This window comes from Mycolicibacterium fallax (genome assembly GCF_010726955.1).
Lineage (GTDB): Bacteria > Actinomycetota > Actinomycetes > Mycobacteriales > Mycobacteriaceae > Mycobacterium > Mycobacterium fallax.
The window spans coordinates 1,766,302-1,823,061 of the sequence record NZ_AP022603.1; the positions used below are offsets into that span (position 1 = coordinate 1,766,302).

General features: G+C 70.0%; 54 protein-coding genes and 1 pseudogene (1 of these 55 only partly in view). 43 read left to right on the forward strand and 12 right to left on the reverse strand.

What is annotated here, in order from left to right:
- The 5 genes in view from ftsX to prfB are tightly spaced (at most 47 nt apart) and all read right to left on the reverse strand, a layout consistent with a single transcriptional unit that may run on beyond the window.
- A protein-coding gene (ftsX, locus tag G6N10_RS08360) for a permease-like cell division protein FtsX (protein WP_085097863.1) crosses the window boundary here: on the reverse strand, positions 1-720 show its 5' portion. 168 nt of this gene lie to the left of the window's left edge; 720 of the gene's 888 nt are visible here — the first part of the coding sequence; the start codon lies at positions 718-720; its stop codon lies off the left edge, out of view.
- Positions 721-1,410 (reverse strand): cell division ATP-binding protein FtsE, encoded by a 690-nt coding sequence (ftsE, locus tag G6N10_RS08365; protein WP_085097860.1) that lies wholly within the window; start codon positions 1,408-1,410, stop codon positions 721-723.
- 47 nt (positions 1,411-1,457) lie between these two features.
- Positions 1,458-1,985, reverse strand: a complete 528-nt coding sequence (locus tag G6N10_RS08370; protein ID WP_085097857.1) for an Rv3103c family proline-rich protein — start codon at positions 1,983-1,985, stop codon at positions 1,458-1,460.
- Positions 1,982-2,962: a mechanosensitive ion channel family protein gene (locus G6N10_RS08375; RefSeq protein WP_085097855.1), complete on the reverse strand. Its 981-nt coding sequence runs from the start codon at positions 2,960-2,962 to the stop codon at positions 1,982-1,984. The genes G6N10_RS08370 and G6N10_RS08375 overlap by 4 nt, the downstream gene beginning before the upstream one ends.
- Positions 2,963-2,970: 8 nt before the next feature.
- Entirely contained in the window at positions 2,971-4,086 is a 1,116-nt protein-coding gene (prfB, locus tag G6N10_RS08380) for a peptide chain release factor 2 (RefSeq protein ID WP_085097852.1), read from the reverse strand.
- Positions 4,087-4,224: 138 nt separating this feature from the next.
- On the opposite strand from prfB, the gene G6N10_RS08385 reads away from it, so the two are divergent.
- From G6N10_RS08385 to G6N10_RS08395, 3 genes are all read left to right on the forward strand, one after another.
- Positions 4,225-5,589 (forward strand): FAD-dependent oxidoreductase, encoded by a 1,365-nt coding sequence (locus G6N10_RS08385; protein WP_085097894.1) that lies wholly within the window; start codon positions 4,225-4,227, stop codon positions 5,587-5,589.
- A gap of 83 nt (positions 5,590-5,672) precedes the next feature.
- A complete protein-coding gene (acnA, locus tag G6N10_RS08390; RefSeq protein ID WP_085097849.1) occupies positions 5,673-8,471 on the forward strand; it encodes an aconitate hydratase in 2,799 nt (932 codons plus the stop codon).
- 93 nt (positions 8,472-8,564) lie between these two features.
- Positions 8,565-9,035, forward strand: a complete 471-nt coding sequence (locus tag G6N10_RS08395; RefSeq protein ID WP_085097846.1) for a carboxymuconolactone decarboxylase family protein — start codon at positions 8,565-8,567, stop codon at positions 9,033-9,035.
- On the opposite strand, the gene G6N10_RS08400 is transcribed toward G6N10_RS08395, so the two are convergent.
- Positions 9,032-9,370 (reverse strand): hypothetical protein, encoded by a 339-nt coding sequence (locus G6N10_RS08400; RefSeq protein WP_085097843.1) that lies wholly within the window; start codon positions 9,368-9,370, stop codon positions 9,032-9,034. The genes G6N10_RS08395 and G6N10_RS08400 overlap by 4 nt on opposite strands.
- Before the next feature lie 141 nt (positions 9,371-9,511).
- Between G6N10_RS08400 and hisN the strand changes: the two genes are divergently transcribed.
- The 9 genes from hisN to G6N10_RS08445 all read left to right on the forward strand — a co-directional run bounded on the left by hisN (position 9,512) and on the right by G6N10_RS08445 (position 19,307).
- A complete protein-coding gene (gene hisN, locus G6N10_RS08405) occupies positions 9,512-10,297 on the forward strand; it encodes a histidinol-phosphatase (RefSeq protein ID WP_085097841.1) in 786 nt (261 codons plus the stop codon).
- A 98-nt stretch (positions 10,298-10,395) separates the two neighbouring features.
- Entirely contained in the window at positions 10,396-11,769 is a 1,374-nt protein-coding gene (locus tag G6N10_RS08410) for an acyl-CoA dehydrogenase family protein (RefSeq protein WP_085097838.1), read from the forward strand.
- Between the two features lie 33 nt (positions 11,770-11,802).
- Positions 11,803-13,017, forward strand: coding sequence for an acyl-CoA dehydrogenase family protein (locus tag G6N10_RS08415; RefSeq protein WP_085097834.1), 1,215 nt, complete (start codon positions 11,803-11,805; stop codon positions 13,015-13,017).
- Between the two features lie 103 nt (positions 13,018-13,120).
- Positions 13,121-14,287: an acyl-CoA dehydrogenase family protein gene (locus tag G6N10_RS08420; protein WP_085097831.1), complete on the forward strand. Its 1,167-nt coding sequence runs from the start codon at positions 13,121-13,123 to the stop codon at positions 14,285-14,287.
- Positions 14,288-14,294: 7 nt separating this feature from the next.
- Positions 14,295-14,855 carry a TetR/AcrR family transcriptional regulator gene (locus G6N10_RS08425; RefSeq protein WP_085097828.1) on the forward strand — a complete coding sequence of 187 codons (561 nt, stop codon included), beginning with the start codon at positions 14,295-14,297 and terminating at the stop codon, positions 14,853-14,855.
- Positions 14,856-14,868: 13 nt separating this feature from the next.
- Positions 14,869-15,984 (forward strand): homogentisate 1,2-dioxygenase, encoded by a 1,116-nt coding sequence (locus tag G6N10_RS08430; RefSeq protein ID WP_085097826.1) that lies wholly within the window; start codon positions 14,869-14,871, stop codon positions 15,982-15,984.
- 1 nt (position 15,985) lies between these two features.
- The gene (locus tag G6N10_RS08435) at positions 15,986-17,197 is read left to right on the forward strand and encodes an alpha/beta hydrolase (protein ID WP_085097823.1); all 1,212 of its coding nucleotides are present in this window, start codon (positions 15,986-15,988) and stop codon (positions 17,195-17,197) included.
- Positions 17,194-18,399, forward strand: a complete 1,206-nt coding sequence (locus G6N10_RS08440; protein ID WP_085097820.1) for a CaiB/BaiF CoA transferase family protein — start codon at positions 17,194-17,196, stop codon at positions 18,397-18,399. The genes G6N10_RS08435 and G6N10_RS08440 overlap by 4 nt, the downstream gene beginning before the upstream one ends.
- Positions 18,396-19,307 (forward strand): hydroxymethylglutaryl-CoA lyase, encoded by a 912-nt coding sequence (locus G6N10_RS08445; RefSeq protein WP_085097817.1) that lies wholly within the window; start codon positions 18,396-18,398, stop codon positions 19,305-19,307. The genes G6N10_RS08440 and G6N10_RS08445 overlap by 4 nt, the downstream gene beginning before the upstream one ends.
- A gap of 41 nt (positions 19,308-19,348) precedes the next feature.
- Here the strand turns inward: G6N10_RS08445 and G6N10_RS08450 are convergent, their stop codons facing one another.
- Positions 19,349-19,966 (reverse strand): LpqN/LpqT family lipoprotein, encoded by a 618-nt coding sequence (locus G6N10_RS08450; protein ID WP_085097814.1) that lies wholly within the window; start codon positions 19,964-19,966, stop codon positions 19,349-19,351.
- Positions 19,967-20,093: 127 nt separating this feature from the next.
- On the opposite strand from G6N10_RS08450, the gene G6N10_RS08455 reads away from it, so the two are divergent.
- The 19 genes from G6N10_RS08455 to nuoN all read left to right on the forward strand — a co-directional run bounded on the left by G6N10_RS08455 (position 20,094) and on the right by nuoN (position 40,493).
- Complete coding sequence (locus G6N10_RS08455; RefSeq protein WP_407663976.1) at positions 20,094-20,498, forward strand: Rv3143 family two-component system response regulator; 405 nt, start codon at positions 20,094-20,096, stop codon at positions 20,496-20,498.
- The gene (locus G6N10_RS08460) at positions 20,495-20,935 is read left to right on the forward strand and encodes a nitroreductase/quinone reductase family protein (RefSeq protein ID WP_085097811.1); all 441 of its coding nucleotides are present in this window, start codon (positions 20,495-20,497) and stop codon (positions 20,933-20,935) included. The genes G6N10_RS08455 and G6N10_RS08460 overlap by 4 nt, the downstream gene beginning before the upstream one ends.
- Before the next feature lie 615 nt (positions 20,936-21,550).
- The gene (locus tag G6N10_RS08465; RefSeq protein ID WP_085097808.1) at positions 21,551-21,913 is read left to right on the forward strand and encodes an NADH-quinone oxidoreductase subunit A; all 363 of its coding nucleotides are present in this window, start codon (positions 21,551-21,553) and stop codon (positions 21,911-21,913) included.
- A complete protein-coding gene (locus G6N10_RS08470; RefSeq protein WP_085097805.1) occupies positions 21,904-22,458 on the forward strand; it encodes a NuoB/complex I 20 kDa subunit family protein in 555 nt (184 codons plus the stop codon). Before G6N10_RS08465 ends, G6N10_RS08470 begins: the two co-directional genes overlap by 10 nt.
- Positions 22,455-23,138, forward strand: coding sequence for an NADH-quinone oxidoreductase subunit C (locus tag G6N10_RS08475; RefSeq protein WP_085097801.1), 684 nt, complete (start codon positions 22,455-22,457; stop codon positions 23,136-23,138). The genes G6N10_RS08470 and G6N10_RS08475 overlap by 4 nt, the downstream gene beginning before the upstream one ends.
- A complete protein-coding gene (nuoD, locus tag G6N10_RS08480; protein ID WP_085097798.1) occupies positions 23,135-24,430 on the forward strand; it encodes an NADH dehydrogenase (quinone) subunit D in 1,296 nt (431 codons plus the stop codon). The genes G6N10_RS08475 and nuoD overlap by 4 nt, the downstream gene beginning before the upstream one ends.
- On the forward strand, positions 24,427-25,149 hold the full coding sequence (nuoE, locus tag G6N10_RS08485) for an NADH-quinone oxidoreductase subunit NuoE (RefSeq protein WP_085097796.1): 723 nt from the start codon (positions 24,427-24,429) through the stop codon (positions 25,147-25,149). The genes nuoD and nuoE overlap by 4 nt, the downstream gene beginning before the upstream one ends.
- Positions 25,146-26,465 carry an NADH-quinone oxidoreductase subunit NuoF gene (gene nuoF, locus G6N10_RS08490; RefSeq protein ID WP_085097794.1) on the forward strand — a complete coding sequence of 440 codons (1,320 nt, stop codon included), beginning with the start codon at positions 25,146-25,148 and terminating at the stop codon, positions 26,463-26,465. The genes nuoE and nuoF overlap by 4 nt, the downstream gene beginning before the upstream one ends.
- Positions 26,466-26,467: 2 nt before the next feature.
- Complete coding sequence (locus G6N10_RS08495) at positions 26,468-28,837, forward strand: NADH-quinone oxidoreductase subunit G (protein ID WP_085097791.1); 2,370 nt, start codon at positions 26,468-26,470, stop codon at positions 28,835-28,837.
- On the forward strand, positions 28,834-30,063 hold the full coding sequence (gene nuoH / locus G6N10_RS08500) for an NADH-quinone oxidoreductase subunit NuoH (protein WP_085097788.1): 1,230 nt from the start codon (positions 28,834-28,836) through the stop codon (positions 30,061-30,063). Before G6N10_RS08495 ends, nuoH begins: the two co-directional genes overlap by 4 nt.
- A 56-nt stretch (positions 30,064-30,119) precedes the next feature.
- The gene (nuoI, locus tag G6N10_RS08505) at positions 30,120-30,641 is read left to right on the forward strand and encodes an NADH-quinone oxidoreductase subunit NuoI (protein WP_085097785.1); all 522 of its coding nucleotides are present in this window, start codon (positions 30,120-30,122) and stop codon (positions 30,639-30,641) included.
- Positions 30,638-31,369 carry an NADH-quinone oxidoreductase subunit J gene (locus G6N10_RS08510; protein ID WP_085097782.1) on the forward strand — a complete coding sequence of 244 codons (732 nt, stop codon included), beginning with the start codon at positions 30,638-30,640 and terminating at the stop codon, positions 31,367-31,369. The genes nuoI and G6N10_RS08510 overlap by 4 nt, the downstream gene beginning before the upstream one ends.
- A complete protein-coding gene (nuoK, locus tag G6N10_RS08515) occupies positions 31,366-31,665 on the forward strand; it encodes an NADH-quinone oxidoreductase subunit NuoK (RefSeq protein ID WP_085097779.1) in 300 nt (99 codons plus the stop codon). The genes G6N10_RS08510 and nuoK overlap by 4 nt, the downstream gene beginning before the upstream one ends.
- A gap of 38 nt (positions 31,666-31,703) precedes the next feature.
- On the forward strand, positions 31,704-34,043 hold the full coding sequence (locus tag G6N10_RS08520) for a nitric-oxide reductase large subunit (protein ID WP_085097776.1): 2,340 nt from the start codon (positions 31,704-31,706) through the stop codon (positions 34,041-34,043).
- The gene (locus G6N10_RS08525; RefSeq protein ID WP_085097773.1) at positions 34,040-34,669 is read left to right on the forward strand and encodes a hypothetical protein; all 630 of its coding nucleotides are present in this window, start codon (positions 34,040-34,042) and stop codon (positions 34,667-34,669) included. The genes G6N10_RS08520 and G6N10_RS08525 overlap by 4 nt, the downstream gene beginning before the upstream one ends.
- Positions 34,666-35,439, forward strand: coding sequence for a slipin family protein (locus G6N10_RS08530; RefSeq protein WP_085097770.1), 774 nt, complete (start codon positions 34,666-34,668; stop codon positions 35,437-35,439). The genes G6N10_RS08525 and G6N10_RS08530 overlap by 4 nt, the downstream gene beginning before the upstream one ends.
- Position 35,440: 1 nt before the next feature.
- Entirely contained in the window at positions 35,441-37,312 is a 1,872-nt protein-coding gene (gene nuoL / locus G6N10_RS08535; protein WP_085097767.1) for an NADH-quinone oxidoreductase subunit L, read from the forward strand.
- A complete protein-coding gene (locus G6N10_RS08540; RefSeq protein ID WP_085097764.1) occupies positions 37,309-38,883 on the forward strand; it encodes an NADH-quinone oxidoreductase subunit M in 1,575 nt (524 codons plus the stop codon). Before nuoL ends, G6N10_RS08540 begins: the two co-directional genes overlap by 4 nt.
- A complete protein-coding gene (gene nuoN / locus G6N10_RS08545) occupies positions 38,880-40,493 on the forward strand; it encodes an NADH-quinone oxidoreductase subunit NuoN (protein ID WP_085097761.1) in 1,614 nt (537 codons plus the stop codon). The genes G6N10_RS08540 and nuoN overlap by 4 nt, the downstream gene beginning before the upstream one ends.
- 243 nt (positions 40,494-40,736) lie before the next feature.
- Here nuoN and G6N10_RS08550 read toward each other — a convergent pair whose 3' ends face one another.
- The gene (locus G6N10_RS08550; RefSeq protein ID WP_085097887.1) at positions 40,737-41,879 is read right to left on the reverse strand and encodes an amidohydrolase family protein; all 1,143 of its coding nucleotides are present in this window, start codon (positions 41,877-41,879) and stop codon (positions 40,737-40,739) included.
- Between the two features lie 184 nt (positions 41,880-42,063).
- On the opposite strand from G6N10_RS08550, the gene G6N10_RS08555 reads away from it, so the two are divergent.
- The 9 genes and pseudogenes from G6N10_RS08555 to G6N10_RS08595 all read left to right on the forward strand — a co-directional run bounded on the left by G6N10_RS08555 (position 42,064) and on the right by G6N10_RS08595 (position 49,078).
- Complete coding sequence (locus G6N10_RS08555; RefSeq protein WP_085097758.1) at positions 42,064-43,329, forward strand: aromatic ring-hydroxylating oxygenase subunit alpha; 1,266 nt, start codon at positions 42,064-42,066, stop codon at positions 43,327-43,329.
- 4 nt (positions 43,330-43,333) lie between these two features.
- On the forward strand, positions 43,334-43,660 hold the full coding sequence (locus G6N10_RS08560; RefSeq protein ID WP_085097756.1) for a hypothetical protein: 327 nt from the start codon (positions 43,334-43,336) through the stop codon (positions 43,658-43,660).
- Positions 43,657-44,907 carry a metal-dependent hydrolase family protein gene (locus G6N10_RS08565; protein ID WP_085097753.1) on the forward strand — a complete coding sequence of 417 codons (1,251 nt, stop codon included), beginning with the start codon at positions 43,657-43,659 and terminating at the stop codon, positions 44,905-44,907. The genes G6N10_RS08560 and G6N10_RS08565 overlap by 4 nt, the downstream gene beginning before the upstream one ends.
- A 50-nt stretch (positions 44,908-44,957) precedes the next feature.
- Positions 44,958-45,404 carry a MarR family winged helix-turn-helix transcriptional regulator gene (locus tag G6N10_RS08570; protein WP_085097750.1) on the forward strand — a complete coding sequence of 149 codons (447 nt, stop codon included), beginning with the start codon at positions 44,958-44,960 and terminating at the stop codon, positions 45,402-45,404.
- Positions 45,405-45,555: 151 nt separating this feature from the next.
- A pseudogene (locus G6N10_RS08575) lies at positions 45,556-45,828 on the forward strand (2Fe-2S iron-sulfur cluster-binding protein); the annotation flags it as partial.
- Positions 45,821-46,567 carry an SDR family NAD(P)-dependent oxidoreductase gene (locus G6N10_RS08580; RefSeq protein WP_085097743.1) on the forward strand — a complete coding sequence of 249 codons (747 nt, stop codon included), beginning with the start codon at positions 45,821-45,823 and terminating at the stop codon, positions 46,565-46,567. The pseudogene G6N10_RS08575 and the gene G6N10_RS08580, both read left to right, overlap by 8 nt.
- A gap of 42 nt (positions 46,568-46,609) precedes the next feature.
- A complete protein-coding gene (locus G6N10_RS08585; protein WP_085097740.1) occupies positions 46,610-47,869 on the forward strand; it encodes an aromatic ring-hydroxylating oxygenase subunit alpha in 1,260 nt (419 codons plus the stop codon).
- Complete coding sequence (locus G6N10_RS08590) at positions 47,869-48,201, forward strand: hypothetical protein (RefSeq protein ID WP_085097737.1); 333 nt, start codon at positions 47,869-47,871, stop codon at positions 48,199-48,201. The genes G6N10_RS08585 and G6N10_RS08590 overlap by 1 nt, the downstream gene beginning before the upstream one ends.
- Before the next feature lie 31 nt (positions 48,202-48,232).
- Entirely contained in the window at positions 48,233-49,078 is an 846-nt protein-coding gene (locus tag G6N10_RS08595; RefSeq protein WP_085097735.1) for a TauD/TfdA dioxygenase family protein, read from the forward strand.
- Here G6N10_RS08595 and G6N10_RS08600 read toward each other — a convergent pair whose 3' ends face one another.
- Both G6N10_RS08600 and G6N10_RS08605 read right to left on the reverse strand, forming a co-directional pair.
- Positions 49,079-49,939: an SDR family NAD(P)-dependent oxidoreductase gene (locus G6N10_RS08600; RefSeq protein WP_085097732.1), complete on the reverse strand. Its 861-nt coding sequence runs from the start codon at positions 49,937-49,939 to the stop codon at positions 49,079-49,081. It abuts the gene before it with no gap.
- Positions 49,940-49,970: 31 nt separating this feature from the next.
- Positions 49,971-51,383: an aldehyde dehydrogenase gene (locus G6N10_RS08605; protein ID WP_085097884.1), complete on the reverse strand. Its 1,413-nt coding sequence runs from the start codon at positions 51,381-51,383 to the stop codon at positions 49,971-49,973.
- A 120-nt stretch (positions 51,384-51,503) separates the two neighbouring features.
- On the opposite strand from G6N10_RS08605, the gene G6N10_RS08610 reads away from it, so the two are divergent.
- A complete protein-coding gene (locus tag G6N10_RS08610; RefSeq protein ID WP_085097729.1) occupies positions 51,504-52,334 on the forward strand; it encodes a thioesterase family protein in 831 nt (276 codons plus the stop codon).
- Here the strand turns inward: G6N10_RS08610 and G6N10_RS08615 are convergent.
- A complete protein-coding gene (locus G6N10_RS08615; RefSeq protein ID WP_085097726.1) occupies positions 52,331-53,482 on the reverse strand; it encodes a zinc-binding dehydrogenase in 1,152 nt (383 codons plus the stop codon). The two genes, G6N10_RS08610 and G6N10_RS08615, sit on opposite strands and share 4 nt — an antisense overlap.
- 359 nt (positions 53,483-53,841) lie before the next feature.
- Positions 53,842-54,444, reverse strand: coding sequence for a TetR/AcrR family transcriptional regulator (locus G6N10_RS08620; protein ID WP_085097723.1), 603 nt, complete (start codon positions 54,442-54,444; stop codon positions 53,842-53,844).
- Between the two features lie 43 nt (positions 54,445-54,487).
- Here G6N10_RS08620 and G6N10_RS08625 point away from each other — a divergent pair, with 43 nt between their 5' ends.
- Positions 54,488-55,639 (forward strand): phosphotransferase family protein, encoded by a 1,152-nt coding sequence (locus tag G6N10_RS08625; RefSeq protein WP_085097720.1) that lies wholly within the window; start codon positions 54,488-54,490, stop codon positions 55,637-55,639.
- Complete coding sequence (locus tag G6N10_RS08630) at positions 55,639-56,751, forward strand: Rv3169 family protein (protein ID WP_085097717.1); 1,113 nt, start codon at positions 55,639-55,641, stop codon at positions 56,749-56,751. The genes G6N10_RS08625 and G6N10_RS08630 overlap by 1 nt, the downstream gene beginning before the upstream one ends.
- Positions 56,752-56,760 lie beyond the last annotated feature (9 nt).

A 56,760-nucleotide genomic window follows, 5' to 3' on the forward strand; every position in this document is an offset into this window, starting at 1 on the left:
CAACAGCCCGACGATCGCCAGCACCACACCGATCGTCGCCGCGAGCACCGCCTCCAACAGGAACGGCAGCTGGGTGTACCAGCGGCTGGCGCCGACCAACCGCATGATGCCGATCTCGGTGCGCCGGGTGTAGGCGGCGACTTGGACCATGTTCGCGATCAGCAGCACCGCCCCGATCGCCTGCACCAGCGCCACCGCGAACGCCACCCCGGAGATCGCGTTGAGGATGGAGAACAACCGGTCGATGAGGTCCTTCTGGTTCAGCACGCCGCGCACCCCGGGCTGGCCGATCATGGCCTGGTCGAAGTCCTCGTGCTTTTCCGGGTCGTCGAGCTTGACCACGAACGACGACGGGAACTGCGTCTCGTTGGCGACGTCCTTGAACTGCGGATTCTTCTTCAGCGCGTCCTCGGTGGCCTCCTTGCCGGACAGGAAGCGCACCGACTTGACGTCGTCGCGGGATTCGATCAGGGCGCGCAGGCCACGGCAGACGTCGCCGTCGCAGGCCGGGTCGGTGCTGGAAACCTCCTGGTTGAGGAACACCTGCGACTCCACCCGGTCCAGGTAGATGGCCCGGGAGTTGTTGGCCAGCATCATGATCAACAGACCGCCGCCGAACAGGCCGATGGAGATCGCCGTCGTCAGGATCATCGCGATGGTCATCGTGATGTTCCGGCGGAAGCCGGTCAGAACCTCATTGACAAGAAATCCGAAACGCACTTAACGATCCATTCCGTAGACGCCGCGCTGCTCATCGCGCACCAGTCGGCCCAGTGACAGTTCCAGGACCCGCTGCCGCATCGAGTCGACGATGTGATGGTCGTGGGTGGCCATCAGGACCGTGGTACCGGTCCGGTTGATCCGCTCCAGCAGGTCCATGATGTCGCGACTGGTGTCGGGGTCAAGGTTGCCGGTCGGCTCGTCGGCCAGCAGCACCAGCGGCCGGTTGACGAACGCGCGGGCGATGGCCACCCGCTGCTGCTCACCGCCGGAGAGCTCGCCGGGCAGCCGGTTGGCCTTGCCGGACAGCCCGACCATCTCCAGCACCTCGGGCACCACCCGCTGGATGGCGTCGGGTTTCTTGCCGATGACCTCCAGCGCGAACGCCACGTTGTCGAACACCGACTTCTGCTGGAGCAGCCGGAAATCCTGGAACACGCAGCCGATGACCTGGCGCAGCGCCGGCACCTGCCGCCCGTGCAGCTTGTTGACGTGGAACTTGGAGACCCGAATGTCGCCGTGGTTGGGGCGCTCTTCGGCCAGCAGCAGGCGCATGAAGGTGGACTTGCCCGAGCCCGAGGGCCCGATCAGGAAGACGAACTCGCCCTTGTCGATTTTGAGGCTGACATCGTCCAGCGCTGGCCGAGCCGACCTTTTGTACTGCTTGGTCACATGGTCGAGGCTGATCATCACGGATCGCCAGTGTAGCCGGGGTTACGCCGAGACCGGGCCAGGCGCTACGGCCGTGGCTCCGCGCCGGGTGCCACCGGCGGCGTCGGGATGATCATCGTGGTGGTCACCGACCCGGGACCCGGAAGGCCGGCGGCCGGGGCCGGCGAGGTCGGCGGGACGCCCGGCGCCCCGGGGGCCGGCTCCGGGCCGGTGGTCGTCGGAGGCGCCGGCGGCTGCAGCCAGGGCGGCAGCCACGGCACCGGCGCCGGGGGCGGGGTGGTCTCGGTGGTCGTGGTGACCGTCGGCTCCGGCGGCACCGTCTCGGTCGGCGTCGGGGCCGGGGTCGGGGTGGTGACGGTCGGCGTCCAGGTCGGTTTGTAGACGTTGGTCTTCGGCACGAACACCGGCGTGTAGCCGTCCGGCACGTGCTGCGCGGGCGCCGGTTCCGGCGGCCCCGGGGCGTAGTTGTCGTAGACCCAGTAGGTCAGCAGGAACGCGCAGATCAGCAGGAACGTCGAGGTGCGCATCCGGCCCCAGAACATGTACGAGGGCCAGCGCCGGTGCTCGTCGGAGTGTGGCAGGGTGAATTTCATTGCTCCTCCCCCGCGACCTGGGCGCCCTCGGCGCCGGCGGCGGTGGCCGGGTGCACCAGCGCGCCGACGGTCGGAGTGTTCTCCGGCCGGGTGGCGATGCCGGCGCCGGCGAGGCGTTCGACCAGCAGCAACCGCAGCCGGCGGCCGACCTCGAACTGCCGGCCGGGCAGGGTGCGGGCGACCAACCGCACGTTCACATTGTCGAGTTCGATGCTCTCCACGCCCATCAGTTGCGGCTTGTCCAGCAGCAGCGCCTTGAGCGTGGGATCGTCCATCGCGGCGTCGCACACCGACCGCAGCAGCTTGTTGACCTTGTTCAGGTCGACACTGGTGGGCACCGGCACATCGACGACCGCCCGCGCCCAGTCCTTGGACAGGTTCAGCGACTTGACGATCTGGCCGTTGGGCACGGTGTACATCTCGCCGTCGGCGGTGCGCAGCTTGGTCACCCGCAGCGTGACGTCCTCCACGGTGCCCAGCGCGTCGACGGTGGATCCGGACACCGACAGCCGCACCAGGTCACCGAAGCCGTACTGCTTCTCGGTGAGGATGAAGAACCCGGCCAGCAGGTCCTGCACGATGCGCTGGGCACCGAAACCCAGCGCGGCGCCGAGCACCGCGGCGGGGGCCACCAGCGAGGTCACCGGAATCGCCAGGATCGAGGTGAGCTGCATGAACACCAGCACGCACAGCAGCGCGATGCAGCCCCAGGAGATGACCGAGGCGACCGCCTGGCGGTGCTTGCTGCGCTCGGACCGGACCAGCGCGTCGCTCTCCCGGAAGTCGGCGTCGATGCGGCGGGCGATCTTCTGCGCCGCCCAGTTGATCAGCCGGGCGGCCAGGATCGCGCCGAGCACCAGCATGGTCAGCCGCAGCCCGCGGGTCAGGATCCACTCGCCGACCTGCCCCAGCCAGAACTCGTGCCAGCGCTGAGCCCAGTCAAAGCCGGCTTGGGGTGCGGACAGCAATGCGGTCATGGCGTGTCTTATTCGTCGTCCTTGCGATTGCGCCAGCGGATGCCGGCCTCCAAAAATCCATCGATGTCGCCGTCGAGCACCGCGCCCGGGTTGCCGACCTCGAACTCGGTGCGCAGGTCCTTGACCATCTGGTACGGGTGCAGCACGTAGGACCGCATCTGGTTGCCCCAGGAACTGCCGCCGTCACCCTTGAGGGCGTCCATCTCGGCGCGTTCCTCCTGGCGCTTGCGTTCGAGCAGCTTGGCCTGCAGCACCCGCATCGCCGACACCTTGTTCTGCAGCTGCGATTTCTCGTTCTGACAGGTCACCACGACGCCGGTCGGGATGTGGGTCAGCCGGACCGCCGAGTCGGTGGTGTTGACCGACTGCCCGCCCGGCCCCGAGGAGCGGTACACGTCGACGCGGACGTCGTTCTCCGGGATGTCGATGCTGTCGGCGGTCTCCACCACCGGCAGCACCTCAACGTCGGCGAACGAGGTCTGCCGCCGGCTCTGGTTGTCGAACGGGCTGATCCGCACCAGTCGGTGGGTGCCCTGCTCCACCGACAGGGTGCCGTAGGCGTACGGGGCGTGCACGGCGAACGTCGCGCTCTTGATCCCCGCCTCCTCGGCGTAGGACACGTCGAACACCTCGACGCCGTACTTGTGCTGCTCGGCCCACCGGACGTACATCCGCATCAGCATCTCGGCCCAGTCGGCGGCGTCCACCCCACCGGCCCCGGACCGGATGGTGACGACGGCCTCGCGCGCGTCGTACTCCCCGGACAGCAGGGTCCGAACCTCCATCGCCTCGATGTCCTCGCGCAGCTGGGCCAGCTCAGCGTCGGCGTCGGCCCGGGCGCTCGTCGCGTCGGCGCCGGACTCCTCGGCGGCCAGCTCGTAGAGCACCGGCAGGTCATCGAGGCGTCCGCGCAGTTCCTCCACCCGACGCAGCTCGCCCTGGGCGTAGGACAGCTCACTGGTGACCTGCTGCGCGCGGGTCTGGTCGTCCCACAGCTTCGGATCCGACGCCTCGATTTCCAGGTTCGCGATGCGCGCCCGCAGACCGTCGACATCGAGCACCCGCTCCACCGTCGTCAAGGTGGTGTCGAGTGCGCCAATTTCAATGCTGAGGTCGGGGTCCACGGGTGTCCAGGTTACCGGCGCGCACAACCGCCCCGGTCGGCGGCGGGGGCCGGGTTACAGTCGGGAGGAGCGCCGACTGCAGCCCACCCGCGCGCTCCGGTAGCCGGGGTGCAGCCCACCCGGGCGGAAAGGCAGGCCATGCGCGCCTATCACGTAGCGGTTGTCGGCTCCGGCCCGTCCGGTTTCTTCGCCGCGGCGGCCCTGCTGCGGGCCGCCAAGGAATCCGGCGAATACCAACTCCGGGTCGACATGCTGGAGATGCTGCCGACGCCCTGGGGCCTGGTCCGCTCCGGCGTGGCGCCGGATCACCCCAAGATCAAGTCGATCAGCCGGCAGTTCGAGAAGTTCGCCGCCGATCCGGGTTTCCGCTTCTTCGGCAACGTCACCGTCGGCGATCAGGTCAGCGCCGCCGATCTGGCGCAGCGCTACGACGCGGTGATCTACGCCGTCGGCGCCCAGACCGACCGCCCGCTCGGCATTCCCGGCGAGGACCTGCCCGGCAGCCTGGCCGCCGTCGAGTTCGTCGGCTGGTACAACGCCCACCCGCACTTCCACGACCTGGCGCCGGACCTGTCCGGGGCGCGGGCGGTGGTGGTCGGCAACGGCAACGTCGCGCTCGACGTGGCGCGGATGCTGGTGTCGGACTGCGACGAGTTGGCCGCCACCGACGTCGCCGACCACGCGCTGGACGCGCTGCGCGGCAGCGGGGTGCAGGAGGTGGTGATCATTGGGCGGCGCGGCCCGCTGCAGGCCCCGTTCACCACCCTGGAGCTGCGCGAGCTCGGCGAGATGGCCTCGATGGCCGACGTCGACGTGATCGTCGACCCCGCCGACCTGGCCGGCATCACCGCCGAGGACGCGGCCGCCGCCGGACACACCGTGAAACTGAACATCGAGGTGCTGCGCGGCTTCGCCGAGCGGCCACCGGCCGGGCGGGCAAAGCGCATCGTGTTCCGGTTCTGCACCTCCCCGATCGAGATCCGCGGCCAGGACCGGGTCTCCTCGATCGTGCTGGGCCGCAACGAATTGGTCGCCGAGAACGGCCGCCTGGTCGCCAAGGACACCGGCACGCGCGAGGAACTGCCCGCGCAGCTGGTGGTGCGCGCGGTCGGCTACCGCGGCGAGCCGACCGAGGGCCTGCCGTTCGACGACCGCGGCGGCATCATCCCCAACGTCGAGGGCCGCGTCGACGGCAGCACCAACGAGTACGTCGTCGGCTGGATCAAGCGCGGGCCGTCCGGGGTGATCGGCCACAACAAGAAGGATTCCACCGAGGTCGCGGACCTGGTGCTGGCCGATCTGCGCGACCGCGAACCGGTGTCGCAGGCCGAGGATCGCGCCGCGCAGCTGGCCGACTGGCTGCTGTCGCGGCAGCCCGCGCTGGTCACCGCCGAGCACTGGCGCACCATCGACGATCACGAGCGCGGTGCCGGCGAGCCGCACGGCCGGCCCCGGGTGAAGCTGCCGACGGTTCCCGGACTGCTGGCCGTCGGGCACGGCTGACCTGCCCGGACCGGGTGCCGGGGGGCCGGAACCGGGCTACGTTGGAAGGTAGCCCACCCTTCCCCACCAGCACGGAGGTCACCATGGCCACCGATATCGGCAACAGTTTCGGCACCGGCGATCAGCTCACCGTCGACGACATCGGCTACCGCATTCATCGCCTGGACCGCCTCGACGGCGTCGCCCGACTGCCCTACAGCCTGAAGGTGCTGCTGGAGAACCTGCTGCGCAACGAGGACGGCCGGCTGGTCACCGCCGAACAGATCGACGCCCTGGTGGCCTGGGATCCCGCCGCCGCGCACGGCCGCGAGGTGGCGTTCACCCCGGCCCGGGTGCTGATGCAGGACTTCACCGGGGTGCCGTGCGTGGTCGACCTGGTCGCCATGCGCGACGCCATCACCGCCCTGGGCGGCGACCCGCAGCGGATCAACCCGCTGTGCCCGACCGAGCTGGTGATCGACCACTCGGTGATCGCCGACGTCTTCGGCCGCGCCGACGCCTTCCGGGTCAACGCCGAGCTGGAGTTCGACCGCAACGCCGAGCGCTATCAGCTGCTGCGCTGGGCGCAGCAGGCATTCACCGATTTCTCCGTGGTACCCCCGAACACCGGCATCTGCCATCAGGTGAACCTGGAGTACCTGTCCCGGGTGGTGTTCACCCGGGACACCCCCGACGGCCCGCTGGCCTATCCGGACACCCTGGTGGGCACCGACTCACACACCCCGATGGTCAACGGGCTCGGCGTGCTGGGCTGGGGCGTCGGCGGCATCGAGGCGGAGGCCGCGATGCTCGGCCAGCCGATGAGCATGCTGATCCCGCCGGTGGTCGGGCTGAAGCTGACCGGTGAAATGCCGCCGGGAACCACCGCCACCGACCTGGTGCTGACCGTCGCCGAACTGCTGCGCCGCACCGGGGTGGTGGGCAAGTTCGTCGAGTTCTTCGGGCCCGGGGTGCCCAATGTGCCGCTGGCCAACCGCGCCACCATCGGGAACATGAGCCCCGAGTACGGCGCCACCTGCGCGATCTTCCCGATCGACCGGGTGACGCTGGACTACCTGAGGCTGACCGGCCGCGATGAGCACCGGATCGGGCTGGTGGAGCGCTACGCCAAGGAGCAGGGCCTGTGGCATGAGCCCGGGCACCAGCCGCAGTACTCCCAGATCGTCGAACTCGACCTGTCCGGCATCGAGCCGTCGATCGCCGGACCGAAGCGCCCGCAGGACCGCATCCCGCTGCGGGCCGCGCCGAACGTGGTCGCCGGGCTGCTCACCGGCGCCGAGTCCACCGAACGGGCCCTCTCCGCGCTCGACGAGGCCTCCGCGGGCTCGTTCCCGGCCAGCGACCCGATCGCCTTCGGCACCGACAGCCAGGCCGCCGGCCGTCCGCGCACCCCGAGCCGCGTCGAGGGCGACCAGGCCTGGCCGTCGGCGCCGGTGCCGGTGCGCCTCGCCGACGGCACCGCCTTCGACCTGGACAACGGGCACGTGGTGATCGCCGCGATCACCTCCTGCACCAACACCTCCAACCCGTCGGTGATGGTGGGTGCCGCGCTGCTGGCCAGAAACGCGGTGCGCCGCGGCCTGACCCGCAAGCCGTGGGTGAAGACCACCCTCGCGCCGGGCTCCCGGGTCGTCACCGATTACTACGAAAAGGCCGGTCTCACCGAGTATTTGGAGAAGCTGGGGTTCAACCTGGTGGGCTACGGCTGCACCACCTGCATCGGTAACTCCGGGCCGCTGATCCCCGAGGTCAGCACCGCCGTCGTCGATGCCGACCTGACCGTCTGCTCGGTGCTGTCGGGCAACCGCAACTTCGAGGGCCGGATCCACCCGGAGACCAAGATGAACTTCCTGGCCTCCCCGCCGCTGGTGGTGGCCTACGCGCTGGTCGGCACCATGCACACCAACCTGCTGACCGACCCGCTCGGCGTCGGCGATGACGGCCAACCGGTCTACCTGCGTGACATCTGGCCCACCGAGGCCGAGATCGCCGCGGTGGTCGGGGAAAACCTGCGGGCCGAGATGTTCACCGACAGCTACGCCGACGTCTTCACCGGCGACGACCGGTGGCGGGCGCTGCCGGTGCCCGACGGCGACACGTTCGGCTGGGATGCCGACTCGACCTATGTGCGGCAACCGCCGTACTTCGACGGCATGGCCCGCGAGCCCGTCGCGCTGCGCGACATCGGCGGCGCGCGGGTGCTGGCCAAGCTCGGCGACTCGGTGACCACCGACCACATCAGCCCGGCCGGATCCATCCGGGCGGACTCCCCGGCCGGGGTCTACCTGGCCGGGCACGGCATCGCCCGCGGGGATTTCAACTCCTACGGTTCCCGGCGCGGCAACCACGAGGTGATGATCCGCGGCACCTTCGCCAACATCCGGTTGCGTAACCAGTTGGCCCCCGGCACCGAGGGCGGATTCACCCGCGACTTCACCCGCGCGGACGCGCCGGTGACCACCATCTACGACGCGTCGGCGAATTATCTGGCCGCCGGCGTCCCGCTGGTGGTCCTGGCCGGCAAGGAGTACGGCTCGGGGTCCTCGCGGGACTGGGCCGCCAAGGGCACCGCGCTGCTCGGCGTGCAGGCGGTGATCGCCGAATCCTATGAACGCATCCACCGGTCCAACCTGATCGGCATGGGGGTGCTGCCGTTGCAGTTCCCCGAGGGCCAGAGCGCGGAATCGCTCGGGCTGACCGGAACCGAGACCTTCGACATCACCGGGGTGACCGCGTTGGCCGACGGGATTCCGCGAGCCGTCCGGGTCCGCGCCGGCGCCGTCGAGTTCGACGCGGTGGTGCGCATCGACACCCCCGGGGAGGCCGACTATTACCGGCACGGCGGCATCATGCCCTACGTGGTGCGCCAGCTGCTCGGCTGATCACACCCGCCTGGAACCTCGGCTAATCCACTACCGCACAAAGCTTTTCGCTCTTCGACCGACGGCGCCGCGGCGGCGGCGTACCGTCGAAGTATGGGTACTGCACGTTTGGACGTCAACAGCATCGACCCGAAGGCCACCAAGGCCGTTTTCGCGATGGAGCACTATGCCCGCAGCTGCGGGCTGGACCCCGCGCTCTACGAGCTGATCAAGATTCGCGCCTCGCAGCTCAACGGCTGCGCGTACTGCCTGGACATGCACACCCGCGACGCGCGCGCCGCCGGCGAGACGTCGCGGCGCATCGACGTGCTGGCGGCCTGGCGCGAGGCGCCCGCGCTCTACACCGCGGCCGAGCGGGCCGCCCTCGACCTGACCGAGGCGGTCACCCTGATCGGTGAGGCCGGGGTGCCCGAGCCGGTGTGGCAGCGGGTGACCGAGCATTTCGATGAGTCCGGGATCGTGCACCTGTTGATGGCGATCGCGGTGATCAACGTGTGGAACCGGCTGGCGGTGGCCACCCACCAGCAGTTGCCCGACGACGGCGCCGCCGCCGCCGGGAATTAGGCCTGCGGCGGCTCGACCGGCTCGGCGGCGAACCGCCAGTTGTCCGGGTTCTTGATCGAGTAGTCCACCGGGATCAGCTGTCCGATCGTCGGCCAGGCGTCCACGTCCACCGCCAGCTGCTGGTAGATGACGTGTTCGGCGACCGTCGGGCCCTTGATCACGCCGGTGACGGTCACGTACTGCTCACCGGTGGCGTCCGGGCGGGGACTGACGCCGGTGAGCAGCAGCTCGCCGCGCGCGGTGTCGTCCGCACCGCGGGGGCCGGACTTGCGCACCAGCGGCACGACGATCAGGGCGATGGCCCCGACCAGCAGCAGAATGATCAGGAACTCCATGCCGCAATCGTAGGCCGGGCCCGGCGGGCACCGCGAGCATCGGGATCGGCGGGCATCGGGATCGGCGGGCACCGGGATCCGCGGGCCCGGACACGCGCGGCCGGGTCCGCGGGCGCGGATCCGCGTGGTAGGACAACTGCCATGGACATCGCCGCCTCCCCTGAGGACCTCGCCCTCGCCCTGGAACTCGCCGCGCACGCCGACTCGGTGACGCTGCAGCGGTTCGGGGCGCTGGACCTGGCCGTGGACACCAAGCCGGATCTGACCCCGGTCACCGACGCCGACAGCCGCACCGAGTCCGAGCTGCGGGAGATCCTGGCCCGCCGACGGCCCGACGACGCGGTCTTCGGCGAGGAGTTCGGTGGCCGCACCGGCGCCGGCCGCGGCTGGGTGATCGACCCGATCGACGGCACCAAGAACTTCGTCCGCGGGGTGCCGGTGTGGGCCTCGCTGATCGCCTTGCTGCAGGACGGTGTGCCGGTCGTCGGGGTGGTCAGCGCCCCGGCGCTGGGGCGGCGCTGGTGGGCCGGCACCGGCCTGGGTGCGCACACCTCGGCGTTCGGCCGCACCCGGCCGATCGCGGTGTCGCAGGTCGACGATCTCGCCGCGGCCAGCCTGTCCTTCTCGTCGCTGTCGGGCTGGGCCGACCGCGGGCTGCGGGAGGAGTTCGTCGCGCTCACCGACGCGGTGTGGCGGATCCGCGGCTACGGCGATTTCTGGTCATATTGCCTGGTGGCCGAGGGCGCGGTGGACATCGCCGCGGAGCCCGAGGTGGCGCTGTGGGACCTGGCCGCGGTGGACGTACTGGTCCGCGAGGCCGGTGGCGCGTTCACCGCGCTGGACGGGACGCCCGGACCGCACGGCGGCAGCGCGGTGGCGAGCAACGGGCTGCTGCAGGACGAGGTGCTGAGCCGGCTGTCCCGCTGACGCGGCGTGTGAGTTCGGCAACAATGCACCGATCTTACTTTTGAGTAAGATACGGTTACGGCATCCGGTACCCGACCGAGCCAGAGGTTGCTGAACCCATGAGCAAAAAAACGTCCACCAAGAAATCCGGCCACGAGAGCGCCGTCGGCCTGCAGCGCCACAAGCGCACCGCGGTCGACATCGGCCTTGCGGTCCTCACGCCGCTGGTCGGCCAGGAATTCCTCGACAAGTACGGCCTGCGCGACCCGCTCAACCGCGGGCTGCGCTACGGCGTGCGGACCGCGTTCTCCACCGCGGGCGCGGCCACCCGGCAGTTCAACCGCGTCAGCGGCGGCGGCCAGGCCCCGACCCGGCTCAAGGCCAGCGGTTCGGATTACTTCGACCTGACCCCCGACGAGGATCAGCAGATGATCGTCGACACGGTCCGGGAGTTCTCCGCCGAGATCCTGCGCCCGGCCGCCCACGACGCCGACGCCGCCGCCGGCTACCCGGCCGACCTGACCGCCAAGGCCGCCGAGCTCGGCGTCACCGCGATCAACGTCCCGGAGAACTTCGACGGCATCGCCGCGCAGCGCTCCACCGTCACCAACGCCCTGGTGGCCGAGGCGCTGGCCTACGGCGACATGGGCCTGGCACTGCCGATCCTGGCCCCCGGCGGCGTCGCCTCGGCGCTCACCCACTGGGGCAGCGCCGACCAGCAGGCCACCTACCTCAGCGCGTTCTCCGGCGAGCAGGTGCCACAGGCCTGCGTGGCGATCGCCGAACCGCACCCGCTGTTCGATCCGACCGCGCTGAAGACCACCGCGGTGCGCACCCCCAGCGGCTACCGGCTCGACGGGATCAAGTCCCTGGTTCCGGCCGCCGCCGACGCCGAGGTGTTCATCATCGCCGCGCAACTGGGCGGCAAGCCGGCGATGTTCATCGTCGAATCCGACACCGCGGGCCTGACCGTGCGGGCCGACCCGAGCATGGGCCTGCGCGCCGCGGCACTGGGCCGCATCGAGCTCAACGGCGTCACCGTTCCGCTGGGCAACCGACTCGGCGAGGACGCCGCGACCGACGAGGACTACTCCGATGCCATCGCGCTGTCCCGGCTGGGCTGGGCATCGCTGGCGGTCGGCACCAGCCACGCCGTGCTCGACTACGTCATCCCCTACGTCAAGGAACGCGAGGCGTTCGGCGAGCCGATCGCCCGCCGCCAGTCAGTCGCGTTCATGTGCGCCAACATCGCCATCGAGCTCGACGGGCTGCGGCTGGTGGTCTGGCGCGGGGCCTCCCGCGCCGAGCAGGGCATGCCGTTCGCTCGCGAGGCCGCACTGGCCCGCAAGCTCGCCACCGACCGCGGCATGCAGATCGGCAACGACGGCGTGCAGCTGCTCGGCGGCCACGGCTACACCAAGGAACACCCGGTCGAGCGCTGGTACCGCGATCTGCGCGGTGTCGGCGTCGCCGAGGGTGTCGTGGTCCTGTAAGCCCCTGACTGGAATAGAACGGAAAAACCTGACATGGCAATCAATCTGGAACTCCCCAAGAAGCTGAAGGCCGTCGCCGAGAAGGGCCACCAGGGTGCGGCCGAGATGTTCCGGCCGATCTCGCGCAAGTACGACCTGGCCGAGCACGCCTACCCGGTCGAGCTGGACACCCTCGCGGAGCTGTTCGACGGCATCTCCGAGGCCGGCACGGTCTCCTTCGCCGGCGCCGACGCCTTCCACGGCGCCGAGGCCGGCAGCAAGAAGAACGTCAACGGCGCCAACATGTCCGCGCTGATCAACGCGATCGAGGTGTCCTGGGGCGACGTCGCGCTGCTGCTGAGCGTGCCGCGCCAGGGCCTGGGCAACGCCGCGATCTCCTCGGTGGCCAACCCCGAGCAGCTGGAGCGGTTCGGCAAGAACGTGTGGGCCTCGATGGCCATCACCGAGCCCAGCTTCGGCTCGGACTCGGCTGCGGTCACCACCACGGCCACCCTCGACGGCGACGAGTACGTGATCAACGGCGAGAAGATCTTCGTGACCGCCGGATCGCGGGCCGGCCACATCGTGGTGTGGGCGTCGCTGGACAAGTCCAAGGGGCGCGCGGCGATCAAGTCGTTCGTCGTCCCGCGCGAGACGCCCGGCGTCATCGTGGAGCGCCTCGAGCACAAGCTCGGCATCAAGGCCTCCGACACCGCGGTGATCCGCTTCGACAACGTCCGGATCCCCAAGGAGAACCTGCTGGGCAGCCCGGAGATCGACGTCGACAAGGGCTTCGGCGGGGTGATGGAGACCTTCGACAACACCCGGCCGCTGGTGGCCGGGATGGCCGTCGGGTGTGCCCGCGCCGCGCTGGAGGAACTGCGCCGCATCCTCATCGACGCCGGCGTGGAGATCTCCTACAACAAGCCCGCGCACGCCCAGAGCGCGGCCGCAGCGGAGTTCCTCCGGATGGAGGCCGACTGGGAGGCCGGCTGGCTGCTGACCCTGCAGGCCGCCTGGATGGCCGACAACAAGGTGCCGAACTCCAAGGAAGCCTCGATGTGCAAGGCCAAGGCCGCCCGGGTCGGTAGCGACATCACCCTCAAGGCCGTCGAAATGGCCGGCACCGCAGGCTATTCCGAGGAGTCACTGCTGGAGAAGTGGGCTCGCGATTCGAAGATTCTGGACATCTTCGAGGGCACCCAGCAGATTCAGCAACTGGTGGTCGCCCGCCGACTGCTCGGCCTGTCCTCGGCCGAACTGAAGTAACCGGCTCCCACCTCGAATGCCCTCGGAACGCCACCGCGCTCCGGGGGCATTCGTCGTCTCCGGAACCCACGTGCCATACCAAACAGTATGGTACGTTCGCGACATGGTGGCCCCCGCCGATCCCGCAGCCGGCATCGGCGCGCCCTTCGTCGACCGGCTCGCCGAACGCGCCCCCGAGGCCGAGCGGTTGCGCCGGCTGCCCGCCCAGACCATCGCCGAGCTGGCCGAGTCCGGGTTCACCGACCTGCTGGTGCCGGCCCGCTTCGGCGGCCGCCAGGCCCGCTTCCCCGAACTGCTCAACCCGGTGCGCGAGATGGCGCACGGCTGCGTTTCCAGCGCCTGGACCATCGGCTTCTACGCGCTGCACAACTGGCTGACCGCACTGTTCGACGAGCGGGCCCAGGCCGAGGCGTTCGCCACCCGGCCGCTGCTGGCGCCGGCCACGCTGGCCCCCACCGGCCGCGGCAGGCCCGCCCCCGGCGGGGTGCGGCTGACCGGCCGCTGGTCCTGGGCAACCGGGGTGATGGATGCCAACTGGATCCTCGTCGGCGCGCTGTGCGGCCCCGACGACGCCCTCTACCCCGCGCTGGCGCTGCTGCCCGCCGACCGGGTCAGCGTGCACGACGTCTGGCACACCGACGGCATGTGCGCGACGGGCTCCAACGACGTCGGCATCGACGACGTGTTCGTTCCCGAGCACCGCCTGGTCGCGGTCCGCGACATCTACCGGGGCACCGCACCGGGGGCCGCCGCGCACGACCACCCGACCTACCGCTGGCCGATGGTGCCCGCCCTGGCGCTGCTGGCCGCCATGCCCGCCCTCGGCGCCGCCGAGCGGGTCACCGAGCTCTACGCCGACCGACTGGGCCGGCGGGTGCTGGCCTACCAGGGCGTGATTCAGCAGGATCAGCCGATCGCGCTGGCCCACCTCGGCGCGGCCCAGGTGCGGCTGCGCGCCCTGCACGGCCTGCTCGATTCGACGGTCGCCGCGATCGAAGCCGCGGTGACCGTCGGCGAACCGGTCCGCCGGCCGGCCCGCGCCCAGGCCCGGCTGGCCGCCGCCCACATCGTCGCCGAATCCCGGGCCGTCATCGGCGCGCTGCTGGCCGCCTCCGGCGCCAGTGCGCATTTCCTGGACAACCCGCTGCAGCGCGCCAAGCGCGACGTCGACGTGCTGGCCGGGCACGTCATCTTCGACTACGACACCAGCCGCGAACTCGCCGGCGCGCTGAGCGTCGGCGCCGCGGTGCCGTCGACGGCGATGATCTGAGACCGCCATGACCACCACCGGGACCCGCGGCCGACTGTCGGTGCAGGATTGGCTGGAGGCCGGCTTCAGCCTGCTGGCCGAAGCGGGCCGCCCGGCCCTGACGATCGACCGGCTCTGCGCGCAGCTGGGGGTCACCAAGGGCAGCTTCTACTGGCATTTCACCGGCATGGCTGGCTACCGCAGCGCACTGATCGAGGCCTGGGCCCAGCAGCGCGGCCGCGAACTGCCGATCCACCGCGCCGGCCCCGATCACCCGCCGCGCGAACGCCTTTCGATGATGACCGAGGCGCTGCTGCACCCGCGGCACTGGAAGCTCGAGCGGGCGATGCGGGAGTGGGCCCGCACCGACCCCGCGGTCGCGGCCAGCGTCACCGCCGGGGATCGCCGCGCCCGAAAGGCCGTCCGCCAGGCGTTTCTCGACCTGGGCTTTGAGGCCGCCGAGGCGGACCTGCGGGCCCAGCTGACCTTCGCCGCGGGGATGGGGTTCCTGCAGATGGCCAACAACTCCGCCCATCCGATGCCCGTCGCCCAGCGCGAACGGGTGCTGGACTTCATGACTCGGCCCTGACAGGAGCACCCCGATGGAATCCTTCGTCCAACTGCGCAAGGGCGTCACCCCCGGCCGGCTGCACACCGACCTGGCCGGGCTCAAGGACGACGAACTGGGCCGCGGCGGCTTCGTCGGCCGCACCGCCAGCCTGTACCGGCGCAACGACCCCACCGCATTCCGCAGCACCGGGCCGCTGCGCCCCACCGACGTGCTGAGCTCCGCGCTGGCTCCGCCCGAGGCCGTCGACCCCGACGGCGAGCCGCTGCCGCTGTTCTCCAACCAGGACTGCCGGGTGTCGCTGTCCCGGCGCACCGCGGCGATGCCGTTCTTCGTCCGCCACATCGACGGCGACCTGCTGTGCTTCACCCACGCCGGCAGCGGCCGCATCGACACCGAGTTCGGTCCGCTGGACTACCGCCCGGGCGACTGGATCTACCTGCCCAAGGCCTGCACCTGGCGCCAGCTCCCGGACGGCGAGTCGACGTTGCTGATGATCGAGGCCACCGACGAGTTCCGGGTGCCGCCCCCGGGTGCGCTGGGCCGACACTTCCCCTTCGACCCGAGCCAGCTGGTGATCCCCGAGCCGGTGGCCTTCGACGACGACGCCGGCCCGACCGGCGAGGACGGCTACCAGGTGCGGCTGCGGCACCGCCCCGTCGACGGCGCCGACACCACCACGCTGCACTACCCGCATCATCCGCTCGACGTGGTCGGCTGGCAGGGCGACAATTTCCCGTTCACCTTCAACATCGAGGACTACAACGTGGTGGCCTCCGAACGGATCCACCTGGTGCCGACCGCCCAGCTGTTCATGCAGGCCACCGGCGTGCAGGTGATGAACTTTCTGCCCCGGCCTGCCGAAACCGCGGCGGGGGCCGAGCGGGTGCCGTGGTATCACCGCAACGTCGACTTCGACGAGATCGCGTTCTTCCACGGCGGCTCGCTGTTCGGTGCGCCGATGCCGGCCGGGCTGATTTCCCATGCCCCGCAGGGCATTCACCACGGCGCCCCGGAGCGGGTCCGCGAGCGGGCGCGGCGCAAGTTCGACGACTTCGACCGGGTGGACTGGTCGGTGATCGCCATCGACACCCGTCGGCGCCTGGTTCCCTCGGCCGCCGTACTCGCCAACGATCTGGGGCAGCACTGACATGCACACCGCTGACAAGGACGCAGCCGAGCCGACCCGTCACGACTACAACCGGATCCCGTATCTGATCGCCTACCGCAATGATTCGGGGGTCCGCGACGTCTACGGCGGGCTGTCCGAACTGGTGGTGCTGGAAAGCCAGCTGCTGCGACCCCGGGACCACCCCAGCGACACCGTGCTGGTGTTCATGCACCCGATCGGCGGCGGCGCCTACCTGCCGATGATCAACGCGCTGGCCCGCGCCGGCCACCACGTCATCTACTGCAACAGCCGATTCCGCGGCACCGACTCGGCGCTGCTGATGGAGAAGGTCGTCGAAGATCTCGGCGAAGCCATCAAGGACGCCAAGAACCGGCTCGGCTACTCCAAGGTGGTGCTGGCCGGCTGGAGCGGCGGCGGCTCCCTGTCGGCCTTCTACCAGCAGCAGGCCCAGCACCCGACGATCACCGCCGCGCCGTCCGGCGACGGCCCGGATCTGACCCGCCTCGGCCTGATCCCGGCCGACGCGCTGCTGCTGCTGGCCGCCCACATCAGCCGGCACGGCACCCTCACCGAGTGGCTGGACGCCTCCATCGTGGACGAATCCGACCCGGACAACCGGGATCGGGAGCTGGATCTCTACGACCCGGACAACCCCAACCAGCCGCCGTACACCGCGGAGTTTCTGGACCGCTACCGGGCCGCGCAGATCGCCCGAAACCGCCGGATCACGGCCCGGGTCAAGGACAAGCTGGCCGCGTTGGCCGCCGCCGGCCGGCCCGACGAGGAATTCGCCTTCGTGGTGCACGGCACGATGGCCGACCCGCGCTGGCTGGACGCCACCGTCGACCCCAACGACCGCGCGCCCGGCAGCTGCTACCTGGGTGACCCGCGGGTGGTCAACAACGGCCCGTTCGGCCTGGCCCGGTTCTGCACGCTGCGCAGCTGGCTGTCGCAGTGGAGCTACGACGACGCCAACGGCGATGCGCTGACCGCCGGACCGGACATCGCGGTACCGACCCTGGTGATCGGCAACCTCGCCGACGACGCCTGCACACCCAGTCACACCCGCCGGCTGTTCGAGGCGATCGGGCACCCGGACAAGGAACTGCACGAGATCCCCGGTGCCAACCACTATTACGCCGGCGACGACCAGCGCGAGCCGCTGGCACGGGCGGTGGCCATCTGCACCGACTGGCTGGCCCGGCGCGGCTTCACCGGGGCGACGCGATGACGGCCATCGGCGCCCTGGACGGCATCCGGGTCATCGAGGTCGGCACGCTGATCTCCGGCCCGTTCGCCGGGCGGCTGCTCGGCGACATGGGCGCCGACGTCATCAAGGTCGAGCCGCCCGGGGCCCCGGATCCGCTGCGCACCTGGGGGCAGGCCGAGGTCGACGGCGAGCACGTGTTCTGGACCGTGCACGCCCGCAACAAGCGCGCGGTCACCCTCAACCTGCGTGACCCGCGCGGCCGGGAACTGTTCTGCGAACTCGTCGAACACGCCGACATCGTCGTGGAGAACTTCCGGCCCGGCACCCTGGAGCGCTGGGGACTGGGTTACGACGTGCTCTCGCAACGCAATCCGGGCATCATCCTGGTCCGGGTGTCCGGCTACGGGCAGACCGGGCCGAACGTGCACCGGGCCGGCTACGCCTCGGTCGCCGAGGCCGAATCCGGGCTTCGGCACATGAACGGCTTTCCCGGCGGCCCACCGCCGCGACTGGCGCTGTCACTCGGCGATTCGCTGGCCGGCATGTTCGCCGCCCAGGGCGCGCTGGCCGCACTGTACCGCCGCACCGTCACCGGCCGGGGCCAGATCGTCGACACCGCGCTCACCGAATCCTGTTTGGCCATACAGGAATCCGTCATCCCGGACTACGACGCCGGCGGGGTGGTGCGCGGCCCGTCGGGCACCCGGCTCGACGGCATCGCGCCATCGAACATCTACCGGAGCGCCGACGGCTCCTGGGTGGTGATCGCCGCCAACCAGGACACCGTGTTCGCCCGGCTGTGCGAGGCGATGGGCGCCCCGGAACTGGCCCGCGACGAACGGTTCGCCGACCACGGCGCCCGCGGGCGCAATCAGGATGAGTTGGACGCGATCATCGGGGCCTGGGCGGCGGCCCGCGCGCCCGCCGAGATCATCGAAACGCTGGCGGCGGCCGGGGTGATCGCCGGGCCGATCAACACCGTCGCCGAGGTCGTCGCCGATCCGCAACTGCTGGCCCGGGACATGATCGTCGAGCACTTCGACGAACGGCTGGGCCGAAACATCAAGGGGCCCGGGGTGATCCCGAAGCTGTCGGAGTCCCCCGGCGGGGTGCGGCACGCCGGGCCGGCCCGGGCCGGGCAGCACAATGTTGAGGTGTACCGGGATCTGCTCGGCCATGCCGCCGACGAGCTCGACCGGCTGGGCAAGGAGGGCGTGCTGTGAACCTGCCGGAAGCGGTGACGATCCGCGAGGTGTGCCTGCGCGACGGCCTGCAGCTGGAGAAGCCACTGCCGCTGGCCGACAAGCTGACGCTGCTGGCGGCGATCGTCGACACCGGGGTCCGCGAGATCGAGGCCACCGCGTTCGTATCCCCGTCGAAGGTGCCCGCGCTGGCCGACGCCGCCGAACTCGCCGCCGAGCTGCGTCGGTTCGACACTGTCGAGTTCTCCGCCCTGGTGGCCAGCGCCAACGGCGCCCGGCGCGCGCTGGCCGCCGGGTTCGGGTCCATCGAGTACGTGGTGTCGGCCTCCGACGGGCACAGCCGGGCCAACGTCGGGCGCTCCAGCGCGGAGGCGACGGCCGCCATCACCGATCTCGTCGGGCTGGCCCACGACGGCGGCGCGACCCTGGAGGTCATCATCGCCACCGCCTGGGACTGCCCGTTCGACGGCCCGACCCCGGCGCAGCGGGTGGTCGACATCGCCGCGGCGGCCACCCGGCTGGGTGCCGACCGGATCGCCGTCGCCGACACCATCGGCACCACCACCCCGGTGCGGGTGACCGAGCTGATCGCGGCGCTCCGGCCGGTGATCGACGGGCTGCCGCTGGGCGCGCACTTCCACAACACCCGCGGCACCGGGCTGGCCAGCGCGTATGCCGCCGTCGCCGCCGGGGTCACCCGGCTCGACGCCGCAGCGGGCGGGCTCGGCGGCTGCCCGTTCGCCCCCGGCGCCACCGGCAACATCGCCACCGAGGACCTGGTCTACCTGCTGCGCGACTGCGGGGTGCAGACCGGGATCGAGCTGCCCGCGGCCATCGCGGCGGCCGCCGTCGCGCAGCGCCTGGTCGGCCACGACCTGCCGAGCGCGCTCCTGCGGGCGGGCGACCGCCGGACGACGATCAAGCGGTGAGGCACGAGCCGCGGTGAGAAGCCCGGCCATCCCACAGTCCCTCAGTAGCTGACCCGGAACCCGCTCAGGATGGTGTCCATATCCGCGACGTAGTCGGCGTTGGTCGGATCAGCGGTCTGCATGGTCACCACCGCGCTGAAGGTCTTGCCCTCATGTGCGACCCCGACGATGACGGCGTTGACCGGCCGGCTCTCCAGGGTGTAGCCGACGGTCATCGCCGGATGTCCGCACACCAGCATCGTGTCGGCGGTCTCGACAGCCACCCCGTTGCTGCTCAGCTCGGCCAGCTCGATGTCGATGACCTGCTGCGGGGTGGGCGATTTGGCCGTCATGTCGACGAGGGTGACCACCGCGTTCGGGGTGAAGTCGTCGGCCCGCATCCCGGTGTTGACGATGACCCCGCGGACCGTCTCGGAGTCCATCGTGGTGTTGCGTTCCCAGCCCCGGGGCTGCGGCAGTTCCAGCGTCGGCTCGCCCGGGCCGCGCGGCGGCAGGGTCAGCAGCGGGGCGTCGGTGTACGCGCAGCCGTCGGCGGCGGCCTCTGCGGCCGGCGCCGGCTCGGTGGCGTTGTCGACGTCCTTAGGGCCGGCCGAGCAGCCGGCGAGCAGCAGCCCGCCGCACAGCAGCGCGGCCGCCGCACGCCGGGAAAAGCGCCCCATTCCGACTCCTCTGCCTGGACTGACTAAACCTCCGCTAGACGGTACTCGAGCCGGGCGTGCCATGGCCCGGCCCGCGCGGGCGGCAAAGCGGTGCCGGGCCGGTCGCCACGGACGTATCATCGGCCGCGTGCCAACCCCGCTGCGCGTCCTGGTGTACAGCGACAACGCCCGCACCCGCGAGCAGGTGCTGTTGGCGCTGGGCAAGCGGGTGCACCCCGACCTGCCCGAACTCGACCACCTGGAGGTCGCGACCGCGCCGGTGGTGATCCGGGAGATGGACGCCGGCGGCGTGGACCTGGCGATTCTCGACGGCGAGGCCGCCCCGGCCGGCGGGATGGGCATCGCCAAGCAGCTCAAGGACGAGATCGTCGACTGCCCGCCGATCCTGGTGCTGACCGGCCGCCGCGACGACGCCTGGCTCGCCAAGTGGTCACGCGCGGAAGCCGCCGTGCCGCATCCCATCGACCCGATCGTGTTGGCGAGCACGGTGACCGAGCTGTTGCGTCCCACCACCCGAAAGGACCCGCCGTGACCAATGCCAGCGACTTCTCCTCGGCGCAGGAGCAGGACTTCAACCGTCGCAACATCGCCGAGTTCCAGGCAAACGGCGGCAAGGTCGGCGGCCCGTTCGACGGCGTCGACCTGCTGCTGTTGCACACCGTCGGCGCCAAGTCCGGGCAGCCGCGGTTGCACCCGCTGGCCTATTTCGACATCGACGGTGCCCGCTACATCGTCGGGTCGGCGGCCGGTCGCGACGCGGACCCGGCCTGGGTGGCCAACGTGCGGGCCAACCCCGAGGTCCGGATCGAGGTCGGCGGCGCGGCTCCTGCTGCCGCGCGGGTCCGCAAGCTGCCCGACGCCGAGCGCAACCCGGTGTTCGCCGAGATCGCCCGGCGTTCCTCGGCGTTCGCCGCCTACCAGGACGCCACCGACCGGGTGATCCCAGTGTTCGAGGTGCTGCCGGCCTGACCCGGGCGGGCTCCTCCGCCGCACCCGCGGCCCCGCCGCACCCGCGTCGGCGGCCCTAACCAGCACCCGCGGCCCTGCCCCGGCACCCGCGGCCCCGCACCTCGCGAGTGTGAAAATATTTTCACTGTCGAGCGCGAGTGTGAAAATATTTTCACACTCGACGGGGACAGAGCCGGGCGGCAGCCCGCGCAGCACACTCACGGGGCGCAGACGCAGGCGGCAGCCCGCGCAGCACACTCACGGGGCGCAGACGCAGGCGGCAGCCCGCGCAGCACACTCACGGGGCAGACCCAGGCGGCAGCCCGGGCAGCACATTCACCGGGCAGACCGAAACCGCAGCCCCCGGGCAGGCCGCCGAGCGCGTAGGTCTCAAGCGCACAGACCGGCCGACGCACCAGCACAGCACCGACACCAGCGGACATCCCCGGTAAATACCCCCGCCGGCGTGGGGATTTAGCCAGCGAAAAACACTGTGCGCGTTGAATATCCGCGCGAAGCCCCGGCCATCCCGGTACTACCACCGATAAGTAGACAAAATCCCGCCGCGCACCACGAACCCGACTACGGTGTGGGGTAGCTCACCTCTACAGCCACACCCGAGGAGCCGCCCGGCGTATGGACCTCTACACGCCCATCCTGATCCTGGGGGTGATTGCTGCCCTTTTCGCGGTCGGATCGGTGGGCATCGCGGTGCTGATCGGCCCGCGCCGCTACAACCGGGCCAAGCTGGAGGCCTACGAGTGCGGCATCGAGCCCACCCAATCCCTCGAACACCCAGGTCAGCGCTTCCCGATCAAGTACTACCTGACCGCGATGCTGTTCATCGTCTTCGACATCGAGATCGTCTTTCTCTACCCGTGGGCGGTGACCTTCGATCGGCTCGGCCTGTTTGCCCTGATTGAGATGGTGCTGTTCGTGGCGGCCGTGTTCGTCGCGTACGCCTACGTGTGGCGCCGGGGTGGTCTGGAATGGGACTAGAGGAGGCGCTGCCGGGCGGCATCCTGCTGACCACGGTGGAGAAGATCGCCGGGTTCGTCCGCAAGGGCTCGCTGTGGCCCGCGACGTTCGGGCTGGCCTGCTGCGCAATCGAGATGATGGCGACGGCCGGCCCGCGCTTCGACATTGCCCGGTTCGGGATGGAGCGGTTCTCCGCCACCCCGCGGCAGGCCGACCTGATGATCGTCGCCGGGCGGGTCAGCCAGAAGATGGCGCCGGTGCTGCGCCAGGTCTACGACCAGATGGTCGAGCCCAAGTGGGTGCTCGCGATGGGCGTGTGCGCCTCCTCCGGCGGCATGTTCAACAATTACGCGATCGTGCAGGGCGTCGACCACATCGTGCCGGTCGACATCTATCTGCCCGGCTGCCCGCCGCGCCCGGAGATGCTGCTCAACGCCATCCTGATGCTGCACGCCAAGATCGCCGAGATGCCCCTCGGCGTGCACCGCGAGCAGGTGGTGGCCGCCGCCGAGGCCGCCGCGCTGGCCTCACCGACCACGCTGGAGCTCAAGGGGTTGTTGCGATGAGCGACGAGACCCCCGGCCCCGACCAGGGCCCCGACGTCATCGCGGTGCGCCGCGGCATGTTCGGTGCGGCCGGCACCGGCGACACCTCCGGCTACGGCCGGCTGCAACAGCCGGTCACCCTGCCCGGCGGGTCCGAGCGCCCCTACGGCGGCTACTTCGACGCCGTGGTGGACCGGCTCGCCGAGGTGCTCGGCGACCAGTTCCCGCACAGCGTCGAACGCGTTGTGGTGCACCGCGACCAGCTCACCCTGCAGATCGCCCGGTTCCGGCTGCCGACGGTGGCCCGGGCCCTGCGCGACGATCCGCAGCTGCGATTCGAGTTCTGCGCCGGGGTGTCCGGCGTGCACTACCCGGGCGACACCGACCGCGAACTACGCGCCCACTACCCGCTGATGTCGATCACCCATAATCGGCGGATCCAGCTGGAGGTCGCCTGCCCGGACACCGATCCCCATGTGCCGTCGCTGTTTTCGGTGTATCCGACCACCGACTGGCACGAGCGCGAAACCTATGACTTCTTCGGCATCATCTTCGACGGGCATCCCGGCCTGACCCGCATCGAGATGCCCGACGACTGGGAGGGCCACCCGCAGCGCAAGGATTACCCGCTCGGCGGCATCCCCGTCGAGTACCACGGCGCCACCATCCCGCCGCCCGATCAGCGCAGGGCCTACTCATGACCGACACCGTGATCACCCTGGGCGGACAGGACTGGGACGAGGTGCTCGCCGCCGCCCGGGCCGACGACCCCGGCAGCGAACGGATCGTGGTCAACATGGGTCCGCAGCACCCGTCCACCCACGGGGTGCTGCGGCTGATCCTGGAGATCGACGGCGAGACCGTCACCCAGGCCCGCTGCGGCATCGGCTACCTACACACCGGTATCGAAAAGAACCTGGAGTACCGGAACTGGACCCAGGGCGTGACGTTCGTGACCCGGATGGACTACCTGTCGCCGTTATTCAACGAGACGGTCTATTGCCTCGGGGTGGAGAAGCTGCTCGGCATCACCGATGACATCCCGGAGCGCGCCACGGTGATCCGGGTGGCGCTGATGGAGCTGAACCGGATCTCCAGCCACCTGGTGGCGCTGGCCACCGGCGGCATGGAGCTCGGCGCGATGAGCGCGATGTTCTACGGGTTCCGGGAACGCGAGGAGATCCTCAACGTCTTCGAGGCGATCACCGGGCTGCGGATGAACCACGCCTACATCCGGCCCGGCGGGCTGGCCGCCGACCTGCCCGACGACGGCGTGGCCGGGATCCGCCACCTGCTCGACATCCTGCCCGCCCGGCTGCTCGACCTGGACAAGCTGCTGCGGGAGAACACCATCTGGAAGGCCCGCACCCGCGACGTGGGCTACCTGGATCTGGCCGGCTGCATGGCACTCGGCGTCAGCGGCCCGGTGCTGCGTTCCACCGGCCTGCCGCACGACCTGCGCCGAGCCCAACCCTATTGCGGCTACCAGGATTACGAGTTCGACGTGATCACCGGGGACAACAGCGACTGCTATGACCGGTTCCTCATCCGGGTCGACGAGATGTACCAGTCGCTGCGCATCGTCCGGCAATGCCTGGACCGCCTGGAGCCCGGACCGGTGATGATCGCCGACCGGAAGCTGGCCTGGCCGGCCGACCTGGAGCTGGGTCCCGACGGGCTGGGCAACTCCCCCGCGCACATCGCCCGGATCATGGGCACCTCGATGGAGGGCCTGATCCACCACTTCAAGCTGGTCACCGAGGGAATCCGGGTGCCCGCCGGGCAGTGCTACGTGGCGGTGGAGTCCCCGCGCGGGGAACTCGGCGTGCACATGGTCTCCGACGGCGGAACCCGGCCCTACCGGGTGCATTACCGCGACCCGTCGTTCACCAACCTGCAGGCCGTCGCCGCGATGAGCGAGGGCGCCATGGTGGCCGACCTGATCGCGTCGGTGGCCTCCATCGATCCGGTGATGGGCGGTGTCGACCGGTGAGCATCGACCTGCCGCTGGGATCGCGGCCCGAGGAACCGATCTCGCCGATCGGCGGCCCGCGCCGCTACCCCGCCGAGGTGACCGCCCGGCTGGCCGACGACGCGGCGACCATCATCGCCCGCTACCCGCAGGCCCGCTCGGCGCTGCTGCCGCTGCTGCACCTGGTGCAGTCGCAGGACAGCTACCTCACCCAGGCCGGGATCGATTTCTGCGCGGCACAATTGGGGCTGACGCACGCCGAGGTCACCGCGGTGGCCACCTTTTACACCATGTACCGGCGCAGCCCGACCGGCCGCTACCTGGTCGGGGTCTGCACCAACACGCTGTGCGCGATCATGGGCGGTGACGCCATCCTGGCCACCCTGCAGGACCATCTCGGCATCCCGGCCGGCGAGACCACCGACGACGGCACCATCACCCTGGAGCACATCGAGTGCAATGCGGCGTGCGACTACGCGCCGGTGGTGATGGTGAACTGGGAGTTCTTCGACAATCAAACCCCCTCCAGCGCAACCGCTCTCGCCGACGAACTACGTGCGGGCAACACCGTGGTACCGACCCGCGGCGCGGCGCTGTGCCCGTTCTCCCAGACCTCCCGCACGCTGGCCGGGCTGCCCGATCCCCGCCCCGACACCGGGCCGGCCAGTGCCGGGGAGGCCACCCTGGCCGGGCTGCGGGTCGCCCGCGCCAACGGCATGACCACGCCCGAGGCGCCATGAACAGCCCCGCCCGCACTCCGCTGACACCGGTGCTGAGCCGCTTCTGGGACGCCGAACAGTCCTGGACGCTGGAAACCTATCAGCGCCACCACGGTTACCGGGCGCTGCGCAAGGCACTGGCGATGAAGCCCGACGAGGTCATCACCATGCTCAAGGACTCCGGGCTGCGGGGGCGCGGCGGCGCGGGTTTCCCCACCGGAACCAAATGGTCGTTCATCCCGCAGGACAACCCCAAACCGCACTACCTGGTGATCAACGCCGACGAGTCCGAGCCCGGCACCTGCAAGGACATGCCGCTGCTGATGTCGGCGCCGCACTTCCTGGTCGAGGGCGCGATCATAGCCGCCTACGCCATCCGGGCCCGGCACGCCTTCGTCTATGTGCGCGGCGAGGTGGTTCCGGTGCTGCGACGGCTGCGCGCCGCCGTCGAGGAGGCCTACGCCGCAGGCTATCTCGGCACCAACATCGGCGGCACCGGCTTCGACCTGGACCTGGTGGTGCACGCCGGCGCGGGCGCCTACATCTGCGGCGAGGAGACCGCGCTGCTGGACTCGCTGGAGGGCCGCCGCGGCCAGCCCCGACTGCGCCCGCCATTTCCCGCCGTCGCCGGCCTGTACGCCTGCCCGACCGTCGTCAACAACGTCGAGTCGATCGCCTCGGTGCCGCCGGTGGTGCTCGGCGGCCCGGACTGGTTCCGCTCCATGGGCACCGAGAAATCGCCCGGCTTCACGCTGTATTCGCTGTCCGGGCATGTCACCCGGCCCGGGCAGTACGAGGCCCCGCTGGGCATCACGCTGCGGGAACTGCTCGACTACGCCGGCGGGGTGCGGGCCGGCCACGAACTGAAGTTCTGGACGCCGGGCGGCTCGTCGACCCCGCTGCTGACCGCCGAACACCTCGACGTGCCACTGGATTACGAGGGCATGGCCGGGGCGGGGTCCATGCTGGGCACCAAGGCCCTGCAGATCTTCGACGAAACCACCTGCGTGGTCCGGGCGGTACGACGCTGGAGCGACTTCTACGGCCACGAGTCCTGCGGCAAGTGCACCCCGTGCCGGGAAGGCACCTACTGGCTGCCGCAGATCTACGCCCGGCTGGAGAGCGGCCGGGGCGTGCCAGAGGACCTGGACAAGCTCGCCGACATCGCCGACACGGTGTTCGGCAAGTCGTTCTGTGCGCTCGGCGACGGCGCGGCCACCCCGGTGCTGAGCTCGCTGCAGCACTTCCGCGCCGAGTACGAGGCGCATCTGGGCGCCGGCTGCCCGTTCGAACCGGCCGCCGCCATGCTTGCCCCACCCCAGGGGGTGATCGCGTGACGATGACCGATCCGCAGCGCGACGCGCCGCCGGTGGAGATGGTCACCCTGACCATCGATGATCAGCAGGTCAGCGTACCCAAGGGCACCTTGGTGATTCGCGCGGCCGAGCTGATCGGCGTGCAGATCCCCCGGTTCTGCGACCACCCGCTGCTCGAACCCGTCGGCGCCTGCCGGCAGTGCCTGGTGGAGGTCGAGGGCCAGCGCAAGCCGATGGCGTCGTGCACCATCACCGTGGCCCCCGAGATGGTGGTGCGCACCCAGCACACCAGCGCCGACGCGGAGAAGGCGCAGCGCGGCGTGATGGAGCTGCTGCTGATCAACCATCCGCTGGACTGCCCGGTGTGCGACAAGGGCGGGGAATGCCCCCTGCAGAACCAGGCGATGTCCACCGGCCGGCCCGAGACCCGCTTCGACGACGTCAAACGCACCTTCCCCAAACCGATTCCGCTGTCGGAGGCGGTGCTGCTGGACCGGGAACGCTGCGTGCTGTGCGCGCGCTGCACCCGGTTCTCCACCGAGATCGCCGGTGACCCGCTGATCGCACTGCTGGAACGCGGTGCGCTGCAGCAGGTCGGCATCGGCGCGGGCGAACCGCTGGACTCCTATTTCTCCGGCAACACCGTGCAGATCTGCCCGGTCGGCGCGCTGACCGGCACCAGCTACCGGTTCCGGGCCCGCCCCTTCGACCTGGTCTCGGTGCCCAGCGTGTGCGAGCACTGCGCGTCGGGCTGCGCGCAGCGCACCGACCATCGCCGCGGCAAGGTGCTGCGGCGGCTGGCCGGCGACGATCCCGAGGTCAACGAGGAGTGGAACTGCGACAAGGGCCGCTGGGCGTTTCAGTACACCCGGGTCGGCGACCGGATCACCACTCCGCTGGTGCGCGACGGCGACGCGCTGCGCCCGGCGTCCTGGCCGGAGGCACTCGCGGTGGCCGCCCGCGGGCTGTCCCGGGCCCGCGCCGCCGGGGTCCTGGTCGGCGGCCGCAGCACCGTGTCGGACGCCTACGCCTACGCCAAGTTCGCCCGAATGGTGCTGGGCACCAACGACATCGACTTCCGCGCCCGCAGCCATTCGCCCGAGGAGGCCGATTTCCTGGCCGCCGCGGTGGCCGGGCGCTACCGCGGCCTCACCTACACCCAGCTGCAGGACGCGCCGGCGGTGGTCCTGGCCGGCTTCGAACCCGAAGAGGAATCCCCGATCGTCTTCCTGCGGCTGCGCAAGGCGGTGCGCACGCGCGGTCAGCAGGTCATCGCGATCGCGCCGTTCGCCTCGCGCGGCTCCGGCCGGCTCGGCGCCGAGGTGATCGCCACCGTGCCGGGCGACGAGGCGGCCGCGCTGCACGCCCTGGCCGGCCGGCTGCCCGCCGGCGCAGTCATCCTGGTCGGCGAGCGGCTGGCGACCAGCCCCGGCGCGCTGTCGGCCGCCGGTGCCCTCGCGGCGGCCACCGGTGCACAACTGGCCTGGATCCCGCGCCGGGCCGGGGAACGCGGCGCGCTGGAGGCCGGTTGCCTGCCCGGCCTGCTGCCCGGCGGGCGTCCGGCCCACGACCCCGCCGCGCGCGATCAGGTCGCCGCGCTGTGGGGCATCGAGGCGCTGCCGGACTCCCCCGGCCGCGACACCGCCGGGATACTGTCCGCCGTCACCGCCGGGGATCTCGATGCGCTGCTGATCGGCGGGGTGGAACCGGCCGACCTGCCCGCACCCGGGCAGGCCCGGGCAGCGCTGGCCGCCGCCGGATTCGTGGTCAGCCTGGAACTGCGGGAGAGCGAGGTGACCGCCGCCGCCGATGTGGTGTTCCCGGTCGCGCCGGTCGATGAGAAGGCCGGTGCGTTCCTGAATTGGGAGGCCCGCTGGCGGCCGTTCGCCGCCGCGCTGCCCAGCAACGCCAACACCGACCTGCGGGTGCTCGCCGTGCTGGCCGCCGAACTCGGCCACGATCTCGGGCTCTCGGACGCCACCAGTGTGGTCGGCGAACTCACCGCGCTCGGCGAGTGGACCGGGGCTCGCATCCCCGCACCGGCCACCCTCGGCCCCGGTTCGCGGCTGCCCGGGCCCGGCGAAGCGGTGCTGGCCGGCTGGCGAATGCTGCTGGACCGGGGCCGGGCCCAGGACGGCGAACAGCCGCTGGCGGCCACCGCCCGGCCGACCGTCGCGCGGCTGTCCGCGTCGACGGCCGCCGGGCTCGGCGCGGCCGAGGGCGAGCCGATCGTGGTGTCCACCGAGCACGGGACCGTCGTCGCGCCGCTGGCGATCACCGCAATGCCCGACGCGGTGGTGTGGCTGCCGCTGAACTCGGCCGGCAGCGCCGTGCACGACCAGCTCGGCGTCGAGCCCGGCGCCGTCGTCCGCATCGATCGGGGCCGGCCATGACCCATCCCGATCCCACCCTGTTCGGCCACGACCCGCTGTGGCTGATGGCCGTGAAGGCCGTCGCGATCTTCGGTTTCCTGGTGCTGACCGTGCTGGTGGCGATCCTGCTGGAACGAAAGATCCTGGGCCGCATGCAGTCCCGGTTCGGCCCCAACCGGGTCGGTCCGTGGGGCCTGCTGCAGTCGCTGGCCGACGGGGTGAAGCTCGCCCTCAAGGAGGGCCTGCTGCCGGCCGGGGTGGACAAACCCATCTACCTGCTGGCCCCGGTCATCGCGACCGTCCCGGCGATCCTGGCGTTCGCGGTCATCCCGATGGGGCCCGCGGTGAGCATCGCCGGGCATCGCACCCCGTTGCAGCTCACCGACCTGTCCGTGGCGGTGCTCTACGTGCTGGCGGTGACCTCGATCGGGGTGTACGGCATCGTGCTGGCCGGCTGGTCCTCCGGCTCGACGTACCCGCTGCTGGGCGGGCTGCGCTCCAGCGCGCAGGTGATCTCCTACGAGATCGCGATGGCGCTGTCGTTCGCCGCGGTGTTCCTCTACGCCGGCACCATGTCCACCTCGGGCATCGTCGCCGCCCAGGACCGCACCTGGTACATCTTCCTGCTGCTGCCGTCGTTCGCGGTGTACCTGGTCTCGATGGTCGGCGAGACCAACCGCGCCCCGTTCGACCTGCCCGAGGCCGAGGGCGAACTGGTCGCCGGGTTCCACACCGAGTACTCGTCGCTGAAGTTCGCGATGTTCATGCTGGCCGAGTACATCAACATGACCACGGTGTCGGCGCTGGCCACCACGATGTTCCTCGGCGGCTGGCACGCGCCGTGGCCGCTGAGCCTGCTCGACGGGGCCAATTCCGGTTGGCTGCCGCTGATCTGGTTCGTCGCCAAGGTCTGGCTGTTCCTGTTCTTCTTCATGTGGCTGCGGGCGTCGCTGCCGCGGCTGCGCTACGACCAGTTCATGGCGCTGGGCTGGAAGATCCTGATCCCGTTCTCGCTGGTCTGGATCATGGTCGTCGCGCTCAGCCGCACGCTGCGTGCCGAGGGCCACTCGGTCTGGAGCACGGTGGCGGTCAACGTCGCGTTCACCCTCGTCGTCGTCGCCGTGTTCGCGGTGCGACGACGACGGCGGCGCAGGCGAATCCCGCCGCCGGACCCGCAGCCCGGCGGGTTCCCGGTACCGCCGCTGCCCGGACAATCGCCTCCGCGAAGGGAGACCGCAGATGCCTAACCTTTTGCAGGCCCTGGCCGGCTTCGGCGTGACGCTGGGTCTCCGGGGGGCCACCCGTGGCTAACCTTTTGCAGGCCCTGGCCGGGTTTGGCGTGACGCTGAGAACGATGTTCACGCGTCCGGTCACCGAGCAGTACCCCGACGTCAAGGAACCCACCGCCGCGCGCTATCACGGCCGCCACCAACTCAACCGGTATCCCGACGGGCTGGAGAAGTGCATCGGCTGCGAGCTGTGCGCCTGGGCGTGCCCGGCCGACGCCATCTTCGTCGAGGGCGCCGACAACACCGAGGAGGCCCGGTTCTCCCCCGGTGAACGCTACGGCCGGGTCTACCAGATCAACTATCTGCGCTGCATCGGTTGCGGGCTGTGTATCGAGGCCTGCCCGACCCGGGCGCTGACCATGACCAACGACTACGAGCTGGCCGACGACAATCGCCGAGACCTGATCTACGGCAAGGACAAACTGCTCGCCCCGCTGGAACCCGGGATGGCCGCGCCACCGCACCCGATGGCACCGGGCACCGTCGACGACGACTACTACCTGGGCCGTGTCCCCGCCGCACCGGAGTACCCATGACCGGCGAGCAGGTCGCCTTCTGGGTGCTCGGGGCCATCGCGGTGGCCGGCGCTCTCGGGGTCGTCGCCGCCCGAAAGGCGGTGTACTCGGCGCTGTTTCTGGCGACCACCATGATCAGCCTGGCCGTGCTGTACGTCGCCCAGGGCGCACTGTTCCTCGGCGTGGTGCAGGTGGTGGTCTACACCGGCGCGGTGATGATGCTGTTCCTGTTCGTGCTGATGCTGATCGGCGTCGACTCCGCGGAATCACTCACCGAAACCATTCGCGGACAACGTCTGGCGGCCATCGCCGCGGGCCTGGCCTTCGGGGTGCTGGTGATCGCCGGCATCGGCGCGGCGGCCACCGCCGGCAGCGCCGCGAAACCCGCGCCGACACTGGCGGGTCCCGCCGCCGAGATCGCCGCGCACGGCAACGTGGAGGGCCTGGCGGTACTGATCTTCAACCGCTACCTGTGGGCGTTCGAGGTGACCAGCGCGCTGCTGATCACCGCCGCGCTCGGGGCGATGGTGCTGGCGCACCGGGAGCGGCTCACCGCGCGAAAGACCCAGCGCGAGCTGGCCATCGAACGGTTCGGCCCCGGCGGGCACCCCACCCCGCTGCCCAACCCCGGGGTGTTCGCCCGCAGCAACGGCGTGGACGTGGCCGCGCTGCTGCCCGACGGGTCGCCGGCGGTCCTGTCGGTGAGTGCGACGCTGACCCCGCGCCGCGGCGAGCGGGACGCGACATGAACCCGGACCACTACCTGTACCTGTCGGCGCTGCTGTTCAGCATCGGAGCGGCCGGTGTGTTGCTGCGCCGCAGCGCGATCGTCGTCTTCATGTGCGTCGAATTGATGCTCAACGCGGCCAATCTCGCATTCGTCACCTTCGCCCGCGTGCACGGCCAGCTCGACGGTCAGGTGGTGGCGTTCTTCACCATGGTGGTGGCGGCCTGCGAGGTGGTCATTGGTCTCGCAATCATCATGGCGATATACCGAGTCCGCCGTTCCGCGGACGTAGACGACGCACATCTGCTAGCAAAGTAACACGCATCCGAAGTCGGACACCGAAGGGGACAGCAGCCATGGCCTTCGACACAAAGTCCCAACCGCCCGCCGGGCCGGAGGGCGACGACGAACCCACCATCGGTAAGGGTTGGGTGCAGGGCGTCGCCCTGGTGATGATCTTCGGCTTCTTCGTGATGGGCATCCTGGCCTATCGCACCTACACCGCGTCGATGCCGTTGCCGGACAAGGTCGTCAGCCAGTCCGGTGAGACGGTGTTCACCGGCGCGCAGGTCACCCGGGGACAGGAACTGTTCCAGGCCCGCGGCCTGATGCAGTACGGCTCCATCCACGGCCACGGGGCCTACCTCGGCCCCGACTACACCGCCGACTATCTGCGCCGGGCCGCTGAAAGCGTGACCGAGCAACTGCAGCAGGCTGGCAACCCGCAGGTGCACGACGCCGTGGTCGAGCAATTCCGCACCAACCGCTACGACGAGGCCACCAAGACCCTGGTGTACACCGACGAGCAGATCAAGGCGTTCGACGCGCTGCAGAAGTACTACGCCAACTACTTCGGCCCCGAATCCTCCAAGATCGGCCTGCTGCCGAACTTCATCACCGACCCCGAGCAGATTCATGACCTGACCGCGTTCTTCTCTTGGAGCGCCTGGGCTGCGGCGGCCGAACGCCCCGGCCACAACTACACCTACACCAACAACTGGCCGGCCGAGCCGCTCGTCGACAACGGGCCGACCGCCGACCTGGTGGTGTGGTCGGCACTGTCGCTGGTCGCGCTGCTCGGCGGCACCGGCATCATGTTCGCCGTCTACGGCCGGTGGAGCCAAAAGATCGGCTGGCATTCCAATGAGGCCCCGGTGGTGTCCTACCGCCAGCCCGACGAGGTGGTGCTGACGCCGTCCCAGCGCGCCTGCGTGTGGTTCTTCGTGGTGATCAGCGTGCTGTTCTTCGCCCAGGCCATGTTGGGTTCACTGGCCGAGCACTATCGCGCCGACCTGTCCAGCTTCTTCGGCTTCGACCTGGCCCAGTGGCTGCCCTACAACCTGGCCCGCACCTGGCATCTGCAGCTGTCACTGTTCTGGACCGCCGCCGCGTTCCTGGCCGCCGGCATCTTCCTGACCCCGTTCATCACCCGCAAGGAGCCCAAGAAGCAGCACTGGCTGGCCTACATCCTGCTGGGTGCCGTCGCGCTGGTGGTGGTGGGATCGCTGGTCTCCGAGGCACTCTCGGTGTTCGGCGTCATCAGCGAGGGCACGCTGTTCTCCCAGCAGTGGGAGTACCTGGATCTGCCGCGGGTCTGGCAGATCCTGCTGACCCTGGGCATGTTCATCTGGATCGCGATCGTCTACCGCGGTCTGCGCGCCCGACTGAAGTCCACGTCGATGACCGGCATGCCGTGGCTGTTCTTCTTCTCCGGCCTGGCCATTCCGGCGTTCTACGCCGTCGGCCTGCTGGCCGGCAGCGACGTGCACTTCTCGGTCGCCGACTTCTGGCGGTTCTGGGTGGTGCACCTGTGGGTGGAGGACTTCCTCGAGCTGTTCACCACGGTGATGGTGGCCTACATCTTCGTGCTGCTCGGCGTGGTGCGTAAGCGCATCGCGATCGGCATCATCTTCCTGGACATCATCTTGTACTCGGCCGGCGGCATCATCGGCACCATGCACCACCTGTACTTCTCCGGCACCCCGGTGGAGCACATGGCCCTCGGTGCGTTCTTCTCCGCCGCCGAGGTCATCCCGTTGACCCTGTTGACCGTCGAGGCCTGGACGTTCCTGCACCTGGGGTCGCGTCAGCAGTCCGGCGACACCAAGCCCTTCCCGCACCGCTGGTCGGTGATGTTCCTGGTCGCCGTCGGCTTCTGGAACTTCCTGGGCGCCGGGGTGTTCGGGTTCCTGATCAACCTGCCGATCGTGTCCTACTACCAGATCGGCACCGCGCTGACCGCCAACCACGGGCACGCGGCGATGATGGGCGTCTACGGCATGCTGGCCGTCGGCCTGGCCCTGTTCTGCTTCCGCTACGCCATCCCCGAGAACAAGTGGCCGGAGAAGGCCGCCAAGTGCAGCTTCTGGTGCCTCAACATCGGCCTGGCCTGGATGGTGTTCGCCACCCTGCTGCCGCTGGGCGTGCTGCAGCTGTACCACTCGGTGAACTCCGGCTACTTCGAGGCGCGATCGCTGGGCTACGTCACCAACCCCGGCAACGCCCTGCTGGAGTGGATGCGGATGCCCGGTGACCTGATCTTCATCCTCGGCGGCATCGTCCCGTTGATGTACATCGGCTGGGTCGCCGCGCGGAACTTCTTCGGCGCCCCGACCACCGACGAGCTTCCGGAGGACACCCTCTACGAGGAGCTTTCGGCCGGCACCGAGGAGCCAGAGACGGCCGCGAGGCCATGACCGGACCCGACATCGCGGTCTGGCTGGTCTCCGGGTACGCGCTGCTGCTGGTGGCAATCGCCTGGGGCTTCGACCTGATGGCGAAGCGGGCCTCCAGTCACGCCGCACGTTGGCAGAGCGGCAGTTTCGCCTACCATCCCGACCACGACGCCTGGCGCTGCCCGGAGGACCAGTGGCTGTGGCCGACGTCCTTCGACCCGGAGAACCGGGTGATGCGCTACCGCGCCAAGCCGTCGATCTGCAACTCCTGCCCGGTCAAGAAGTCCTGCACGACGGGCTCCAACGGGCGGGAGATCAGCCGCCAGGTCGACGAGTGGCCGCATTCGGAGGCCGGCCGGTTCCACCGCGGAATCGCCTGCGTGATCGCCGGTTTGGGCATGCTGCTGGTGGTCGGCCAGGGCGTCGCCAAACACAGCCCGGCCGACCTGCTGGTACTCGCCGCCGCCCTGCTGATCGTGGCGGCCTGCACGGCCCCGCTGTTCCGGCATCTCATCCACACCCCCGTGCAGGCGCCCGAGCATCTGCCGTCGCGCACCGCGCACGAGGATTCGGTGGCCGCGGCCATCGACAAGTACTCCACCCGCTGGGGTGTCCGCCAATCCGAGAAGGAGAGTGAAACCCGGTGACATGGCTGCTTCCAGCCGGCGTCGTCCTCGTTGTGCTGGTGCTGCTGCTGTGGCGGTCGGTCAACGTACTGCGCGAGTATGAACGCGGCGTGGTGTTCCGGGCCGGGCATCTGCGCCCGGTCTGCGGGCCAGGGCTGGTGTTCCTGTTCCCCCTGCTCGACCGGATCGAGCGCGTCGACCTGCGGGTGGTGACGCTGACCATTCCCCCGCAGGAGGTCATCACCAAGGACAACGTCCCGGCGCGGGTCAACGCGGTGGTGATGTTCCGGGTGGTCGACCCGTCCCGGGCGATCATGGCGGTGGAGAACTACTCGGTGGCCACCTCGCAGATCGCCCAGACCACCCTGCGTTCACTGCTGGGCCGGGCCGACCTGGACACCCTGCTCGCCCATCGCGAGGACCTCAACACCGACCTGCGCGGCATCATCGAGAAGATGACGGTGGACTGGGGCGTGGAGGTCGGCGTCGTGGAGATCAAGGACGTCGAGATCCCCGAGTCGATGCAGCGGGCGATGGCCCGCGAGGCCGAGGCCGAGCGGGAACGTCGGGCCAAGGTGATCAACGCGCGCGGCGAACTGCAGGCCTCCGAGGAACTGCGGCAGGCCTCCGAGGAACTGTCCAAGAGCCCGGCCTCGCTGCAGTTGCGTTATCTGCAAACACTGTTGGAGCTCGGCGCCGACCAGAACTCGACGGTGGTGTTCCCGCTGCCGGTCGACATCATCACCCCGTTCCTCAACGCCGCCCGGAACCGGACATCCGAAGGCCGCTGAGATGACCCTGCTGTGGCTGCCGATCGCCCTGCCTCTCGGCGGGGCGATCGTGCTGCTGCTGGGCGGGCGCCGCACCGACCGGTGGGGTCACCTGCTCGGCTGCGCGACGGTGCTCGGCGCGTTCGCCGTCGCGGTGGCCGGATTCGCCGAGCTGCTCGGCCGGGCCGCGGCCCACCGGGTGCTGCAGGGCAACCTGTTCACCTGGGTGCCGGTCGGCGAGCTGCGGGTCGACTTCGGGCTGCGCCTGGACGCGCTGAGCGTCTGCTTCGTGCTGCTGATCACCGGGGTGGGCGCGCTGATCCACCTGTATTCGATCGGCTACCTGGCCGACGACCCGGGCCGCAGAAGGTTTTTCGGCTGTCTGAACCTGTTCGTCGCGGCGATGCTGCTGCTGGTGCTGGCGGACAACTACCTGGGCCTGTACCTCGGTTGGGAGGGCGTCGGCCTGGCGTCGTACCTGCTGATCGGGTTCTGGCAGCACAAGCCCAGTGCCGCCGCGGCGGCCAAGAAGGCGTTCGTGGTCAACCGGGTCGGCGACATGGGCCTGATGCTGGCGATCGCGTGGATGTTCGCCGCCGCCGGAACCGTTTCCTTCGCCGGGGTTTTCGCCGCCGCGCCGCTGCTCACCGACACCACGCTGACCGGGATCGGGCTGCTGCTGTTGCTGGGAGCCTGCGCCAAGTCGGCGCAGGTGCCGCTGCAGTCCTGGCTCGGCGACGCGATGGAGGGCCCGACCCCGGTGTCGGCGCTGATCCACGCCGCCACCATGGTGACCGCCGGGGTGTACCTGATCGTGCGCTCCGGGCCGGTCTTCAACCTGGCGCCGGCCGCCCAGACCGCGGTGGTGACCGTCGGCGCGGTCACCCTGCTGTTCGGCGCGATCATCGGCTGCGCCAAGGACGACATCAAGAAGGCGCTGGCCGCCTCGACGATGAGCCAGATCGGCTACATGGTGCTGGCCGCCGGGCTCGGGCCGGCCGGCTACGCGGTGGCGATCATGCACCTGCTGACCCACGGCTTTTTCAAGGCCGGCCTGTTCCTGGGCGCCGGTTCGGTGATGCACGCAATGAACGACGAGACCGACATCCGCCGCCTCGGCGGGCTGCGCACCGTGCTGCCGATCACCTACCTCACCTTCGGGCTGGGCTACCTGGCGATCATCGGGGTGCCGCCGTTCGCCGGCTTCTTCTCCAAGGACGCCATCATCGAGACGGCGTTCGCCGTCGGCGGACTGCGCGGGCTGCTGCTCGGCGGCGCGGCGCTGATCGGGGCCGGGATCACCGCGTTCTACATGACCCGGGTGATGCTGCTGACCTTCTTCGGCCGGCCCCGCTGGGCCCCGCAGGCCCACCCGCACGAATCCCCCCGGGTGATGACCGTGCCGATGCTGCTGCTGGCGGTGGGCTCCGTCGGCGCCGGCGCCGCACTGGCCGGCGGCCGGCTGTCCGGCTGGCTGGCGCCGGTCGTCGGCTCCCAGCACGGCGAGCCACAGCTGCCGGCCCTGGCGATGACGATCATCACCCTCGCCGTCGTCGGCGCCGGGATCTGGGCCGGCTACCGGATGTACGCCGGCGAGGTGGCCGACACCGCACCGACCGAGGTGTCCGCGCTGACCATCGCCGCCCGCCGCGACCTCTACGGCGACGCGGTCAACGAGGCGGTGTTCATGCGGCCGGGCCGGGCGCTGTCCGCCGGGCTGGTCACCCTCGACGACCGGGTGGTCGACGGCGCCGGGCGCGGGTTGGCCGCCGTCGTCTCCGGGACCTCGGTCCTGCTGCGCCGCGGGCAGACCGGCTACGTCCGCTCGTACGCGTTGTTCATGCTGGCCGGCAGCGCGGTGCTGCTCGCGGTGATCTGGGCGGCGGGCCGATGACCGGCGTGCCGTGGCTGACCCTGCTGTGGGCCACCCCGCTGCTGGGGGCGGTGCTGATCATCGGGATGCCGGCGGCGGCGCGGCAGCTGGTGCGCTGGGCCGCGCTCGGGGTGTCGCTGCTGGTGCTGGCGATCGCGGTGGTGCTGGCCGCCGGTTTCGACCCGGCCGGCGCGCAGTACCAATTCGTCGAGGACCAGCCGTGGATCCCGTCGTTTGGCACCGGCTATCTGCTCGGGGTCGACGGCATCGCGCTGGCGCTGGTGGTGCTGACCGCGGTGCTGGTGCCGCTGCTGATCATCGCCGGCTGGCACGACGCCCCGGAGGGCGATGAGCTGGGCGGACGCGGCCCACACGCCTACGTGGCGCTGATGCTGGCCGTCGAGTCGATGGTGCTGATCGCGCTGGTGTCCCTGGACATTCTGCTGTTCTACGTGTTCTTCGAGGCGATGCTGATCCCGCTGTACTTCTTGATCGGCGGGTTCGGCGGGTTCGGCGAGCGGGCCAGGCGCAGCGCCGCGGCGGTGAAGTTCCTGCTCTACAACCTGCTCGGCGGGCTGGTCATGCTCGCCGCGGTGATCGCGCTGTACGTCGTCACCGCGGGCAGCGACGCCTTCGACGCGGGCACCTTCGACCTGCGGGCGATCGTCGCGGTGGTGGCCTCCGGCGGCCTGGACGTCAACCCCGCCGTCATGCACGCGATCTTCCTGGGCTTCCTGTTCGCGTTCGCGATCAAGGCCCCGCTGTGGCCGCTGCACCGCTGGCTGCCCGACGCCGCGGTGGAATCCACCCCGGCCACCGCGGTGCTGATGATGGCCGTCGTCGACAAGGTCGGCACCTTCGGCATGCTGCGCTATTGCCTGCAGTTGTTCCCCGACAGCGCGATGCTGTTCCGGCCGCTGGTGATCACCCTGGCGGTGATCGGCATCGTCTACGGCGCGGTGGTCGCGATCGGCCAGAGGGACATGATGCGGCTGATCGCCTACACCTCGATCAGCCACTTCGGCTTCATCGTCCTGGGCATCTTCGTGATGACCAGTCAGGGCCAGGCCGGGTCGGCGCTGTACATGGTCAACCACGGGCTCTCCACCGCGGCGCTGTTTCTGATCGCCGGGTTCCTGGTGTCGCGGCGCGGCAGCCGGCTGATCGCCGACTACGGCGGGGTGCAGCGGGTCGCACCGGTGCTGGCCGGCACCTTCCTGGTCGCCGGGATGGCCACCCTGTCGCTGCCCGGGCTGGCGCCGTTCATCAGCGAATTCCTGGTTCTGGTCGGCACATTCACCCGCTATCCGGTGCCCGCGGCGATCGCCTCGACCGCGCTGGTGCTGTCCGCGGTCTACATTCTCTGGCTGTATCAGCGGGTGATGGGCGGGCCGGTGCGCAAGGGCTCCGACCGGCTCGGCGACCTGCGCGGTCGCGAACTCGTCGTCGTCGCACCGCTGCTGGCGTTGCTGCTGGTGCTCGGCATCTATCCCAAGCCCGCCCTGGATGTGATCGATCCGGCGGTGCAGCACACGCTGTCCATCGTCGGGGAGCATGATCCGGCGCCGCAGTCCGCGCGGGGGCCGCGATGACCCTGGACCTGCTGGCCGCCCAGAGCCTGCCGGCGCCGAGCGTGGCGTACCGGCTGCTGGCGCCGATGCTGATCGTGTTCGGCGCCGCGATCGCCGGCGTGCTGGTGGAGGCGTTCGCGCCGCGGCGCGCCCGGTTCGCCGCACAGTTGACGCTGGCGCTGGGATCCCTTCTGGCCGCAATGATTTCGGTGCTGGTCGTCGGCCGGGGCGGGGCGCCGGATCACACCGTGATGGGCGGCTCGGTGGCCCTCGACGCCCCCGCACTGTTCCTGCAGGAACTCATCCTGGTGATCGGGCTGCTGGGGGTGCTGCTGATCGGCGAGCGGGTGATCCGGATCCCGTCGGATTCCGCCGCCCCCGCAGATCCCGACGAGGCGGCGGCCGACGGCCTGGACGGGTTCACCCCGCAGGCCTCGACGGTGCCCGGCAGCGTGGCCGAACGCCAGGCCTCCGCCGCCGGCGTGATGCAGACCGAGGTGTTCCCGCTGACCCTGCTGGCGATCGGCGGCATGCTGCTGTTCGTCGCGGCCGACGACCTGCTGACGCTGTTCGTCGCGCTGGAGGTGCTGTCGCTGCCGCTGTACGTGCTGTGCGGACTGGCCCGGCGCAAGCGGCTGCTGTCCCAGGAAGCTGCGCTGAAATACTTTCTGCTGGGGGCGTTCTCGTCGGCGATCCTGCTCTACGGGGTCGCGCTGCTGTACGGGTTCGCCGGGACGCTGTCGCTTCCCGGGATCGCCGCCGCGGTCGCCGGCGGCGAGGTCAGCACGATGGCACTGCTGGGTACCGGGCTGCTGCTGGTCGGGCTGTTGTTCAAGGTCGGCGCGGTGCCGTTCGGCTCCTGGGTGCCCGACGTGTACCAGGGCGCGCCGACGCCGATCACCGCGTTCATGGCCGCCGCCACCAAGATCGCCGCGTTCGGTGCGTTGCTGCGGGTCTGCTATGTGATGGCACCGGGGCTGGCCGACGCGTGGCGGCCGGTGCTGTGGGTGGTTGCGATCCTGACGATGGTGGTCAGCACGATCGCCGCGGTCACCCAGAACGACGTCAAGCGACTGCTGGCCTATTCGGCGGTGTCGCACACCGGCTTCATCCTGACCGGGGTGATCGCGCTGAACGACGCGGGCATCGCAGCCACACTGTTCTACCTGTTTGCCTACGGCTTCTCGACCCTCGGGTCGTTCGCGGTGGTGGGGCTGGTACGCGACGCCGACGGCCAGGAGGCCACCGCGCTGTCCCGGTGGGCCGGGCTGGGTCGACGTTATCCGGTGCTGGGCGTGGTGTTTTCGCTGTTCCTGCTTGCCTTCGCGGGGATTCCGTTGACCAGCGGGTTCGTCGCGAAGTTCGCGGTGTTCAAGGCCGCCGCGGAGGGTGGGGCGATGCCGCTGGTGGTCGTCGGCGTGCTCGCCAGCGCGGTGGCGGCGTACTTCTACGTGCGGGTGATCGTGCTGATGTTCTTCACCGATCCGCCCGAGAATGCCCCGGTGCTGGTGCGGCCCAGCTGGACGACGTCGGCAACCGTCGCGCTGACCGGCGGGGTCACCTTTGCCCTCGGCGTGCTCCCCCAGCCGCTGCTGGACCTCGCCGACGCCGCGGTGGCCTTCCTACGCTGAGCCCTGCCGCCGCCCCCCTTCCACCGGGCACTCCCCCCTTTCCGCCGAGCGCTCAACGGGGTACACGACACGCCGCGCGGGGCGTCCAAGGCTGAGCGCTGGGCACATCACCTTCCGCCGAGCGCTCAACGGGGTACACGACACGCCGCGCGGGGCGTCCAAGAGTGAGCGCTGGGCACAACCCTGGGCTTCGGCACACTCCGGGGCTGGGCACACCCCAGCGGCACCGGGCCCCGGCCCAGGTCAGTGCACCCGGACCTGGCCCTCCAGCGCCGGCACCGTGTCCGGCAGGTGGTAGGTCTGGATGCCGTTGCGGAACATCACCGCCTCGCGGGCGTGCTCGGGCAGGTGCTTGACCAGCCAGCGCGGGTCGTCAAACGTCCAGTGCGGGTAGTCGGAGGAGAACAGCAGCAGCTTCTCGCACTCCATCCACTCGAACGCCCGCATCAGCTCGGTCTTGTCCTCGGGATAGTCCAGCGGCTGGGTGGTGAACTTGATGTGCTCCTTGACGTATTCGCTGGGCTTGCGCTTGATGTCCATCCACGACTTGCGCGCCTCGTACAGCGCGTCCATCCGCCACATCAGCGGCAGGATCCAGGTGAAGGCGTGCTCGACGAACACGATCCGCAGGGTCGGGAACCGGTCGAAGACGCCGTCGAAGATCAGCGACATCACCTGGTTGGCGGCCAGCAGCGAGTAGCTGCACATGAAATCGTGGTTGTAGCTGGGGAACCCGACCGGCGGGATCGGCAGTTCCTCGTGGTGGCTGCGGGACAGGTGGCAGCTGACGACGATGTCGTGCTTGGTGGCGGCGGCCCAGACCGGGTCGTAGCACGGGTCGCCCCAGGACGGCCGGCGCTCGGCCTTGATCAGGATCTGGGCCATATACGGGTGCCCCGCCCACTTCTCGATCTCCGCGGCGGCCAGCTGCGGCGCCTCGATCGACACGCAGATCGATCCGCGCCAGCGCTCGTGCCAGTTGTTGTGCGAGTCCAGCCAGTGGTTGGCCTGCCAGCTGTTGAGTGCCTGGCTCATCGCGTGATCGGCCTCGGGCAGCCGGGCCGGATAGGCGCCCGGCTCCAGGATCGCAATGTCGGAGCCGGCCTCCATGATCAGCTGCTTGAACGCCAGATCCGGGTCGCTGCAGGCGAATTCCCCGTCGGCGGGAAAGGAGTCCACCCGCATGGCGTAGGAGTGCGCGTAGTCGGGCGCGTCGTAGTAGATCAGCTCCCCGTAGGGGTGACTGCCCCAGTACTTGCTGCGCCACGGCTCGGGCAGGTACTCCACCAGCTGGCCGCGCTTGGGCATCGGGTGTACGTCGGAGTCGACGCAGCGCACCGCGATGCGTTCGGCGGCGGGCTTGCGCTCGTTCGCGGTGGTCGTCATCGGGGCACCTCCGTGGTCCATGATGCCCGCCGGGCCGGGGCGCGCACCGTACTTCTCCAACCTAGCCCACCGCTGAGCGTCTGCACAGCACATGGTCAATATCAACTACTTGTCATTGCCCCTGGTGGGCGTTACCGTCAAACCGGACTCACGCCGCGCCCTCGGCGCCTGAGAAGGAGTTTGGATGCCCCGTTTCCCGAAGCCCGCCGAAGGCAGCTGGACCGAGCACTATCCGCAGCTCGGTACCGGCCCGGTCTCCTACGAGGACTCGATCAACCCCGACATCTACCAGCTGGAACGCGCGGCGATCTTCAAACGCGCCTGGCTCAACGTCGGCCGGGTCGAACTCCTGCCCCGCAAGGGCAGCTATTTCACCAAGGAGCTCAAGGCGGTCAACACCTCGATCATCGTGGTGCGCACCAAGACCGGCGAGGTCAAGGCCTTCCACAACATCTGCCGGCACCGCGGCAACAAGCTGGTGTGGAACGACATGCCCGCCGAGGAGACCAGCGGCGTCTGCCGTCAGTTCACCTGCAAGTACCACGCCTGGCGCTTCGACCTGGACGGCAACCTGACCTTCGTGCAGCAGGAGGGTGAGTTCTTCGACCTCGACAAGAGCAAATACGGCCTGGTGCCGGTGCACTGCGAGCTCTGGGAGGGGTTCATCTTCGTCAACTTCGCCGCCGAGCCCGAGCAGTCGCTGCGCGATTTCCTCGGCCCGATGATCACCAACCTTGAGGGCTACCCGTTCGACCGGCTGACCCAGCGGTTCACCTATCGCGCCGAGGTCAACGCCAACTGGAAGCTCTACATGGACGCGTTCCAGGAGTTCTACCACGCCCCGATATTGCACGCGAACCAGTCGCCGACGGCCTACTCCAAGGCCGCCGCCGAGGCCGGATTCGAGGCCCCGCACTACCGCATCGAGGGCCCGCACCGGCTGGTCAGCACCTCCGGGGTGCGGGTCTGGGAGATGTCGGCCGACATGCGCAAGCCGATCGAAGACATCTGCCGCAGCGGGCTGTTCGGCCCGTGGGAGGGCCCCGACCTCGGACCGATGCCCGACGGGCTGAACCCGGCCAACTGCGAGCCGTGGGGCCTGGATTCGTTCCAGCTGTTCCCGAACTTCGTCATCCTGTTCTGGGGTCAGGGCTGGTATCTGACCTACCACTACTGGCCGACGTCGCATCGGACCCACATCTTCGAATGCACGCTGTACTTTCCGCAGCCGCGCACCCCCCGCGAGCGCGTCGCCCAGGAGCTGGCCGCGCAGTCGTTCAAGGAATACGGCCTGCAGGACGCCAACACCCTGGAGGCCACCCAGTCCAGCCTGGAAACCCGGGTGGTCGGGGAGTTCCTGTACTGCGATCAGGAGGTCCTGCTGCGCCACCTGCACAACGAGACCGCCAACTGGATCGCCGACTACCAGCGCAAGACCGCGGGGGTGTGACCAGATGAGCGTGCTGCCAACCGAATTCGCCGACCTGGAGCCGTTCGCCGATTGGGTGCTGCCCAACGAGGAGCAGCGCTACGCCAAGCGGCTGGGGTCCACCATGACCGAGATGCAGGCGTTCTACGACGCCATCACCGCCCGCGCCGAGGAGGCCCTGTCCTACTGCGACAAGTTTCCGCTCGACGAGATGCCCGAGGACGTCGTCAACCTGATGCGGCTGCTGTATTCGATGATCACGGTGTCCTTCCCGGTGGAGTGCTGGAAACAGCCGCGGGTGCCCGATTCCGGTGCCACCAGCCTGGATTGCGTCTACGAGCCGATCCCGTGACCGAGCAGACCACGGTCCTGCGCGCGGCCCGCTGGGCCGACGTGGCCGCAGGCACCATCTGCGCGCCGGCGGTCGTCGTCGTCACCGGCACCCGGATCGCCGCCATCAATCCCGACGGGCCGCTGCCGGAGGGCGCCACCGTCATCGACCTCGGCGATGTCACGCTGCTGCCCGGGTTGATGGACATGGAGCTCAACCTGCTCATCGGCGGCCCGGGCAGCCCGCAGGGGCTGCCGACCCCGATGCACGGCGTGCAGGACGACCCGGTCTACCGCACCCTGCGCGCGACGGTGAACGCCCGCGCCACCCTGGAGGCCGGGTTCACCACCGTGCGCAACCTGGGCCTGATGGTCAAGACCGGCGGCTATCTGCTCGACGTCGCGTTGCAGCGGGCCATCGACCAGGGCTGGCATGTCGGCCCGCGGATCTACCCGGCCGGACACGCCGTCACCCCCTATGGCGGGCACCTGGATCCGACCGTGTTCCAGCGGCTGGCCCCGGGCATCATGCCGCTGTCGGTGGCCGAGGGCATCGCCAACGGGGTGCCCGACGTCACCGCCTGCGTGCGCTACCAGATCCGCCACGGCGCCAAGCTGATCAAGGTGTCGGCCTCCGGCGGGGTGATGTCGCACAGCACCGCCCCGGGCGCCCAGCAGTTCTCCGACGCCGAACTGGCCGCGATCGCCGACGAGGCCCATCGCGCCGGGGTCAAGGTCGCCGCCCACGCCGTCGGCGACACCGCGGTCCGGGCCTGCATCAGAGCCGGCATCGACTGCATCGAGCACGGCTTCCTGGCCACCGAGGACACCCTGGCGATGATGGTCGAGCACGGCACCTTCCTGGTCTCCACGACGTATCTGACCGACGCGATGGCCATCGACCGGATCGCCCCGGAGCTGCGCGCGAAGGCGCTCGAGGTGTTCCCGCGGGCAAAGGCCATGCTGCCCAAGGCCATTGAGATGGGCGTGCGGATCGCCTGCGGTACCGACGCGCCGGCCATCCCGCACGGGCAGAACGCCAAGGAGCTCGGCGCCCTGGTCGAACGCGGGATGACCCCGATGCAGGCGATCCGCGCGGCCACCGTGGTCGCCGCCGAACTCGTCGACGCCGCCGGTGAACTCGGGCAGCTGGGCACCGGATTCGCCGCCGACATCATCGCCGTGCCCGGCGATCCGTCCACCGACATCACCGTGACCCAGGACGTCCGGTTCGTGATGAAAGACGGCCAGGTCTACAAACGGCCCTGAGCCCGGCGATGCGCTAGTTTCAGTTCGGAATCGAGCCGGCAGGAGGGGACATGGAGCTCACCGACAACCTGCTGTGGCTGCTCAAGCAGGCGTTCCACTTCTCACTGACCACGGTGAACGAGGCGGTCAAACCGCACGGGGTGTCCACCGCGCACCTCGGGGTGCTGCGCCAGCTCACCCAGGAGCCGGGGCTGTCCGGCGCCGAGCTGGCCCGCCGGCTGCTGATCACCCCGCAGGGCGTGCAGCTGGCGCTCACCGGGCTGGAGCAGCGCGGCCTGGTGGAGCGCCGCCAGGATCCCGGGCACGGCCGGATTCTGCACGCCTACCTGACCGACGAGGGCCGCCGGGTGGCCGCGGCGGTGTTCACCGACGCGGTGGCCGCCCACCACCGGGTGTTCGGGGTGCTCTCGGCGGCCGAGCAGGAGCAGCTGCGCGACCTGCTGGGCCGGGTGATCGAGCAGGGCACCGGTCACGCGCTGCAGGAAGACCACATCTGAGGGGTGGGTGCGAATTCCGCTGATGGTGGCGTTCGAGGCGCTGTCGTTCGGGTGACCGCATTTCCCGATGTCAGCAGGCCCTTGCCCGCAATGACAAGTGCTTGATATCCTGCGCGAGATGACTCCCCCGACCGCCACCGCGAGCGGAACCACCACCACGGTGACCATCCGTCTGGACCGGCAGACCACCACCGTCGGCTACCGCGCCGGCAACACGCTGCTGCAGACCGCGCGACTGGCCGGACTGCACGCCCCGTCCTCGTGCGAGGTCGGCAACTGCGGCACCTGCATCGCCCAGCTCACCTGCGGCAGCGCCCGGATGCTCAACAACGAGGTGCTCGACGACGACGAGATCGCCGACGGCTGGGTGGTCACCTGTCAGGCCATCCCCACCAGCCCGACGGTGACGGTGCACTATGACTAGCCGGGTCGCCGTCGTCACCGGCGGAGCCTCCGGGATGGGCGAGGCGACCTGCCACGAACTGGGCCGCCGGGGCCACCGCGTCGCGGTGGCCGACATCAACGCCGAGGCCGCCGAGCGGGTCGCCGGGGCGTTGCGCGCCGACGGCGTCGAGGCCATCGCGATGCCCGTCGACGTCAGCGACCGCGCCGGCGTCGAGCAGGCGTTCACCCAGGTGCGCGAAAGATTGGGCCCGGTAGGCATTCTGGTCACCAGCGCCGGCCTGTTCGGCTACGCGTCCTTCGCCGACATCACCGTGGCGGACTGGCAACGCCTCGTCGAGGTCAACCTGACCGGCACCTTCCACTGCTGCCAGGTCGCGCTGCCGGACATGGTCGACGCGGGCTGGGGACGGATCGTGATGATCTCGTCGTCGAGCGCCCAGCGCGGCACCCCGTTCGCCGCGCACTACGCCGCCTCCAAGGGCGCACTGCTGACGCTGACAAAATCGCTGGCCCGGGAGTACGCCGCGGTCGGCATCACGGTGAACAACATTCCGCCGTCAGGCATCGAAACCCCGATGCAGCACGCCTCGCAGGCCGCCGGGTTCCTGCCGTCCGACGAACAGATCGCCAGCCACATCCCGGTCGGGCATCTGGGCAAACCAGACGACATCGCCGCCGCGGTCGGATTCCTGTGTTCGCCGGAGGCCGGCTTCATCACCGGGCAGACCCTCGGCGTCAACGGCGGCGCGGTGATGTGATGGCTACCGGGCCGAATTGGGTTCACTGACAGGGAGATTCAGATGGCAACGGACTGGCCGAAACCGGCCGAGGGGTCATGGACCGAGCACTACCCGGACCTGGGCACCGGCCCGATCTCGTTCCGGGACTCCACCTCCCCGGAGTTCTACGCCCTGGAGCGCGCGGCGATCTTCAAGCGCGCCTGGCTGAACCTGTGCCGGGTCGAGGAAATCGCCGACCCCGGTGACTTTCTGACCAAGCCCGTCGAGGCCGCCGACGCCACCGTGCTGCTGGTGCGCGGCGACGACGGCGTGCTGCGCGCGTTCCACAACGCCTGCCGTCACCACGGCAACCCGCTGGCGCACTCCGATCACCCGCGCGGACCCAGCGGCGAGATATCCGGCAACAACCCGGCATTCAGCTGCCGTCGCTGCGGCTGGGTCTACGCCCTGGACGGCCGGCTGGTGCACACCCCCGAACCCGGCGTCGAGGCCGCCGACTACGGACTGGTGCCGGTGCACTGCGATGTGTGGGCGGGGTTCGTGTTCGTCAACTTCGACGCCCGCCCGCGTCAGACCCTGCGCGAATTCCTCGGCCCGATGGTCACCGCACTGGAAGGCTACCCCTTCGACAGGCTGACCGAACGCTACGACTGGGTCGCGCACAACAACAGCAACTGGAAGATCTTCGCCGACGCGTTCCAGGAGTACTACCACGTCCCGGCGCTGCACTCCCAGCAGGTGCCGCCGGAGGTGCGGGTGCCCAACGCCGGATTCACCTGCGGGCATTTCCAGATCGACGGGCCGCACCGGCTGGTGTGTACCGCCGGCACCCGGCGCTGGCTGCTGCCGGATGCCTACATGTACCCGATCGAGCGCGCGACCCGCAGCGGCCTGGTCGGGCCCTGGCACACCCCCGATCTCGGCGGGCTGCCGATGGCCGGGCTCAATCCCGGCGGCATCGAGCCGTGGGGCATCAGCAACTTCCAGATCTTCCCCAACATCGAGATCCTGTTCTACGGCGGCTGGTATCTGCTGTACCGGTACTGGCCCACCTCGCACAACACCCACCGGTATGAGGCCCACACCTTCTTCCACCCGGCCCGCACGGTGCGCGAGCGGATCGAGCACGAGGTGGCCGCGGTGGTGCTCAAGGAGTTCGCCCTGCAGGACGCCGGGATGCTCGGCGGCACCCAGGCCGCCCTGGAGTATGACGTCGTCGAGGAGTTCCCGCTCAACGACCAGGAGATCCTGGTGCGTCACCTGCACAAGGCCACCGGCGACTGGGTGCGGGCCTATCAGGACGAACGCGGGGTGGCCTGATGAGCACCCGGCTGCCCAGCGCGTTCGCCGAACTGGAACCGTTCGCCGAAACCTGGTGTCTGGAAACCGAAACCGAGCGGTGGAATCAGCGGCTGGCCTCCACCATGCCGGTGCTGCACGAGTTCTACGACGCCTTCTTCCCGCGACTGGAAGAAGCGATCGAGTACTGCGACAAGTACCCGCTCGAGGAGTTGCCCGAGGACGCGACCAACCTGCTGCGGATGATCTATTCGCTGATCATGGTGGCGATGGCGGTGGAGGTCATGCACCAGCCCGCCCCGGTCGACGCCGCCGACGCGGTGATGATCCGCACCGGCGAACCCCGGCCCTGACCGACCTGCCCTGCCCCGGAAGGAAACCCGCGTGAGCGTGCTGACCATCAACAAACTGACCGATTCGGTCGGCGCCGAGGTCGACGGCGTCGACGCCGACCGACTGGCCTGCGACGAGCAACTCGGCGCGGCGATCCTCGATGCCCTGGAAGACAACGGGGTGCTGGTATTTCGCGGTCTGAATCTCGACCCGCAGGCGCAGGTGGAGTTCTGCGCGCGCCTCGGCGCGGTGGACCGGTCCTCCGACGGCCATCACCCGGTGTCGGGCATCTATCCGATCACCCTGGACAAGGCCAAGAACGCCTCCGCCGACTATCTGCGGGCCACCTTTGACTGGCATATCGACGGCTGCACTCCACTGCACGACGAATGCCCACAGAAGGCCACCGTGCTCTCCGCGGTCCAGGTCGCCGCCCGCGGCGGGGAGACCGAGTTCGCCAATTCCTATGCCGCCTATGACAATCTGACCGGCGAACAGCAGCGGCACTACGGCACGCTGCGGGTGGTGCATTCGCTGGAGGCCTCCCAGCGCCGGGTCTGGCCGGACCCACCGGCGGAGATGCTGGCCCGCTGGCGGTCCCGGCCCACCCACGAGCACCCGCTGGTCTGGACGCACCGCAGTGGCCGTAAGTCCCTGGTGCTGGGCGCCTCCGCCGACCACGTCGTCGGGATGGATCTTCAGCGGGGCCGGGCGCTGCTGGAGGAGTTGCTCGCGCACGCCACCGCGCCCGCGCGGGTGTACAGCCACCGCTGGGTGGTGGGCGACACCGTCATCTGGGACAACCAGGGCGTGCTGCACCGGGCCGCGCCATATGAGCCGGACTCCCCGCGGGAGATGCTGCGCACCACGGTGCTTGGCGACGAGCCGATCCAATAGCTACGTCCCGGGCCCGCCCCGGATGATGAACCCGGCCGGGTCGTCGACCCGGTCGATGTTGGCGACCAGGTCCTCGGCGGTCAGCCCGGGCACGTCGATGCCCGGGGTGACCCCGAAGAACACCCGGGAGACCTTGGTGCCGCCGACCCGGTAGATGTGCGCGGTGCGGTCGCAGTCCTGATGCGCCAGGTACACCACCACCGGCGTAACCTGTTCGGGCGCCGCCTCTTTGACCAGCTCGGCCATGGTGTTTTCGGTCATCCGGGTCTTCGCGATCGGCGACAGCGCGTTGACCAGAATGTTGTTGCGCTGGCCCTCGATGGCGAGCACGTTCATCAGCCCGACCAGGCCGGTCTTGGCCGCCCCGTAGTTGGCCTGGCCGAAGGTGCCGAACAGCCCGGACCCCGAGGTGGTCATCACGATCCGGCCGTAGTTCTGTTCGCGCATGTGCGGCCAGGCCGCCATGCAGGTGTGGAACGCGCCGCGCAGGTGCACGTCGATCACCGGGTCGACCTGCTCGGGCGTCATGTTCTTGAACGCGGCGTCGCGCAGGATGCCGGCGTTGTTGACCAGGATGTCGATCCGGCCGAAGTTGTCCACGGCGGTCTCGATGATGCCCCGGCCGCCCTCGACGGTGGCCACCGAATCGGTGTTGGCGACCGCCGAACCGCCGGCCGCGGTGATCTCGTCGACGACGGCCTGTGCGGCCGAGGCGGATTCGGCGCTGCCGTCGACGGCCGCACCCACGTCGTTGACGACGACGTGCGCGCCGCGGCGGGCCAGTTCCAGGGCGTGGCAGCGGCCCAGCCCCCCGCCGGCTCCGGTGACGACGGCGACGCGGCCATTGAAGGTCAGGGTCATGCGGTGTGTTCCTCTCGGATCGGGGCCGGGGTCAGCGGGGCGTCGCCACGGCAATGGATTTCGCGTCCACATAGGCATCCAGGCCCTCGCGGCCGAGTTCGCGGCCGTAGCCGCTGCATTTGACGCCGCCGAACGGGGCGAACGGGTCCATGGTGTAGCCCTGGTTGACGCCGAAGGTACCGGTGCGCACCCCGGCGGCCAGCGCCAGGCCCCGGTCGATGTCCTCGGTCCACACCGATCCGGCCAGCCCGTAGGGCGAATCATTGGCGATGCCAAGGGCTTCGGTCTCGTCACGGTATTCGATGACGGTGAGCACCGGGCCGAAGACCTCCTCCCGTGCGATGGTCATCGCGTTGTCGGCGCCGGCGAACAGAGTGGGACGCACGTACCAGCCGCGGTCGATCCCATCGGGCAACTCCGCGCCGCCCACCACCAGCCGGGCGCCCTGTTCGACGCCGGCGTTGATGTAGCCGCGCACCCGGTCTTGCTGACGGCGTGAGATCAGCGGTCCGATCTGAGTTTTCGAGTCGGCCGGGTCTCCGACCCGCAGTCCGGCCAGCTCGGCGGCCAGCGCGTCCACGTACTCGCCGGCACGCCCGGCCGGAACCAGGATGCGCGACAACGCATTACACACCTGGCCGCTGTTGGCCAGACTGGCCACCCGCACCCCGGTCGCGACGGTCGCCGGGTCGGCGTCGTCCAACACGATGGCGGCGGACTTACCGCCGAGCTCCAGGCTGACCTTGGTGAGGTTGGCCGCACAGGCCGCCGCCACCGCCCGGCCGGCCGCCGTCGACCCGGTGAAGGACACCTTGTCCACGCCCGGGTGACCGACCAGCTGCGCGCCCACCTCGGCGCCGCCGGGCAGCACCTGCACCACCCCCGGCGGCAGATCGAGCTCGTCGAGCATCTCCGCCAGCAGCAGCGCGTCCAGCGGGGATTCCGGGGCCGGCTTGAGGATGACGGTGCAGCCGGTGAGCAGCGCCGGGATCAGCTTGGTGACGATGAGCAGCTGCGGCATGTTCCACGGGATGATCGCGGCGACCACACCGACCGGCTCGCGGCGGATCCGCACGGTGCCGCCGAAGAAGCCGGCCCGCTCCTCCTGCCACGGGTAGTCCGCGGCCAGGGTGGCCAGCGCACCCATCATCGCGGTCGGCAGGCCGACCTGGGCGCGTCGGGAGAACGTGCTCGGCGCGCCGATCTCGGCGGTGATCAGCTCGGCCATCTCGGCTCCGCGCGCGGCGTAGATCTCGGTGAGCCGGCCGACCACGGCGATGCGCTGGGCCGGGTCCAGCCGGGGCCAGGGTCCGTGATCGAAGGCGTGCCGGGCCGCGGCGACCGCGGCGTCGACGTCGGCGCCACTGGCCGCGTCGATGGTGGCGATCGGCTGCTCGGTGTGCGGGGAGACAACCGTGATGCGTTCCGTGCTGCCCTGCGTCATGGCGATCACCCTTCCGAGCTGATATCAACTGCTTGTCAATATAGGGCCCGGGAGTGTGCGGGGGCGCCACAAGGGGGGCGGGACGGCCGTACGGGATCGGGTTACGGTAAGTATCTCGGTATGGATTTGTCCCCGGACGCCGCGGTGGCCGAGCCCGCCCTGACGCCGTTCTTCCACCGCGACGGCGACTCCTACGTCCCCAACCCGATCGCCCAGGGCGGCTGGGGACCCACCCTCGGCGGCCAGGTGATCGGCGGGATGCTGGCCCGCGCCGTCGAGCAGCAGATCGAGGACCCCGAGCTGATCCCGGTGCGGTTGACCGTCGACATCCTGCGCCGCGTCGCCACCGAACCGGTGCAGGTCAGCGCCGAGGTGCTGCGCGCAGGCAAGCGGATGCGGGCGCTGACGGCCACCATGACCCAGCGCGGCGAGGTCGTCGCCCGGGCCTCCACCCTGCACCTGCGCCCGTCGGTGCAACCGCCCGATGCCGCGTGGACCACCCCGGTGTCGATGCCGCCGCTGCCCACCGAGCCGGAGCGGTTCAATCCGGCGGTGCCGATGTTCATCACCGCCTACGGCAAGGACGACGGCGACGGTTTCGCCTGGCAGCACGACGGGCCGCGGCACGCCTGGCTGCGCGAGGTCCGCGAGTTGGTGGCCGGTGAGCCGATGTCGCCGTTCGTCCGGGCCGCGTTGGCCGTCGACGTGACCGCGTCGATGACCAACTTCACCCCGTCCGGACTGGGTTTCATCAACGCCGACTACACCCTGACGCTGTGCCGGCTGCCCGAGGGCCCGTACATCGGGCTGGCGGCGCTGACGCACTACAGCGCCGACGGCATCGCGGTCGGGTCGGCCACCCTGTTCGACACCCGCGGCCCGATCGGCACCGGGCTGACCACCTCGGCCGCCAACCCGAACTTCGCCGGGGTCCCCGGGGAGCGCCCCTAGGGTGCTGTCGCGTCGCTGGCCGGGTCGATGAGGATCTTCGCGTGGCCCTCCGGGTCGGCCAGGGCCGCAAACGCCGCGGCGACGCCGTCGAGCCCGACCTGCCCGGTGATCAGCGGGGCGACGTCGAGCTTGCCGTCGGCCAGCAGGTGCAGGGTGTCGCGGAACTCCAGCGGGGTGTAGCCGAAGCTGAACCGCAGGTCGATCTCCTTGCCGATGGCCAGCGCCGGCTGGAAGCGATCGGCCTCCATGCACACCCCGGCCACGACCACCCGGGTGTTCAGCGGCGCGGCCGCGACGATGCTCTCGATCATCCCGGGCACCCCGACGCACTCGAAGATGATCGGCCGCTTGGGATCGGCCGCGCCGAACTTGTCGCCCACCCGGTACAGGTGCTCCCAGGCCGGGACCCGGCGCAGCTTGTCCAGGGTGTCGATGCCGAAGTCCCACAGCTGCTGCGGTGAGGTGACGAAGCCGGCGCCGAGGTGGTTGTACACCGAATCTTCCGACGGGTCGACCACGACGTGCGCGCCGAGGCGCGCGGCCAGCCCACGACGGGTCGGAGAGAAGTCGGCGGCGACGATCTTCTTGACGCCCTTGGTCTTGAGCTGGCAGATGATGCCCAGGCCCACCGGCCCGCAGCCAATGACCACCGCGGTGTCACCGCGGCCGATGTCGCTGCGGTGCACCGCGTGCAGCGCGACCGCCATCGGCTCGGTCATCGCGGCGGTGTCCAGGTCCAGCCCGTTGGGCACCGCAAAGCTGAACGCGGTCTCGGCCACCGTCTGCTCGGCCATTCCGCCCGGCGCGTGCGGCGAGAACCCGACCATCTGGCCCTCGCCGCCGACCCGGCGGATCGGCATGGCCGCCACCAGCGTGCCCGGGCGGAAGCCGCGGACGCCGGCACCGGTTTCGAGCACCTCGCCGATGAACTCGTGGCCGAGCACCGTCGCGGTGTCCGCGCTCATCGCGCCGTCGTACCCGCCCAGCCTGAGGGTCTCGTGCAGCTCGTCGGCGTGGACGCGGGCGTGCAGGTCCGACCCGCAGATGCCGCAGCGCCGCACCGCCAGCAGCAACTGGCCGTATTCGGGACGGGGATTGGGCAGATCGACGACGGACAGTTCGCCCTGCAGGCAGCTGACGGCTCTCATCGCGCCATTATCGCCCGAGGGCAAGGACCACCTGCCGGAGTTGCTGTGCTGCGGCGGCCGCGCCCACCCCCAGCGCCGCGCCCTTGTGCCCGCCCGCCCGCGCGCAGCGCCCGCTTGGCCCGCGCCCAGCGCCCGCTTCCCCCCGCGCCCAGCGCTCACCCTGGTACGCGCCACGCCGAGCGCGGTGTACGCAGCTGAGCGCTGGCGCCACCCCGTCGCTGCCAGCGCTCAACCAGGTACACGACGCGCCGAGGAAAGGTGTACACAGCTGAGCGCTGGCGAGAAAAAGGGGTGCGGGCCAAGAAAAAGGAGTGCGCGCCGGCGAGAAGGGCTGCCGGCGCAAGGCAAAAGGGGCGTGTCTACTTCTGCACGCCGTGCACGACGATCGCGGCGGTCTGATCGACCCAGTCGTCCCCCAGCGGCTGCTGCGGTTGCATCAGCAGGCGCATCAGGGTGCCGCCGCCGATCAACTCGACCAGCCGATCCGGGTCGACGGCGGGGTTGACCTCGCCGGAGCGGACCGCCTCCACGATGCGCTGCCGCACCACGGAGAACACCTGGGTGAACCGGCCCATCACCCGGTCATTGAGCTCGGTGTCGGCGGCCATGTCAGCGATCAGCCCGGGCAGCGCGGCCCGCACCACCGGGCTGGTGAAGATGTCGCGGGCCGCGGCGATCATGGCGTGAATGTCGGCGGCAATGTCGCCCGACCGCTCGTCGAGCGCGGTCGGCGCGGCGGGAAAGGCGGCCTCGTGCACGAGTTCGGCCTTGCCGGGCCAGCGTCGGTACAGCGCGGTCTTGGTGGTGCCGGCCCGCTCGGCGATCGCGGCCATCGTGACGTTCGGGTAGCCGATCTCCACCAGCAACTCGGCGGTGGCGGCGAGAATGGCCGCATCGATGCGGGGGTCGCGGGGCCGACCCGCCCCCGGACCCTTGTCAACCGTATCGTCGTCTGCTTTCATATCGCTACCTACCGTATCGTAATTAGGCGCGAAGGGAATACCCGTGGCCAATCATTCCGCGGCGGACAGACCCGTCGAGAACATCGAGCACCTGCAGCGTTCCAGCCGCGACGTCTCGACGGTCCCGGCCGCCATCTCCGATTGGCTTTCCACCGTAATGCCCGACGGCATCCGCCCGGAGATCACCGTGGAAAGCGGCATCGACTCCAACGGCATGAGCTCGGAGACCCTGATCCTGACCGGCCGCTGGACCGACGGCGGCGTGGCGACCGAGCAGAAATGGGTGGCCCGGGTCGCCCCCACCGAAAGCGACGTGCCGGTGTTCGCCTCCTACCGGCTCGATCACCAATTCGAGGTGATGCGGCTGGCCGGCGAGCTGACTGACGTGCCGGTCCCCCGGGTCCGCTGGCTGGAGAACACCGGCGAGGTGCTCGGCGCGCCGTTTTTCCTGATGGACCACGTCGACGGCCAGGTGCCCCCGGACGTGATGCCCTACACCTTCGGCAACAACTGGTTCTTCGACGCCACGCCCGAGCAGCAGCGACTGCTGCAGGACAGCTCGATCGAGGTGATCGCCAAGCTGCACTCGATCCCCGACGCAGCCGGCACCTTTGATTTCATCGCCGACGCCGACCCGCCCGGGGACACCCCGCTGCGCCGGCACTTCGGCTGGCTGCAGAACTGGCACGAGTTCGCCGCCGCGGACCTCGGCCGCTCGGCACTGGTCGATCGGGCGCTGGCCTGGCTGGAGGAGAACTTCCCCGACGACGTGGCCGCCGGAGACCCGGTGCTGGTGTGGGGCGATTCCCGGATCGGCAACGTGCTCTACCGGGACTTCCGCCCGGCGGCGGTGCTGGACTGGGAGATGGCCACCGTCGGCCCCCGCGAGTTCGATGTGTCGTGGATCATCTTTGCGCACTTGGTTTTTCAGGAACTGTGCGCGATGGCCAACCTGCCCGGGATGCCCGACGTGCTGCGCGAGGAGGACGTTCGCGCGACGTACCGGCGGCTGACCGGCGTCGAGATCGGCGACCTGCGCTGGTTCCACGTCTACGCCGCGGTGGTGTGGTGCTGCGTGTTCATGCGCACCGGCGCCCGCCGGGTGCACTTCGGCGAGATGGAACAGCCCGAGGACATCGATTCGCTCTTCTACCACAAGCCACTACTGGAAAAACTGCTGGAAGGTGACGCCTGATGCTCGGACCGATGGACGAATTCCCAATACACCAGGTCCCCCAGCCGATCGCCTGGCCGGGCTACAGCGACCGAAACTTCTACGACCGGTCCTACTTCAACGCGCACGACCGCAGCGGCGACATCTTCGTCATCTCCGGGATCGGCTACTACCCGAATCTCGGGGTCAAGGACGCGTTCCTGCTGGTCCGCCGCGGTGACACCCAGACCGCGGTGCACCTGTCCGACGCCATCGACGGCAACCGGCTCGACCAGCACGTCGGCAACTACCGGGTCGAGGTGTCCGAGCCACTGCAGCGACTGCGGATCCACCTGGACAACACCGAGGGCATCGCCGCGGACCTGACCTGGAACGGGCTGTTTCCCGTCGTGCAGGAGCAGCGTCATGTGCTGCGGGCCGGCACCCGGGTCACCCTGGACGCCCAGCGGTTCGCCCAACTCGGTTCCTGGAGTGGGCATCTGGAGATCGACGGCGAGATGATCACCGTCGACCCCGCGGTGTGGATCGGCAGCCGGGACCGGTCCTGGGGAATCCGCCCGGTCGGCGAGGCCGAGCCCGCCGGCCGCCCGGCCGACCCACCGTTCGAGGGGATGTGGTGGCTGTACGTGCCGGTCGCCTTCGAGAACTTCTCGATCGTGCTGATCATCCAGGAGGAGCCCAACGGGTTCCGCTCGCTCAATGACTGCACCCGCATCTACGCCGACGGTCGCATCGAGCAACTCGGCTGGCCGCGGGTCAAGATCCACTACACCTCCGGCACCCGGATCCCGACCGGCGCCACCATCGAGGCCACCGACGGAAACGGTGCGCCGGTGCGGTTGGACGTCGAGTCCAAGCTGCCGTGCCCGATCCACGTCGGCGGCGGCTACGGCGGCGACTCCGACTGGATCCACGGCACCTGGAAGGGCGAGAACTTCACCGAGCGGCTCAGCTACGACATGACCGACCCGGGCATCGTCGCGCGCTCGGGCTTCGGGGTGATCGACCACGTCGGCCGCGCGGTCTGCCACGACGCCGACGGCGAGCACGAGGGCTGGGGCCTGTTCGAGCACGGCGCCCTGGGCCGCCACGATCCGTCCGGGTTCGCCGACTGGCTGACCGTCGCGCCGTAGCCGGACCAC

Coding starts and splice junctions, on each gene's coding strand:
- ftsE (WP_085097860.1), bottom strand. CDS start 1,410: ATGATCAGCCTCGACCATGTGACCAAGCAGTACAAAAGGTCGGCTCGG.
- G6N10_RS08370 (WP_085097857.1), bottom strand. CDS start 1,985: ATGAAATTCACCCTGCCACACTCCGACGAGCACCGGCGCTGGCCCTCG.
- G6N10_RS08375 (WP_085097855.1), bottom strand. CDS start 2,962: ATGACCGCATTGCTGTCCGCACCCCAAGCCGGCTTTGACTGGGCTCAG.
- G6N10_RS08385 (WP_085097894.1), top strand. CDS start 4,225: ATGCGCGCCTATCACGTAGCGGTTGTCGGCTCCGGCCCGTCCGGTTTC.
- acnA (WP_085097849.1), top strand. CDS start 5,673: ATGGCCACCGATATCGGCAACAGTTTCGGCACCGGCGATCAGCTCACC.
- G6N10_RS08395 (WP_085097846.1), top strand. CDS start 8,565: ATGGGTACTGCACGTTTGGACGTCAACAGCATCGACCCGAAGGCCACC.
- G6N10_RS08400 (WP_085097843.1), bottom strand. CDS start 9,370: ATGGAGTTCCTGATCATTCTGCTGCTGGTCGGGGCCATCGCCCTGATC.
- hisN (WP_085097841.1), top strand. CDS start 9,512: ATGGACATCGCCGCCTCCCCTGAGGACCTCGCCCTCGCCCTGGAACTC.
- G6N10_RS08410 (WP_085097838.1), top strand. CDS start 10,396: ATGAGCAAAAAAACGTCCACCAAGAAATCCGGCCACGAGAGCGCCGTC.
- G6N10_RS08415 (WP_085097834.1), top strand. CDS start 11,803: ATGGCAATCAATCTGGAACTCCCCAAGAAGCTGAAGGCCGTCGCCGAG.
- G6N10_RS08420 (WP_085097831.1), top strand. CDS start 13,121: ATGGTGGCCCCCGCCGATCCCGCAGCCGGCATCGGCGCGCCCTTCGTC.
- G6N10_RS08425 (WP_085097828.1), top strand. CDS start 14,295: ATGACCACCACCGGGACCCGCGGCCGACTGTCGGTGCAGGATTGGCTG.
- G6N10_RS08430 (WP_085097826.1), top strand. CDS start 14,869: ATGGAATCCTTCGTCCAACTGCGCAAGGGCGTCACCCCCGGCCGGCTG.
- G6N10_RS08435 (WP_085097823.1), top strand. CDS start 15,986: ATGCACACCGCTGACAAGGACGCAGCCGAGCCGACCCGTCACGACTAC.
- G6N10_RS08440 (WP_085097820.1), top strand. CDS start 17,194: ATGACGGCCATCGGCGCCCTGGACGGCATCCGGGTCATCGAGGTCGGC.
- G6N10_RS08450 (WP_085097814.1), bottom strand. CDS start 19,966: ATGGGGCGCTTTTCCCGGCGTGCGGCGGCCGCGCTGCTGTGCGGCGGG.
- G6N10_RS08465 (WP_085097808.1), top strand. CDS start 21,551: ATGGACCTCTACACGCCCATCCTGATCCTGGGGGTGATTGCTGCCCTT.
- G6N10_RS08470 (WP_085097805.1), top strand. CDS start 21,904: ATGGGACTAGAGGAGGCGCTGCCGGGCGGCATCCTGCTGACCACGGTG.
- G6N10_RS08475 (WP_085097801.1), top strand. CDS start 22,455: ATGAGCGACGAGACCCCCGGCCCCGACCAGGGCCCCGACGTCATCGCG.
- nuoD (WP_085097798.1), top strand. CDS start 23,135: ATGACCGACACCGTGATCACCCTGGGCGGACAGGACTGGGACGAGGTG.
- nuoF (WP_085097794.1), top strand. CDS start 25,146: ATGAACAGCCCCGCCCGCACTCCGCTGACACCGGTGCTGAGCCGCTTC.
- G6N10_RS08495 (WP_085097791.1), top strand. CDS start 26,468: ATGACCGATCCGCAGCGCGACGCGCCGCCGGTGGAGATGGTCACCCTG.
- nuoH (WP_085097788.1), top strand. CDS start 28,834: ATGACCCATCCCGATCCCACCCTGTTCGGCCACGACCCGCTGTGGCTG.
- G6N10_RS08510 (WP_085097782.1), top strand. CDS start 30,638: ATGACCGGCGAGCAGGTCGCCTTCTGGGTGCTCGGGGCCATCGCGGTG.
- nuoK (WP_085097779.1), top strand. CDS start 31,366: ATGAACCCGGACCACTACCTGTACCTGTCGGCGCTGCTGTTCAGCATC.
- G6N10_RS08520 (WP_085097776.1), top strand. CDS start 31,704: ATGGCCTTCGACACAAAGTCCCAACCGCCCGCCGGGCCGGAGGGCGAC.
- G6N10_RS08525 (WP_085097773.1), top strand. CDS start 34,040: ATGACCGGACCCGACATCGCGGTCTGGCTGGTCTCCGGGTACGCGCTG.
- nuoL (WP_085097767.1), top strand. CDS start 35,441: ATGACCCTGCTGTGGCTGCCGATCGCCCTGCCTCTCGGCGGGGCGATC.
- G6N10_RS08540 (WP_085097764.1), top strand. CDS start 37,309: ATGACCGGCGTGCCGTGGCTGACCCTGCTGTGGGCCACCCCGCTGCTG.
- nuoN (WP_085097761.1), top strand. CDS start 38,880: ATGACCCTGGACCTGCTGGCCGCCCAGAGCCTGCCGGCGCCGAGCGTG.
- G6N10_RS08550 (WP_085097887.1), bottom strand. CDS start 41,879: ATGACGACCACCGCGAACGAGCGCAAGCCCGCCGCCGAACGCATCGCG.
- G6N10_RS08555 (WP_085097758.1), top strand. CDS start 42,064: ATGCCCCGTTTCCCGAAGCCCGCCGAAGGCAGCTGGACCGAGCACTAT.
- G6N10_RS08560 (WP_085097756.1), top strand. CDS start 43,334: ATGAGCGTGCTGCCAACCGAATTCGCCGACCTGGAGCCGTTCGCCGAT.
- G6N10_RS08570 (WP_085097750.1), top strand. CDS start 44,958: ATGGAGCTCACCGACAACCTGCTGTGGCTGCTCAAGCAGGCGTTCCAC.
- G6N10_RS08580 (WP_085097743.1), top strand. CDS start 45,821: ATGACTAGCCGGGTCGCCGTCGTCACCGGCGGAGCCTCCGGGATGGGC.
- G6N10_RS08585 (WP_085097740.1), top strand. CDS start 46,610: ATGGCAACGGACTGGCCGAAACCGGCCGAGGGGTCATGGACCGAGCAC.
- G6N10_RS08590 (WP_085097737.1), top strand. CDS start 47,869: ATGAGCACCCGGCTGCCCAGCGCGTTCGCCGAACTGGAACCGTTCGCC.
- G6N10_RS08600 (WP_085097732.1), bottom strand. CDS start 49,939: ATGACCCTGACCTTCAATGGCCGCGTCGCCGTCGTCACCGGAGCCGGC.
- G6N10_RS08605 (WP_085097884.1), bottom strand. CDS start 51,383: ATGACGCAGGGCAGCACGGAACGCATCACGGTTGTCTCCCCGCACACC.
- G6N10_RS08610 (WP_085097729.1), top strand. CDS start 51,504: ATGGATTTGTCCCCGGACGCCGCGGTGGCCGAGCCCGCCCTGACGCCG.
- G6N10_RS08615 (WP_085097726.1), bottom strand. CDS start 53,482: ATGAGAGCCGTCAGCTGCCTGCAGGGCGAACTGTCCGTCGTCGATCTG.
- G6N10_RS08620 (WP_085097723.1), bottom strand. CDS start 54,444: ATGAAAGCAGACGACGATACGGTTGACAAGGGTCCGGGGGCGGGTCGG.
- G6N10_RS08630 (WP_085097717.1), top strand. CDS start 55,639: ATGCTCGGACCGATGGACGAATTCCCAATACACCAGGTCCCCCAGCCG.